Origin of the sequence: Micrococcus sp. HMSC067E09 (assembly GCF_001812555.1) — a bacterium.
Classification (GTDB): domain Bacteria; phylum Actinomycetota; class Actinomycetes; order Actinomycetales; family Micrococcaceae; genus Micrococcus; species Micrococcus lylae.
The window spans coordinates 57,672-115,342 of sequence record NZ_KV809443.1 but is presented as its reverse complement, the minus strand read 5'-3'; the positions used below and the strand labels follow the sequence as shown (position 1 = coordinate 115,342).

The window sequence follows — 57,671 nt, the reverse complement described above, 5'->3', positions numbered from 1 at the left end:
CCTTCCATGTGTTCGGCCTCGAGAGTGACCTCGGTGCCGTCGGCCAGACGTTCATCTCCGGCGTCCTTGATCTCCTGCTGGACGACCCACTTGTGATCCTTGACCGGCTCCCCGCCTGCGGACGGCGTGAAGTCCACCGCATAGGTGTACGTGTCGTACGCGCCGGCGATCGTCGCGTTCGCACCGTCCATGCCCTCCATATGGTCGGCGGTGAGCGTGACCTCGGTGCCGACCGGGTATGTGGGTGACGCGGCCGTCTCGATGCCCTCGGGGGCGGGGCCGCCGTCCATCGGATGCTCCATCCCGCCGCTGTCAGAGCTACTGCCGCTGCTTCCGTGGCCCTCGTGCTGGCTGGTCGACGAGGGGGTCGCTTGGTCCTGGTCTCCGTCGGTGCTGCAGCCGGTGAGCACGAGCGCTCCTCCGAGCACTCCTGCGGCGACGGTGGTCATGAGGTGCTTGCGCATGAAGTCTCCTGTTCGTTCTGGTCCAGTCAACGCTATACCCCCCCAGGGTATCAAGTGAATGTCGATCGGCGGGCGTGGAATCGCCCGGCCAAGATCCCATCGACCCGGGGTGGCAGCGCTGAGGCTGCGATGGAGAACATCGGCTCGGCTGCTCTGGTCGCAGATGGAATCGAGGCCCGAACGGACGGGCTCACCTCGCTCGCCGTCGTGACGGGATCGGCTGCGTCGTCTCGTGAACATCACCGTGGTGAGAAGACGATCCCAGTACCGCCGATCACCCAAGAGAAATTGGTCTTGTACGGTTGCATCGTCGGGCGTCCCATCGAGACAGGGATCCTGAGAGCCGACGGAAGCTGTGCAACTATCGCCAGGCAGAGCGAAGCATGTCTCAGTACGTGCTCCGTCAGATCGCCGCGAAGGCCTGATCCACGGAGCCCGCCCGCGTCCCGCCCGGATGCGCACCTGCGGAGTACGCTGGACGGACCATGGAACATCTGCCCCCCACGAGACCCGGCGCCCCGCTGCTGCCGCAGATCGCCTGCCCGGCGGACCTGTCGGCCCTCACAGAGGACCAGTTGGCCGCGCTGGCGGAGGAGATCCGCCAGTTCCTCATCACCCACGTCTCCCAGACCGGCGGGCACCTCGGCCCGAACCTGGGCGTGGTCGAGATGACGATGGCCATCCACCGCGTGTTCGACTCGCCGCGGGACGCGGTCGTGTTCGACACGGGCCACCAGTCCTACGTGCACAAGCTGCTCACCGGTCGCCAGGACTTCTCCCGGCTGCGCCAGGAGGGAGGCCTCACCGGCTACGGCGATCGGGCCGAGTCCGAGCATGACGTGGTGGAGTCCTCGCACGCCTCGTCCTCGCTGTCCTGGGCTGACGGCATCTCCCGCGCCTGGAAGCTGACCGGGCAGGGTGACCGCACGGTCGTCGCGGTGATCGGCGACGGCGCGCTCACCGGCGGCATGGCCTGGGAGGCGGTGAACAACATCGCCGCGGACAAGGACCGCCGCGTGGTGATCGTGGTCAACGACAACGGCCGCTCCTATGCCCCGACCGTCGGCGGCATCGCCAACCACCTCACCGGCCTGCGCCGCAGCGTGCTGGACAAGGTCCGCACGCACCGCCGCTACGAGCAGACCCTGGACTCGATGAAGGGCCGGCTGAAGTCGGCCGGCGCCCCGGGCGACGTGGTCTACCGCAGCCTGCACGCGGCGAAGAAGGGCCTGAAGGACCTGTGGGCCCCGCAGGGCCTGTTCGAGGACCTCGGCGTGAAGTACATCGGCCCGGTGGACGGCCACGACCTCCAGGAGATGGAGGATGCCCTCCGGGATGCGGACGCCTACGGGGGACCGGTGCTGGTGCACGCCATGACGGAGAAGGGCCACGGCTACGCCCCGGCGCTGGCCCACATGGACGACCAGTTCCACGCCGTCGGTCAGATCGACCCGGTCACCGGCGAGGCGCTCGGTGCCGCGTCGGCGCCGTCCTGGACCTCGGTGTTCGGGGAGGAGATGGTCGCCCTGGCCGAGGAGCGGAAGGACATCGTCGGCATCACCGCGGCGATGCAGAACCCGGTGGGACTCGGCCCGATGGCGGCCCGCTTCCCGGAGCGCGTGTTCGACGTCGGCATCGCCGAGCAGCATGCCACCACATCGGCCGCCGGCATGGCGTTCGGCGGCCTGCACCCGGTGGTCGCCATCTACGCGACCTTCCTGAACCGCGCCTATGACCAGATGCTCATGGACGTGGGCCTGCACCGCGCCGGCGTGACGTTCGTGCTGGACCGCGCGGGCGTCACCGGCCCGGACGGCCCCAGCCACCACGGCATGTGGGACATGGCCCTGCTGCAGTCCGTCCCGGGCCTGCGCATGGCCGCCCCGCGCGACGCCGACCGCCTCCGTGAGGAGCTGCGCGAGGCCGTGGCCGTCGAGGACGCGCCCACCGTGGTGCGCTTCGCCAAGGGGTCCGTGGGCGAGCCGGTCGAGGCCGTGGAGCGCCTGGCCGACGGCACCGACGTGCTGGCCCGCCTGGGCGAGGCCTCGGACGTCCCCGGCGCCGAGCGCGACGTGCTGATCGTGGCCGTCGGCTCCTTCGCCGAGCTCGGCCTGGACGTGGCCCGCCGGCTGTCCCAGCAGGGCATCTCCGCCACCGTGGTGGACCCGCGCTGGGTGCTGCCGGTGGCCGACTCCGTGGTGGAGCTCGCCGCGGCGCACCGCATCGTGGTGTGCCTCGAGGACGGTGTGAAGGCAGGCGGCGTGGGTTCCCGCATCCGCCAGGTCATGCGCGCCGCAGGGGTGGACACCGCCCTGAACGAGGTCGGCCTGCCGGTGGAGTTCCTCGCGCAGGGCACCCGTGCCCAGGTCCTGGGGCGGGTGGGCCTGACCGCCCAGCAGATCACCCGGGACACCGTCGCCCAGGTGCTCGGCTCCAAGGTCCCGTATGCCCGCTCCGCGGACCCCTGCACCGGCGGCCTGCCGCTGCTGGAGGGCAGTCACGACGGCGGCGCGGCCGGCTCCGGCTCGACCGCCGCCTCGGGCCGGACCTCCTCTCAGGCCGCCGACTCCACCCGGGGGAAGAAGGCATGAGCATCGTCCGCTGCTACCGCGCGACGACCGCCGAGGACGGCTCGCGCCTGTTCGAGTACCGCGAGGCCTGGTGCGTCCCGGGTTCCGGCGTGGTCGTGGTCCACCACGGCAGGGTCGGTCAGCCCGGCACCGTGAACGAGGAGGAGGTCGCCGACGACGCCGCCGGCGAGGAGCTGCTCGAGGCCTTCGCCGCCCAGTGCGCCGAGGACGGCTTCGCCGAGCTCGACGAGTCCGCCCTCACGGACCTGGTGGTGGCCTACCGCCTGCGCGGACGCGCCGCCACGGACATCGAGCGCCGCCACGGCCAGACCCTGGCCGGGGAGATCACCCACCGGCTCGCCTGGCGCGGACTGGGCGAGGTCGTGGACGTCGCGGAGGCCGAGGGCCGTCTCGAGCTGCGCGTGCGCACCCCGCACGCCGGCCGGGCCGCGAAGGAGATCCCGTTCGCCGCTAAGCGCGCACACGGGGTCCAGCCGAACAAGATCGAGGTCCTCGAGGACCGCACGGCGTCCGCAGACGCCGGAAAGGACGCCTGAGCCATGCAGACCCGTCGAGTGGGCAACTCCGGCCTGACCGTCTCCGTGATCGGCCTGGGGTGCAACAACCTCGGCCGCGCCGGCACCGCCACCGAGTCCCAGGCCGGGACCGATGCCGTGGTGCGGGCCGCGATCGACCACGGCATCACCTTCTTCGACGTCGCGGACATGTACGGGGCCACCCCGGGGCTGTCCGAGGAGCGCCTCGGCAAGGCGCTCGGCGCGGACCGCGACAAGATCGTGCTGGGCACGAAGTTCGGCATGGACATGGACGGCGCCAACGGCCCGGACTTCGGCGCCCGCGGCTCCCGCGCATACATCGTGCGCGCCGTGGAGGCCTCCCTGCGCCGCCTCGGCACGGACTGGATCGACCTCTACCAGTTCCACACCCCGGACCCCCAGACCCCGATCGACGAGACCCTGGCCGCCCTGGACGACCTCGTCCGGGCCGGAAAGGTCCGCTACATCGGCCACTCCAACCGCTGCGGCTGGCAGATCGCGCAGGCCGAGTACGTGGCCCGCGAGCTCGGCACCGAGCGGTTCGTCTCCGCGCAGAACCACTACAACCTGCTGGACCGCCGCGCCGAGCAGGAGGTCGTCCCGGCCGCCGAGGAGTTCGGCCTCGGCGTGTTCCCGTACTTCCCCCTGGCCAACGGCCTGCTCACCGGCAAGTACTCGGACGGGCGTGCCCCGGCCGGCTCGCGCCTGTCCCACGTGCGTCAGAACCTCGTGGAGGACGCCGACCGCGAGCAGCTCGCGGCGTTCGGCGCCTTCGCGCGGGAGCGCGACCTCACCGAGGTGCAGGTCGCCCTCGGCTGGCTCGCCGCGCAGGGGCCGGTGGCCTCGGTGATCGCCGGCGCCACCCGCCCGGAGCAGATCGGGCAGAACGTCCGTGCCGCCGACTGGGAGCCCACCCAGGAGGACCTCGCCGCGCTGGACGAGATCTTCCCGGCGGTGCCCCGCGTCGCACTGTTCTGAGCGCTGTGTCCCTGCTGTCCGTGCTGTCCTCGCCGCAGACCTGGTGGTGGACGGCGTCGATCGTGGTCGGCGTGCTCTTCCTCGTCGGCCTGGTGACCCTGTCCCGCTCGCCCCTGGACGAGCGCCGTCGTGTGCCCTGGGTGCTGGCGATCGTCTGCCTGCCGGGCCTCGGCTCGCTGGCGTGGCTGTGGTGGCGGTACCGCCACTATCCGGCCCGCCGCGCCGAACAGCCCGACTGGGACCCGAACTCGAACGCCGCCCCGCTGCTCCCGCCGGCCCGCTCGCCGAAGGTCGCCGCCCCGCGCCGGTACGGCGCCGGCCCAGACCCCTCGGTCCCCGGCTCCCGCCGCTATGGCGCCCAGGAGTGAGGCACTTTCGTTCGGGAAACAGTCGCGTCCCGGGACACTTTCGTTCGGGAAACAGTCGCGTCCTGGAACACTTTCGTTCGGGAAACGGTCGCGTCCTGGGACACTTTCGTTCGGGAAACGGTCGAGTGGCCGGGCCCGCGCCACGGAATCCGTCCCTCCGCCTGTCGGTGCCGGTCGTTCCGTCACACCTGACATCGGATCGCCCCGTGCCGACCCGAGCGCCTGACCACAGGCCGACGGCCGCCCACCTCACCAGGTGGGCGGCCGTCGTCGTGGAGCCGGTGGTGGGGGCGGGTCAGAGCTTGACCAGGATCTGCTCTCCGTCCACGCGCGCCTGGAAGTCGGTGAGCGGCTTCTTCGCCGGCCCGCCGTAGGGCTTGCCGGTCACCGGGTCGAAGTGGGAGCCGTGGCACGGGCAGCCGTAGGTGGTCTGGCCGTCGCGCTCGGTGATCTCCACGGCGCAGCCCTGGTGGGTGCAGACGTTGGAGTATGCGGTGACGTTGTCCTCGTCCTCGCGGTGCAGCAGCAGGGTGCGGCCGTCCACGTCCAGCTGCGTGGACTTGCCCACGGGCAGGTCGGCCGAGGCCATGACCTCGGTGAAGTCGCCGCCGGTGTGGTGCTTCTGCGCGGCGTTCTCCTCCTTCAGCTGCTGGGTGCAGCCGGACAGGGCCAGCGAGCCGGCGCCGGCCGCCGCGGCGGCCAGGGAACCGCGCAGGACGGCGCGACGGTTCGAGCAGGCACAGCCTTCGGTGGCGATGGGGGTGGTGTCCTCGTTGCTCATGGATCCCATTGTCCCAGGTGTCGCGAGGAGAACCCGCAGTTCTGACAGGATGGGACACGTGAGTTCCCCGAAGACCCCCGGCCTGTACCCGCTCGACCCGCTCGAAGATTGGGAGGCGTTCCTGCTCGGCGGCGAGCACTGCGGCTTCCTGCACCGGCACCTGGCCGACGGCGTGCTGACCACCCGCACCGCCTTCCAGCCGACACCCACGCAGCGCGCCGCGACCCCGTCCCTCCCGGAGCGGTTCATGGCCCAGTGCCAGGTGCACTTCGCCGCCGACGGCTCCACCTGGACCGAGCTGTCCTACGAGGACTCCGCCTCCGCCCAGCGCGTGCGCATCGAGCGCGAGCGCGCCGGCCTGGACGCGGACATCGTGCCCTCCTACGCGGACGGCCTGCTGGCCCGCACGGTGGGCGAGACCGGCGAGGCCCTGACGTACCGGCGCCTGGAGGAGGCCTCACCGCTGCAGGGCCCCGCACGGATCCTCGAGGCCGCGCTCGCCCCCACGGACGTCGAGGCGGCCCCCGGCGGCGACGGCGCCGCGGCGCACCGCATCGAGCTGCGCTCCGAGGGCCACGTGCTCGGCATCCACTGGGTGCGTGAGGGTGCACTGACCGGCTCCGACTGGGGAGCCGGCGCCATCTCCGTTCCCGTCGACTCGGACGAGGCCGCCCTCCACGGGCTGCCCGAGGACCTGGTCACCTTCGCCCGCATGCCGCGCTGAGCGTCACGGCCGACCGCGCTGAGCGTCACCGCCGACCGCGGTGCACGCCGCCGCAGACCGCGCTGAGCGGCGCGGCGACGTGCACCTGAGGGCGGACGTCCGCCGGTGAGCCGGTGCGGGCTCAGGTGGCGTGGAACCGCTGACCGTTGACGCGCTCGGAGGCGCCCACCGTGTCCAGGTACGGGGTGATGCCGCCCAGATGCATCGGCCAGCCGGCGCCGAGGATCATGCACAGGTCCACGTCCTCCGGAGCGGCCACCACGCCCTCGTCCAGCAGCAGGCCGATCTCCTCGGCCAGCGCGTCCTGCACGCGGACGAGCAGCTGCTCGGCGGTCTGCGGGTCCTCGCCCTGGCGCAGCAGTGCGGCGGTGGCCTCGGGGATGGCCTCGCCGGTCGCGCCGCCGGCCTCGGCCGGGTCCTTGACGTCCTTGGCCCAGAGGGCGGTCTTGCCGCCGTCGATGAGCGCCTGGACGTTCTTCGACACCGGGAAGCGCTCCTCGCCGAAGGCCGCCGCCAGGGACTCGGAGACGTGCTGGGCCACGGGCAGACCCACCATGGCGGCCAGGGTGAACGGCGTCATGGGCATGGCCAGAGGATCGAGCGCGTGGTCCGCGGTGAGGGCGTCGGTGCCGGCGTCGAAGGAGGCCTGGACCTCGCCCATGAGGCGCAGGAGCACGCGGTTGACCACGAAGGCGGCGGCGTCGTGCACGAGCACACCGGTCTTGCGCAGGCGGCGGGACAGCTCGAAGGCAGTGGCCACCACGGCGTCCGTGGTCTGCTCCACGCGGACGATCTCCACCAGGGGCATCTGGGCCACCGGGTTGAAGAAGTGGAAGCCCACAAGGCGCTCGGGGTGCTCCAGCACCTCGGCCATGCCGGCCACGGACAGGGAGGAGGTGTTGGTCATGAGGATCGCGTCCTCGCGGACGATGCCCTCGAGCTCGCGGAACACGGTGCGCTTGACCTCGAGCTCCTCGAACACGGCCTCGATGACCACGTCGGCGTCCGCGTAGACGGACTTGTCCGTGGAGCCGCTGATCAGGCCGGCCAGCCCCTCGCCCTGCTCGGCGGTGAGGCGCCCGCGCTCGACCTGCTTGGACACCTGCTTCTGCACGAAGGCGAGGCCGCGCTGCACGCGCTCGTCGTCCATGTCCGTCATCACCACGGGCACCTGCAGGTGCTGGGCGAACAGCAGGGCGAGCTGACCGGCCATCAGGCCCGCACCGACCACGCCGACCTTCTTCACCGGCATCGCACGGTCCGCACCCGGATCGCCGGCCGGCTTCTTCGCCCGGCCCTGGACCAGGCCGAGGAACGCGTAGACGGTGTGGCGGAACTCGTCCGAGGCGATCAGCTCGGACAGCGCCTCGGCCTCGGCCTGCGCGGACTCGGCGCGTGTGCGGGTCCGGGCGCCCACGAACAGCTGCTCGAGGCGGCTGCGGGCCGGCAGGTCGGCGCCGGGGCGGGCGGCCTGGAGCGTCGCGAAGGCCTCGACGGCGCGGTCCCAGGCGGCGTCCGAGGTGTCCCGGTCGCGGTGGGCGGCCAGCTCGGCGGCCACGGCCTCGTCACCGGTGACCAGGGCGCCCGCCAGTTCGAGGCCGGCCTCCATCAGGTCGCCGTCGACGATGCGGTCCATCAGTCCCAGCTCGTGGGCCTCGGCGGCCTTGAGCAGACGGTTGTTGTCCAGCGGATTCTTGAGGACCACCTGCACGGCGGCCTCGGGGCCGATCAGGTGCGGGACGCGCCAGACGCCAGACCAGCCGGGGATCAGCCCGAGGCGCACCTCGGGCAGGCCGAATCCCTTCGCGTCGGCGGCCACGATGCGATGGTCCGCGGCGAGAGCCAGCTCCAGGCCGCCGCCGAGGGCGAGGCCGTTGACCAGGGCGACGGTCGGGGCCGGGAACGCGCTGATGCGGTCGTAGACGGCATGGCCGAGCAGCGCGAGGTCGGCGCCTCGGGAGGTGTCCTCGAAGGAGGCCACCAGGGACAGGTCGGCGCCGGCGGCGAAGGTGCCCTCCACGCCGGTGTAGGCCAGCGCCTGGATCTCACCGGCCTCGGCGCGGCGGGCCTGGGCCTCGACCACGCGGCCGAGCTCCAGCAGGGTGCGCGGGCCGAGGGTGGCCGGGCGGCGGGGTCCGGCGCCGTTGTCCAGGGTCAGCAGGGCGAGCGTGCCGGCGCCGCCGGGCAGCTCGTGGTCGGTCACCTCGGCGGTGGTCAGCACCTCGTCCGGCGCCATGGCGGCGAGGGACTCGAACTGCTCGAGCGGGGCGGGGGTGTGCGCGGTCATGAGGCTCCTGTTCGTCGCGAGAGAGGGAGGCGTACCGCGTCTCATGCTTTCCGACGACGGCCGCTCGCCTCTGTCCTGTCCGTCACATTACCCGTGGGTAACCTTCCGGCGCATCCGCGCCGCGCTCAGACCGGCATGGGGTTGAGGAAGGAGACCGTGAGGATCGCGGCGGTCTGCTCGACCTGCCAGGGGCGGGCGCCGAGCTCGGCGAGGGCCTCTGCCACCGACTCCGGGGTCACGACCGCCGGCGGGTTCCAGCAGATCCGACGCAGGGTGTCCGGGGTGAGCAGGTTCTCGGTGGGCATGCCGATCTCGGCGGCGTGCCGGGCGACCCAGGGCTTGGCGGTGCGCAGGCGCGCGTCGGCCTCCGGGCTGCGGTCCTTCCACAGGCGGGGCTGCGGGGGACCGTCGCCACGGCCGCGGCGGTGCACCTCCGGGGCGTCGCCGTCGGCGGCGCGGTCCCGACCGGCCTTGATCGCCGCCACCCACCGGGCCGCCTCCCGACCGGCGGCGCGGCCGTGGAAGCCCTGGGTGGCGCGCAGCTGTGGGACGGTGCGCGGCTGGGCCTTCGCCGCGGCCACGATCGCCGAGTCGGGGAGCAGGCGGCCGGGGGCGATGTCCCTGTGCCGGGCCAGGTCGTCGCGGGCCTGCCAGAGCTCGCGCAGCACGGCAAGCTGGGTGCGGCTCTTGAGCGCGTGCGCTCCGGAGGTGCGGCGCCACGGGTCCTCACGCGGTCCGGGAACGGGGGTGGTGCGGATGTGCTCGAACTCCTGCTCGGCCCACTCGCGCTTGCCCTGGGACTCGAGCAGCGCGAGCAGGGCCTCGCGCAGCTCCACCAGCAGCTCCACGTCGAGGGCGGCGTAGGTGAGCCAGGACTCGGGCAGCGGTCGGGTGGACCAGTCCGCGGCCGAGTGCTCCTTGGCCAGGGTCACGCCGAGCATCTGCTCGAGGACCGCGGCAAGGCCCACACGGGGCAGTCCGGCCAGACGGGCGGCGAGCTCGGTGTCGAAGAGCCGGTCCGGCCAGAGGCCCAGCTCGGACAGGCAGGGCAGGTCCTGCGTGGAGGCGTGCAGGATCCACTCGACGCCCTTCAGCGCCGCCACGAGCGGGGACAGGTCGTCGAACGCCTCCGGGTCGATCAGCCAGATGCCGGAGCCGGTGCGCTTGAGCTGCACGAGGAAGGCGCGCTGGCCGTAGCGGATGCCGGAGGCGCGCTCGGCGTCGACGGCCACGGGTCCGGTGCCGCCGGACAGGGCCTCCGCGCAGGCGGCCAGACCGCCGGGGGTGTCGGTCAGCAGGGGGACCCCGTCGGCCGGCTCGGTGATGAGGCGGGGCGCCTCGGAGGCGGCGGTCTGCGTCGCGGCGGGGGAGCCGCCGTCGTGCTTCTGCGGCGAACGGCTGGAGGGGGTGCGGGTCATGCGTCCTTCCTGGGGACGGGCAGGGCGGTGACGCCGTCGGGCTGCGGGGGCAGGCCCGCGAACGCACAGACCATCTCGGCCCAGGCCTCCAGGTGGGCGCCCATGGCGCGGCCGCCCGGCGTCCAGGAGGCGCGCATCTCGATCTCGGTGGCGTCCGGGCGCTCGGCGAGGGTGCCGAACGACTCGGCCAGGATGCGGGTGGCGGTGCCGCCGGCGGCGGTGTAGTCCGCGTGGCGCAGCTCGAGGGAGTCCACGAGCCAGGTCCAGGCGACGGCGCCGAGCATCGGGTCTTCGGCGACGTCCAGCTCCAGGCCGGCCTTGATGTAGGTGACCACGCGGAAGGTGCCCTGCCAGAGCTCCGAGCCCTCCGGGTCATGGAGGAGGACGAAGCGGCCGGTGGCCACGGCGGGGGGGATGTCCTCCGCGTCGGACAGGGGGCGCACGTCCGCGGCCAGGGCCACCGCGTGCGGGGCCAGGCCCTGGGGTGCGGCGATCTCGCGCAGCCGGACCTCGCGGCGCGGGGAGGCGTCCCGCAGCTCGCGCAGGGCGGTCCGGAAGGCACCGGGCAGGGCAGGGGACGCCCCGGGACGTGCTCCGTTCTGCAGTCCGACGAGGGTCATACGGAACAGCGTAGGACCGGCCGGCCCGGACACGGCGAGGGCGCGCCGGTGTCGGGCCGGACAGGCTCCGCTCAGGGCACGAGGGCGCGCCGGTGGCGGGCCGTATGGGACCCTCGCACGCCGCGGGGGCGACGGCTCAGCCGTGCGCGGCGACGGCCTCGGCCACGGCGTCGGCGAAGTCGTCCACGTCCTGCTCCGTGGTGTCCCAGGAGGTCATCCAGCGGACCTCGTGGCGCTGCGGGTCCCAGTCGTAGAACGGGAAGCGGGCGCGCACCTGGTCCGCGGCGGCCGGGTCCAGCACCGCGAAGAGCGTGTTGGCCTCCGGACGCTGGGTGAGGACCACGCCGTCGATCTGTTCCACCCGGGCGGCCAGGCGGGCGGCCATGGCGTTGGCGTGGCCGGCCAGCCGGATGCCGAGGTCGTCCGTGAGCAGGGCGAGCAGCTGGGCGGAGAGGTAGCGGTGCTTGGAACCGAGCTGCATGGACGCCTTGCGCAGGTAGCCCAGCGCCTTCTCGGCACGCTGCGCGGCCGAGGACGCGTCCCCGCCGGGCAGGTCCGCGGCGGTGATGTGCCCGGCGGCGAGTATCGCGTCCGGGTTCAGCACCACGATCGCCTCCGCGCCGAGGCCTCCGGCCTTGGTGCCGCCGTAGGACACCACATCCACGCCGGCGTCCGTGGTGAAGGCGCGCAGCGGCACGCCGAGCGCGGCGGCGGCGTTGGAGAGGCGGGCGCCGTCCATGTAGACGGTCAGGCCGGCCTCGTGCACGGCATCCGTGAGCGCCTTCACCTGCTCCACGGAGTAGACGGTGCCGACCTCGGTGGCCTGGGCGATCTCCACCACGGCCGGCTGCACGGCGTGGACGAATCCGTCCCGGTGCACGTGCGGAGCGATCAGCTCCGGGGTGAGCCGGCCGTCCGGGGTGGCCACGGACAGCAGGGAGGTGCGCCCGATGCGCTCGGGGGCGCCGCCCTCGTCGTGGCGGATGTGAGCACACTCGGCGGCCAGGACGGCGCCCCACGGCGGAAGCATCGCCTGCAGGGCCACCACGTTGGCTCCGGTGCCGTTGAACACGGGGACGGCGAACGCCTGCTCGCCGAACTCGGCGCGGACGGCCTCGCCGAGGGCTGCGGTGACGGGATCGTCCCCGTAGGAGCGGGCGTGGCCGGAGTCGGCGGCGGCGAGGGCGGCCCAGACGTCCGGGTGGACGGGGGCGTAGTTGTCCGAGGCGAAGGCGCGCGGGCCGGTCATCGTCAGGCGGGTCCTTCCGGCTGCAGGGTCAGGGAGATCGAGTTGATGCAGTAGCGCAGGTCCGTGGGCGTGTCATAGCCCTCGCCCTCGAACACGTGGCCCAGGTGGGAGGCGCAGGCGGCGCAGCGGACCTCCACGCGGCGCATGCCGAGCGTGGTGTCCTCCCGATACTCCACGCGGTCCTCGGCGAGCGGGGCGAAGAAGGACGGCCAGCCGCAGTGGGCGGAGAACTTCTGCTCCGAGCGGAACAGCTCGGCGCCGCAGGCGCGGCAGGCGTAGACGCCCACCGTGTTCGTGTCCCAATACTCGCCGGTGAAGGCGCGCTCGGTGCCGGCGCGGCGCAGCACGTGGAACTCCTCGGGGGACAGGCGCGCGGCCCAGTCCTCGTCGGTCAGGGTGCGGGGATCCTCCGGAGTAGATCCGGTGGTGGGGGTGGACTCGCTCATGGGCGCGACTGTACTCCGCACTGCCCCGGACACGCCAGGGACGGGTCGCGCCGTGTCACCGTGCAGACGCGGCCCAGGAGCATGAGGGACAATGGCGGGCATGTTCGGAGACCTGCCGCGCCCCGCCACGTCCGCCGCCCCGCTGCGCGAGGACGTGCTGGACCGGGTGCGTCGGTCGGTGAGCCGCGGCCTCGACGCGGCCCGCACCTCCCTGGACCTGTCCAAGACGGCCGCCCGCACCTCCGTGGACAAGTCCGTGGACGCGGCCCGTTGGTCCCCGCTGGTGGCCTCCCTCGGGCTGTCCGCCGCGTTCGTGGTGTTCGGCGCCTCCTCGACGCTCGCCTCCGTCTTCGCCAGGATCGTGGTCACCCCCGTGCGCAACCACGCCGAGGACGTGGAGGTCCTCGCCGTGATCGACGGCGACGACGGCACCCGGGTCATCCTGTCGGCGGACTCGGAGACCACGGCCCCGGGCACCTATTCGCTCACCTTCGACGGCGGCGCCTCCTGCGCGCGCATCGGCCGGATCGTCTCCTTCGACCCCCGCGACGGCACCGTGGAGCGCGAGGTGGAGCACGTGTACTCCGGCGACCTGCACGCGGCCGCCCGCGGCCGCTTCACCGGCTTCGTCTACCCGACCCCGCAGGACGCCGGGTTCGACGCCGTGGACGTGGAGGTCCCGGTGGAGAACGGCACGGCCCCCGCCTGGCGTGTGGACCCGCCGGCCGCCGAGGACGGCACGCCACGGGCCGGGGACGGGATGTGGGCGATCATGGTCCACGGCCGCGGGGCCCGCCGCAACGAGGGCATCCGCGCGGTGCGCAGCGCCCAGAAGCTCGGCATGACCTCCCTGCTGGTGTCCTACCGCAACGACGGGGACGCCCCGGACGCCGAGGACGGCCGCTACGGTCTCGGCACCACGGAGTGGCACGACGTCCAGTCGGCCATCCGGTACGCCCTGGACCAGGGCGCCGAGGACGTCGTGCTGTTCGGCTGGTCCATGGGAGGGGCCGTGGCCCTGCAGTGCGTGGACCGCTCCGAGCTCGCCCACCGGGTGCGCGCCATCGTGCTCACCGGCCCCGTGGTCGACTGGATCGACGTGCTCAAGTACCAGGCCGGGCTCAAGCGCATCCCGGAGGCCGTCGGACTCGTCGGGCGCTGGCTGCTGTCCAACCGGGCCGGGCGCCTCGTCACCGGCCTGGCCGCCCCCGTGGACCTGAAGTCCCTCAACTGGGTGGCCCGCGCCGAGCAGCTGCGCGTGCCGACCCTGATCATGCACTCCGAGGACGACGACTACGTGCCCGTCGGCCCCTCCATGGAACTGGCCGAGCGCAACCCGGACCTGGTCCGCTTCGTCCGCTTCACCCGGGCCCGTCACACCAAGGAGTGGAACGTGGACCGGCGCAAGTGGGACCACACCGCGCGCGGCTGGCTGCGCGCCGTCCTCAACGCCACCCGTCCCGGCGCCGCCCGCTGAGCAGACGCCGCCGGGAAGCCCTGGGCCGCCGGGAAGCCCCGGGCCGCCGGGGAACGCAGAGGGCCGCCGGGGAACGCCCCGTCACCGTGTGAGCGCCCCGGCCGGCATCAGGGCTACGAGACCAGCAGGCCGCGGCGGCGCAGCAGCGGCTCCAGCTCGGCGTCCCGGCCGCGGAAGGCCCGGTACGACTCCATCAGGTCCCGGGTGTTGCCACGGGACAGCAGCTCGGAGCGGAACCGCTCGCCGTTCTCCCGGGTCATGCCGCCGTTGGCGCAGAACCACTCCACGGCGTCGGCGTCCAGCACCTCGGCCCAGATGTACGAGTAGTACCCGGCCGCATAGTCGTTGCCGAAGATGTGCTTGAAGCAGCCGGTGCCGTAGCGCGGAGGCACCAGCGAAGAGTCGATGCCCGCCTCGGCCAGCACCTGCTCCTGGAACGCCAGCGGGTCCGCGGTCGCCGCGTCCACGGTGTCCTCGGTGAGGGTGTGCCAGGCCATGTCCACGATCGTCGCGCCGAGGTACTCCACCGTGCGGTAGCCCTCGCCCCACAGATCCGCGGCCTGAAGACGCTCCAGCGTGCCGGCCGGCAGCGGCTCCCCGGTCTCCACATGACGGGCGTAGACGTCCAGCAGGGACGGCTCGCGCAGCCACACCTCGTTCACCTGGGACGGGAACTCCTCGGTGTCCCGCGGCACGGACGTGCCGGTCAGCGAGGCGTACTGACCCTGAGCCAGCAGGCCGTGCAGCGCGTGGCCGAACTCGTGGAACAGCGTGGTCGCCTCGTCCAGCGTGAGCAGGGCAGGCCGGCCCTCCGCCGGGGCCGGCACGTTCATGGTGTTGAAGACCACCGGGCGCTCGCCGAGGGCGTCGGCGCGGTCGCGGACGGTGTGCATCCAGGCGCCGCCGGACTTGGTGGCGCGGGCGAAGAAGTCGCCCACGAACAGTCCGATCGGCTCGTCGTCCCGGCAGACCTCCCAGACGCGGATGCCCGGGCGGTACATGTGCTCCGCCAACTCCGGGCGCTCGGCGAAGGTCAGGCCGTAGAGGGCGCCGGCGGCGGCGAACACGCCGTCGGTGAGCACGCGGTCCAGTTCGAAATGCGGGCGCAGGGCGGCCGCGTCCACCGCGAACTGCTCCCTGGCGTAGGCGGCGGACAGGTGCGGCCAGTCCCAGGGGGCCACGGCGCCGCCGTCGGGGGAGACTTGTGCGGCGTCGGCCTTCGCGTTGGCCATGGCCGGGCCGGCCATCGACGCCAGCAGCTCCTGCACCGCGGCCACGGACGGGGCGGCGCGGTCCTTGAGCGCGTGCTCGGCCCAGCACTCGGAGCCGAGCAGACGAGCCTTGCGCAGACGCAGCCGGACGATCTCCATGGCCACGGACAGAACCTCGTCCTCGCCCTCGGTGCCGCGGCCGATCGAGGCCTCGAACAGGTCGCGGCGCAGGTCGGCGTCCTCGAGCTGCGCCAGCTGCGGCTGGGAGACGAACAGGGACAGCGTGAGCAGGTGCTTGCCGGGGTGGCCGGCCTCCTCGGCGGCGCGGGCGGCGGCCTGCACGTCGTCGGCACCGAGACCGGCCAGGCGGGCCGGATCCTCCACCAGCACGGCGCGCTTGGCGGTGTCCGCCACGAGGCGGCGGGTGTAGCGGGCGCCCGCGGTGGCCAGCGCGGTGTTGATCTGCTGCAGCTCGGCGCGGTCGGCGGCGGACAGGTGCGCCCCGGCCAGCTCGAGGCGCTGGGAGAAGAGTTCGTGCAGGCGCGCGTCCTCGCCGGTGAGGCCGGACGCGTCCACGGCGGCCACGCGCTCGGCCAGGCGCGGGTCCAGCAGCAGGGCGTCCTCGTGGGCGGCCAGCTCCGGCATGAGCTCCTCGGACAGGGCCTGGCGGGTGTCGGTGCCGTCGGCGCTGACGAGGGTGAAGAACATGGCGGCGGAGCGGCGCAGCAGGTCGCCGGTCAGCTCGAACGCGCGCACGGTGTTCTCGAAGGTCGGGGCCTCGTCCGAGGCCAGGATCGCCTCGACCTCGCCCCGCTGCGCAGCCATGCCGGCGCGGACGGCCTCGGCCAGCTGTGCGTCGGAGACGGCGGCGAAGTCGGGGAGCCCGTAGGGGAGCGGAGAAGGGGAGGAGAGAGGGTGGTCGGCGGGCAGGGAGATGCCCTGCGTCATCTGCGGTGAGTCCATGGGCGCAGTCTAGGTGCCCGGCCGGCCCGTCCCCTCCGGCCGCCCGCGCCGGTCGGCCTGCCGCCGGTCGCCGAGCACCGACGCGCTCCTGTGACGCGCGCCCGCGGTCGGACCGGGCCGCGCCGCTAAGATGGTGCGCCGAGACATCCCGACGTCGCCGAACCGCGAAGGAGCATCATGGCCGGTCATTCCAAGTGGGCCACGACCAAGCACAAGAAGGCCGCGCTCGACGCCAAGCGTGCCAAGGCCTTCGCCAAGTACATCAAGGGCATCGAGGTCGCCGCCCGCGCCGGAGGTCCCGACCTGGCCGGCAACCCGGCCCTGGACCTGGCCGTCTCCAAGGCGAAGAAGAACTCCGTCCCCAACGACAACATCGACCGCGCCATCAAGCGCGGCGCCGGCCTGACCGGCGAGGTCGTGGACTACACCGAGATCATGTATGAGGTGCGCGGCCCGTCCGGCTCGGCCCTGATGGTGGAGTGCCTCACGGACAACAAGAACCGCGCCGCCTCCGACGTGCGCGTGGCCGTGACCCGCAACGGCGGCACGCTGGCCGACTCCGGATCCGTGGCCTTCCTGTTCGCCCGCAAGGGCGTCGTCCGCCTGCCGGCCGAGGGCAACACCGAGGACGGCCTCCTCGAGGCGATCCTCGAGGGCGGTGCGGACGCCGAGGAGGTCCAGCAGGACGGCGACGTGTTCGAGATCGTCTCCGAGGCCTCCGACCTGCGCGCCGTGGCCGAGGCCCTGGACGCCGCCGGCATCGAGTACGAGTCCGACGAGGCCGAGTTCCTGCCGTCGATGAAGGTGGAGCTGGAGGACGCCAAGTCCGCCGCGACCTTCCTGAAGCTCGTGGATGCGCTCGAGGAGCTGGACGACGTGCAGAACGTCTACTCCAACGTGGACATCCCGGAGTCCGTCCTCGCCGAGCTCGACGAGGACTGATCCGACTGGCGGAACGAGTCGGCCACGGCACCCTGCGCGTCCTGGGCGTCGACCCGGGACTGACCCGCTGCGGCATCGCCGTCGTGGAGGTCGACGCGCGGCGCCGCGGACGGCTCGTCCACGTCCGGGTGTCCGGCACGCCGTCCGACGCGCCGCTCCACGAGCGACTGCTGCACCTGGACCGGGAGGTCACCGAGGTGCTCGAGCGGTACGCCCCGCAGCGGGCCGCCGTGGAGCGCATGTTCGCCAACAACAACACGCCCACCGTGCTGGGCACCGCCCAGGCCGCCGGCGTGGCCATCACCGCCGCCGCCCGCTGCGGGCTGGAGGTCGGCCTGCACACCCCGTCCGAGGTGAAGGCCGCCGTCACCGGCCACGGCAACGCGGGCAAGGAGCAGGTCACCGCGATGGTCACCCGCATCCTCGGCCTCGACGCCCCGCCGCGTCCGGCCGACGCCGCCGACGCGATCGCCCTGGCCCTCGCCCATGCCTGGCGCGGCACCGCCCTCGGCCGGGCCTCAGGGCAGACCGGCCTGGCCACCGGCTCCATGACCTCCCGCGGCGGACGGTCCCGGTTCGCGGAGGCCGCCGACTCCGCCGGGCGCCGGCCCGTCGGCGCGGGGACGTCGCTGACCAGGGCGCAGGAGCAGTGGCTGGCCGCCGAGCGCTCCGGGGCGGCCACGGGCGCCGCCCGCCGCCGCTGACGCCGCCCCTTCCCGACGACGGCCGCGCACCCGGCGCGGTCCCTCGCCACGGCCTGCGGTCGGGTGCGTCCGGGCACCGAGCCGTTCGATAGTATGTTCGAACGCCGGCGGTCCGAATGTGTCCGTCCGGAGAAAGGACCTGTGCCGTGATCGCCTCCCTGACCGGGACCGTCGAGTACGTCGGACTGGACCGCGCCGTCATCGTCTCCGGCGGCGTCGGCCGCCTCGTGTTCGCCACGCCGCAGACCCTGTCCGCCCTGCACGAGGGACGCGAGGCGTGTGTGCACACCCACCTGGTGGTGAAGGAGGACTCGCTCACGCTCTTCGGGTTCGCCACCCGTGCCGAGCAGGAGGTCTTCGAGATCCTCCTCGGCGCCAACGGCGTCGGCCCACGCCTGGCCCTGGCCGTGCTGGCGGTGCACCCTCCTGAGGCGGTGCGCGTGGCCGTCGCCCAGGAGGACGAGAAGGCCCTGACCCGGGTGCCCGGCATCGGCCCGAAGCTGGCGAAGAAGATCCTCGTGGAGCTGGCCGGCAAGCTGGCCCCGACCGGCGCCGAGACACCCGCCGAGGCCGCGCAGGACCAGGTGCCCGCGGCGCCGGCGGAGGACTGGCACGCGGACGTCGTCGAGGCGATGGTCGGCCTGGGCTGGTCCGAGAAGGAGGCCCTCAAGCGCGTCGAGGCCACCCTCGCGGCCCACCCCGAGCTCGACGAGGGCCGGGACGTGGCCGCCCTGCTCCGCGCCACCCTGCGCGACGTCGGTGCCGCCGCCACCGTCCGGAGCGGCCGATGAACGGCGGCGGAACCGACGCCGGGGACCGGGGCGCGGACCGCGTCGTCGCCGGGGACGCGGGGGAGGACGAGCGCCGCCTCGAGGCCGCGCTGCGTCCGAAGCACCTGGACGAGTTCGTCGGCCAGCAGCGCGTCCGCGAGCAGCTGGACCTGATGCTGGGCTCTGCCCGCCTGCGTGACCGCGCCGCGGACCACGTGCTCCTGTCCGGACCGCCCGGGCTCGGCAAGACCACACTGGCGATGATCGTGGCCGCGGAGATGAACGCCCCGCTGCGCATCTCCTCCGGGCCGGCCATCCAGAACGCCGGCGACCTCGCGGCGATCCTCTCGTCCCTGACCGAGGGGGAGGTGCTGTTCCTGGACGAAGTCCACCGCATGTCCCGTCCGGCCGAGGAGATGCTCTACATGGCCATGGAGGACTTCCGGGTGGACATCGTCGTCGGCAAGGGCGCCGGCGCGACCTCCATTCCGCTGGAGCTGCCGCCGTTCACCCTGGTCGGGGCCACCACGCGCGCCGGCCTGCTGCCCGGGCCGCTCCGCGACCGCTTCGGGTTCACCGGGCATCTCGAGTTCTATTCGACCGAGGAGCTCGAGCTCGTCCTGCGCCGCTCCGCCCTGCTGCTGGACATGGACGTCACCTCCGCCGGCTTCGCCCAGATCGCCTCCCGCTCCCGGGGCACGCCGCGCATCGCCAACCGGCTGCTGCGCCGCGTGCGCGACTGGGCGCTCGTGAAGGGCCTGACGACCGTGGACGCCGAGGCCGCCGGCCGGGCCCTGCACATGTACGACGTGGACGAGCGCGGCCTGGACCGCCTCGACCGTGCCGTCCTGAACGCCCTCTGCACCGTCTTCGACGGGGGACCGGTCGGCCTGTCCACCCTCGCGATGGCCGTCGGCGAGGAGACAGAGACCGTCGAGACGGTCGCGGAGCCGTTCCTCATCCGCGAGGGCCTGGTCGGCCGCACGCCGCGGGGCCGTGTCGCGCTCCCCGGAGCCTGGGAGCACCTCGGGCTCCCGGCCCCGGAGCGGGGCTGAGCGGAGCGGGCCACATGCCCAGGCCAGGCGCCACGGACAGGTGCCTGGCCGTCGTCGGGCATCAGACGCCCTAGACTGGTCTGCACTGTGCGCACCCCCACACCCCGGACGGGTGTGCCTGCGCACGTCCTCATCCCCGACGACGACGGAGAGTGTCTCTCGTGACCACCCTCGCCCTGTCCATCGCAGACATGCCCATCGTGCTCGGCCAGCAGGCCGAGGGCGGCGGCGGAAGCATGTTCCTCCTGCTCATGTTCGGCGTCATGGCGCTGCTGCTCTTCTTCTCCTTCCGCAAGGCCCGCAAGGCCCAGCAGGCGCAGACCAAGATGCGCACGGAGCTGACCCCGGGCGTCGAGGTCATGACCGGCTCCGGCATCTTCGGCCACGTCGTCGCCGTGAACCAGGATTCCCAGCGCGTGACCATCGAGGTCGCCCCGGGCACCCACATGGACGTCCACCTGCAGGCCGTCGCCCAGATCGTGGAGCCGGACTCGGTCGCCTCCTCGGGCACCTCGGGCGCCGTCGCCCCGGACGACCAGGACCGGGCCGAGCAGGGCGCCGAGTACGGCGAGCCGCAGGCCCCCGCCGACGAGGACGTGGACCGCCACCGCATCCAGCTCAACGGCGAGGACCAGCCCCGCCACGACGAGCGTCCCTGACCTGTCCGTCCGCGACCCGGCCGCCCCGGCCGGGTCGCTCGATCTGTGGAGAGCCTGAACGCCCATGGCATCGAAGACCCCCGCGAGCGCGGCACGTCGCACCCTGACGTGGCTCGGCGCGCTCATCGCCCTCATGGCCGTCGTGCTCGGCATCGGTGTGGCCACCCATCAGGCCACCTGGGCCCCGCGCCTGGCCCTCGACCTCGAGGGCGGCACCCAGATGGTGCTCGCACCCGAGACCGCAGGCGGCCAGCGCGTCACCCCTGAGCAGCTCGACCAGGCCGTGGAGATCATCCGCGCCCGCGTGGACGGCTCCGGCGTCGCCGAGGCCGAGGTCGCCACCCAGGGCGCCGAGAACGTCGTGGTGGCGATGCCGGGCACCCCGGACGAGCAGACCCGCCGCCTCATCCAGGCCTCCGCGGACATGGAGTTCCGCGCGGTGCTGCAGTCCGGTCCCGCCGAGCCGGTCGCCGAGGACCAGCGCACCCCGAAGGACGACTTCCCGAAGCCGGAGGGCGAGCCGAAGGACGCCTACGACCCGAACTGGCTGACCCCGGACCTGCTGGACGAGTTCCAGAAGACCGACTGCACCGTCCCGCGCGACCCGGGTGCCGAGCCGCTGCCTACGGACAAGGCGGCCGTGGTGTGCCAGACCGCCACCGAGGAGCAGATCGCCGAGGGCACCGGGCAGAGCGCCAAGTACATCGTCGGCCCCCAGGTGATCCCGGGCACCGACATCGCCGACGCCACCAACGGCATGGCGAACACCTCCACGGGCGTCTCCACCAACCAGTGGGTCGTCAACCTCTCCTTCAACAGCGAGGGCACCGAGAAGTTCCGCGAGGTCACCCAGAAGCTCACCCCGTACCCGGAGGGCGACCCGCGCAAGCAGTTCGCCATCATCCTGGACGGCACCGTCCTCTCCGCCCCGCAGTCCCAGGCCGTCATCCCCAACGGCCAGGCCCAGATCTCCGGCCCGGGCTTCAACGAGGTCACCACTGCCGAACTCGCCGAGCAGCTGTCCTACGGTGCCCTGCCGATCAGCTTCACCATCGAGTCCGAGCAGCAGATCTCCGCGACCCTCGGCCAGGACCAGCTGTTCTGGGGCCTCGTCGCGGGACTCATCGGCCTGCTGCTGGTGGCCGCCTACCAGTTCTTCCAGTACCGCGTCCTCGGTCTGCTGACCTTCGCCTCGATCATCGTGGCCGGCGTCATCACGTGGCTCGCGATCTCGCTGCTGGGCTGGTCGGACAACTACCGCCTGTCCCTGGCCGGCATCGCAGGCCTGATCGTGGCGATCGGCCTCACCGCCGACTCGTTCATCGTGTACTTCGAGCGCATCAAGGACGAGCTGCGCGCCGGCAGCGCGATCGACGCCGCTGTCCGCGAGGGCTGGAAGCGCGCCTCCCGCACCATCTGGGCCTCGAAGGCCGTGAACCTGCTCGCCGCTGCGGTGCTGTACTTCGTGGCGGTCGGCAACGTCCGCGGGTTCGCCTTCACCCTCGGCCTCACCGCGATCGCCGACCTCATCGTGGTCTTCTGGTTCACACACCCCATGATGGTGCTGCTGTCCCAGACCCGCTTCATCGGCGGAGGCCACCGCATGTCCGGCCTCGACCCGTCCCTGCTCGGCCGTGAGCCGCTGTACAAGGGTGCCGGGCGCGTGCGTGAGTTCAAGACCCCGCCGAGCGATCAGACGGCACAGGGGGCCTCCGGCGGTGCCGAGCGGCGTCGCCGCCGCTCGCGCGGGGAGGCGGCCCGCCGCCAGACCATCGCCGAACGCCGTCGCGCCGAGCGCGAGGCCGCCTCGCCGGCCGCCGGCACCACCACCACGTCCCAGCGCACCCAGGAGGACGGCCAGTGAACCGCTTCGCTCAGTGGGGCAACGCCCTCTACACCGGACACAAGTCCTACCCGTTCGTCCAGCGCTGGAAGACCTGGTTCGCCGCCGCGGCGATCCTGCTCCTGGTCGCCGGCGGCCTGACCCTGATGCGCGGAGGCTTCAACCTCGGCATCGAGTTCCGCGGCGGCTCCGAGTTCGTGGTCTCCTCCGTTCAGAACACGGACGTCGCCGCGGGCGAGCAGGCCGTGCGGGACGTCGCCGCCGACGGCATCGCCACGGTCACGAACATCGCCCCGGGCACCATGCGCGTGCAGACCGAGCGCATGGACGACGCCCAGACCCTGCAGGTCGCCCAGAACCTCCAGGACGCCTACGGCGTGACCGCGGACCACGTGACCTCGAACTTCGTGGGCCCCACCTGGGGTGCCGCCGTCTCGCAGCAGGCCCTGATCGGCCTGGTGATCTTCGTGGTCCTGGTGACCCTGTTCATGGCGCTGTACTTCCGCACCTGGAAGATGTCGCTGGCCGCGGTGATCGGCATGCTCTACGTGGTGGCACTGACCGCCGGCATCTACGGCGCCACCGGCTTCGAGGTCACCCCGTCCGCCGTCATCGGCTTCCTGACCATCTTGTCCTACGCCCTCTACGACACCGTGGTGGTGTTCGACAAGATCCGCGAGAACACCCAGACGGTCCACGAGGACGCCGACCGGACCTTCGCGGAGAACGTGAACCTCGCCGTGAACCAGACGCTGGTCCGCTCGATCACCACCTCCGTGGTGGGCATCCTGCCGGTGGGCTCCATCCTGTTCATCGGCGCGGGTCTGCTCGGTGCGGGCACCCTCTCCGACATCGCCCTGGCCATCTTCGTCGGCATCATCGTCGGCACCATGGCGACCCTGTTCATCCAGGCACCGCTCTACGCCCTGCTGCGCCGCGGAGACGGGGACGTCACCGATCACGACGGCGCCGTCCTGGCCCGTCGCGAGTCCTCGGGCCGTGCCCCGGAGGGCGCGACCGAGGGCGTCGACGGGACCGAGCCGGCCGCCAGGGCCTGACCTGGGACCACACGGCAGGCCGCACGTCCGCCGGACACACGCACACGCCGCACGGCGGCGCGAGCGCGGGGAGGTAGACTCCCCGCTATCGCGCCGCCGTTCGCGTCGAGACGGGACACCCCACGTCCCGGGGAGGAGACACGCAGCCATGACCCCGCCCTCCGTGTCCGACGCCGACGCTCGCCGCCCCGAGAAGTCGCCCCGTCCCCGTGGCCGCATGGCACGTCTCACCGGCCGGCACGCCACCGAGTACTCGCCCATCCTCGAGCCGCTGATGCGCACCCTGCGCACGCGCTCCCCGCGGACGGACTTCAAGGAGGTCATCCGCGCCTACACCGTGGCCGAACGCTGCCACGAGGGCCAGATGCGCCGCTCCGGGGACCCCTACATCACCCACCCGGTGGCCGTGGCGACGATCCTCGCCGAGCTAGGCCTGTCCGGGCCCACGATCTACGCCGCCCTGCTGCACGACACCGTGGAGGACACGGACTACTCGCTCGAGCAGCTGCGCAAGGACTTCGGCGACGAGGTCGCCGTGCTGGTGGACGGCGTGACCAAGCTGGACAAGGTCACCTACGGAGCCGCCGCGCAGGCCGAGACCGTCCGCAAGATGGTCATCGCCATGGCCCAGGACGTGAACGTCCTGCTCATCAAGCTCGCCGACCGGCTCCACAACGCGCGCACCTGGCGCTACGTGTCCCCGGCCTCCTCCGCCAAGAAGGCCCAGGAGACCCTGGACATCTACGCGCCGCTGGCCCACCGGCTCGGCATGAACACGGTCAAGTGGGAGCTGGAGGACCTGTCCTTCGCCGCGCTGAAGCCGAAGGTCTACGCGGAGATCGTCCGCCTGGTGGGCGAGCGCAACCCCGAGCGCGAGAAGCACATCGAGCGCCTGCGCGAGGAGATCAGCGCCCGGCTGCGGGACAACCGCATCAAGGCCACCGTCACCGGCCGCCCCAAGCACTACTACTCGATCTACCAGAAGATGATCGTGCGCGGGAAGGAGTTCGACGACATCTACGACCTCACCGGGATCCGCGTGCTCGTGGACTCGGTGAAGGACTGCTACGGCGCGCTCGGCGTCCTCCACGCGCAGTGGAGCCCCCTGCCGGGTCGGTTCAAGGACTACATCGCGATGCCGAAGCTCAACATGTACCAGTCCCTGCACACCTCCGTGATGGGACCGGGCGGACGTGCTGTGGAGATCCAGATCCGCACCTTCGACATGCACCGCCAGGCCGAGTACGGCGTGGCCGCGCACTGGATGTACAAGGCCAACGCGGCCGCCGGGACCGCGAGCTCGTCCACGCCGCAGTGGCTGCGCTCGGTGATGGACTGGCAGAAGGACACCCGGGACCCGGACGAGTTCCTGCACTCACTGCGCACGGAGATCGACGCGGACGAGGTCTACGTCTTCACACCCAAGGGAGAGATCCGCTCCCTTCCCGCCGGCGCGACCCCCGTGGACTTCGCCTACTCCGTGCACACCGACGTGGGCCACCGGACCATCGGTGCCCGCGTGAACGGCAAGCTGGTCCCGCTGTCCTCCCAGCTCCAGCACGGCGACACCGTGGAGGTGTTCACCTCCAAGGCCGAGAACGCCGGCCCCAGCCACGACTGGCTCGGCTTCACCGTCTCCCCGCGCGCCAAGTCCAAGATCCGCCACTGGTTCGCCACACAGCGCCGCGATGAGCAGATCGAGCGCGGCAGGCAGTCCCTGACCCGTCAGCTGCGCCGCGAGAACCTGGCTGTCCAGAAGGTCCTCGGCGGCGAGGAGCTTCCCGCCGTGGCGGCCGAGCACGGCCTGAACGACCTGGACGCCCTGTTCGCGCAGATCGCCGACGGCCACCTCTCCGCACAGAACGTGGTGGAGAAGGTCCAGGCGAAGCTGGCCCCACCAGAGGAGTCGCCGACGGCGCCGTCCTCCGAGACCGCGCTGGGGGAGATCGAGCTCGAGGAGATCGTCAAGCGTCCCGTGAAGCGTCCACCGTCCTCGGACGGCGGCGCGACCGGCGTGCTGGTCCAGGGGAACGCGGGGATGATGACGAAGCTGGCACGCTGCTGCAATCCGGTGCCGCCGGATGAGATCTGCGGCTTCGTCACCCGCGGCTCCGGCGTGTCCGTGCACCGCAGCGACTGCAACAACGTGGACACCCTGCTCGAGCAGGAGCCCGAGCGCCGCGTGGACGTCGCCTGGGCCCCCACGCGCAACGCCGTGTACCTGGTGGAGATCCAGGTGGAGGCGCTGGACCGCACCTCGCTGCTCTCGGACGTGACCCGTGTGCTCGCGGAGAACCACGTGAACATCCTGTCCGCGTCCGTGAACACCACGCGGGACCGGGTGGCCATGAGCCGGTTCGTCTTCGAGATGGGCGACCCGATGTACCTCAACCACGTGGTCAACGCGGTCAAGCGGATCGACGGCGTCTTCGACGTGCGCCGCACCTGACGGCTGCGCCGGTCAGGACAGCAGCTCGGCCAGGCGCCGGCGGGCCCGGACGATGCCGGGCCTGCGCCGCGGCGGCGCCAGCCGTTCGACGAGTCCCTCCGCCCCGAACCGGGCGATCAGCCGCGCCGCCGCCCGGCCCTCCTGGGAGCCGTCGGCCAGCAGCAGGTCCTCCACGGTGCGCCCCACCGTGGTCACGCGCACCGGGCCGAGGAGCACGACGTCCGCCTCGGCTGGCGCGGCAGACCCTCCGACGGCGGCCACGTCCGCCTGCGTGAACGTCCACCCGGGCCCGTGGTCCCGTGCCGGCGGAGGCCGGTGGTAATGGGCTACGGCGATGTGTAGCGTGCGCGGCAGCGGGCCTCCTGCGTGCAGCCACGCCGCCGTCAGCCCCATGGCCGTCCACCCTGCCGTCAGCAGCGGCCCGGCCACGAGCCAGACCGCGTCCGCGCGCATGCGGGGGTCCACCGGGCGGTCCGCCGGAGCGTAGACCCGGCCCAGCAGGTGGTGCAGGGCCCCGGCCGAGACCAGCGTCTGCAGCTCCGCGTCCGCGAAGTCCGGACCGGCCGCCCAGACCTCGGTCGTCACCGTCCGGTCGGTGGGCGGGGCCGGGATCGGGCCGGGCACTGCTGCGGTGATGGGGACGGGCGCGTCGGCGGCGGAGGATCTCATGGCGTCCATCCTGCGCCAGGTGCGCGCCCGCTGCCGCCGGGGTGTGGACAACGCAGACGGGAGGCCCGGCCGAATGCCGGACCGCCCGTCGGGCGCAGGCCGCGTCGTCCGCGGCGGGACAGGCTCAGGCCAGGTCGGCGGCGGAGGCCTCCAACGCCTTCTTCCACTGCAGGCGGGCGTCGAGCGCCTCCTGGGCCTGGGCGATCTTCTTCTCATCGCCGGCGGCCTTGGCCTCCTCCAGCTCGGCCTCGAGGCCGGCGATGGTCTCCTCCAGCTGGGTCAGCGCGGAGTTCGTGCGGGCCTTGGTCTCCGGGTCGGTGCGGCGCCAGTGCTCGTTCTCGGCCTGCTTGAGGGCGTCCTCCAGCTCGCGGAAGCCGGCCTCCATGCGGCGCACGTCACCGCGCGGCACTCGACCGGCCTCCTCCCAGCGGCCGCGCAGCTCGTTGAGCGCAGCACGGCCGGCCTTGACGTCCGTGAAGGGCAGGAGCTTCCTGCCGTCGGCCAGGATCTGCTCCTTGACCTTGAGGTTGGCGCCGTATTCGCGGTCGATCTCGGCGTTGGCCTCGTTGCGGGCAGTGAAGAACACGTCCTGTGCGGCACGGAAGCGGGCCCAGAGGGCGTCGTCCTCCTTGCGGGAGGCACGCGGTGCGGCCTTCCACTCGCTCATCAGGTCGCGGTACTTGCCGGTGGTCACGCCCCAGTCTGTGGAGGAGGAGAGCTCCTCGGCGCGGGCGATGAGGCGCTCCTTGACCTGCTTCGCCTCCGCGGACCGGGCGTCCAGACGGGAGAAGTGCGCCCGGCGGGTCTTGTCGAACTGGGTGCGGGCGCCCCGGAAGCGCTTCCAGAGGCCGTCCTCGACCGACTTCGACAGGCGCGGGCCGGTCTTCTGGGCGGCCTTCCACTCGTCGAAGAGCTCGGCCATGCGCTTGGAGGCCTTCTTCCACGGCATGCGCTCGGCCGGGGTGGCGGCGAACTCCTCGGCCTCGGCGACGATCGCCTCGCGGGCGGCGAGCTGCTCGGCCTGGGCGGCCTGACGGGCCTCGGCCTCGGCGGCGCGGTAGTCGCCCAGCAAGGTCTCCAGAGCCGCCAGACGGGTGCGCAGCGCGTTGATGTCGCCCACCATCTGGCGCTCCTGCACGGTGGCCTTCATCTGGTTGAGGGCCTTCTGGAGCTCCGAGGACGGTGCGCCGGCGGCGATGCGCTGCTCGAACAGCGCCATCTGTGCGCGGACGTCGTCGTACTTGCGCACGAAGTAGGCCACGGCCTCCTCTGCGGTCGCGTCGGGGACCTGGCCGACGGTGTGCTCCTCCTGGCCGTCCAGCAGCACCACGTGGCCGTCCTCGGTCACGCGGGCGAACTGCGCGGCCGTGGCCGGATCGGTCGGCTCGACGGTCGGGGCCGGGGCGGCGGGCTTGGCTGTCGCCGGGGCGGCTGCGGCTGGGGTGGCCGGCCTGCCCGGCTTCATGGCGGCCGGGGAAGGAGCAGCCGGCTTCGCCTCGGTCTTCTCGACCTCCGGGGCCGCGGGCTCAGCCTGGTGCCCGGCCGGTGCCTGCCCGGCCGGTGCCTGCGCGGCGTCGGTGGTCGGCACGCTCTCGACCTGCGCCTCGGCGGCGTCGGCGGTCGGCTGCTGGTCGTCGGACTTCTGATTCTCAGTGGTCACCGCTGGAACTCTCCCTGGACGGGCCCGTTCGCGCTGACGTGCGCGGGCGGGTCGGGATGGACACGAACAGGGCAAGCCTAGCCGCGAAAGCACAGAAGCGCCCGGCAACCCCGGCCACATGCGTGGGCGAGGCGGTGGACGAACCCGGCGGCCGTCGTCGCGCCCCTGGTCACGCGTGCTCCCGGGCACCCCGCCGGGGGAGGGCCACGTCCCGGACCGCCGCCGCACCGGCCGCACCGCAGCAGGGCCGCCGCCTAGACTGGGCGGGTCAGTCCCGTCCGCACGACGGCCCGATCCGAGACGAAGGAACCCCATGGCCCGCAAGTCCTCCCTGTCCGGCTTCCCCGAGTGGCTCCCCGCTGAGCGCGTCGTCGAGCAGCATGTGCTGGACACGCTGCGTCGGACCTTCGAGCTGCACGGGTTCGCCGGGATCGAGACCCGCGCCGTGGAGACCCTGGGCCAGCTGCTGCGCAAGGGCGAAGTGGACAAGGAGGTCTACGCCGTCTCCCGGCTGGCCGAGGACCAGGAGGTCGCCGAGGGCCGGCGCCCGGCGACGTCCCCGGACGACCCCAAGCGCCTGGCCCTGCACTTCGACCTCACCGTGCCCTTCGCCCGCTACGTGGTGGAGAACGCCGGCCACCTCGCCTTCCCGTTCCGGCGGCACCAGATGCAGAAGGTCTGGCGCGGCGAGCGGCCGCAGGAGGGCCGCGCGCGCGAGTTCACCCAGGCGGACATCGACATCGTCGGTGACGGGCAGCTGTCCCCGCGCTATGACGTGGATGTCGCCCTCGTGATGGCCGAGGCGCTCGGCGCCCTGCCGATCGGCGACTTCCTCATCCGCATCAACAACCGCAAGCTCGCCGAGGGCTTCTACCGCGGCATCGGCCTGACGGACACCGCCGGCGTGCTGCGCAGCATCGACAAGCTCGAGAAGGTCGGCCCCGAGGAGGTCGCCCGCCTGCTGCAGGAGGAGGTCGGGGCCTCCGCCGAGCAGGCAGAGCAGGCCCTGGCCCTGGCCGCCATCCGCACCGAGGACACCTCCTTCGTGGAGCAGGTCCGCGCCCTCGGTGTGCAGGACGACCTGATGGAGGAGGGGCTCACCGAGCTGGCGGAGGTCATCGGCACGATGCACCGCCGCGCCCCGGGCCGGGCCGTCGCCGACCTCTCCATCGCCCGCGGCCTCGACTACTACACCGGCACCGTGTACGAGACGGTCCTGGTGGGCCATGAGCAGCTCGGCTCCATCTGCTCCGGCGGCCGCTACGACGCCCTGGCCTCCAAGGGGAACCGGACGTTCCCTGGCGTCGGCCTGTCCATCGGCGTCACCCGGCTGGTGATGCGCATGCTCTCCCAGGACATGGCCGTCGCCTCCCGGGCCGTTCCCACCGCGGTCTACGTGGCCCTGACCGCGGACGAGGACTGGTCGGCCGCCCAGGACGTGGCCGGCGTGCTGCGCGAGCGCGGCATCGCCGCCGAGGTGGCCGTCACCGCCGAGAAGTTCGGCAAGCAGATCAAGTACGCGGATCGCCGCGGCATCCCGTATGTCTGGTTCCTGGGGGCGGGGGAGTCCGGCCATGAGGTCAAGGACATCCGCTCCGGCGAGCAGGTGTCCGCCGACCCGCAGACGTGGATGCCTCCGGCCGAGGACCTGGTCCCGCAGGTGACCGCAGGCTCAGCCGGGCCCCGTCCGTGGAGCAGTGGGAGACACGACGTGGTACCAGCCTCAATGACGACGTCGTCTGATGACGGGGAGAGCTCGCCGTCCTCGGAAGGGCTGCCCCCGGCAGAAGAGATCCAGGCCCACCTGGCGGAGCTGGTGAGTCATCAGCCTGGCCTTCCCCTCCACTGGGAGGTGACGGCCGGGCAGGCCCCTGCCGGGGACCCCTGGGTGAGGATCGCTGCGGTGCGCCGGGGTCTGCTCGGCGAGTCGACCGTCGTCGGCGCCTTCCGGATCGACGAGCGGGAGGCGGTCTTCGACGTCACTGCCGAGCGCTCGCCCGAGGGCGCGCTCGTCCACGACGCCCTGGCCCGGGTCGCGGCAGAGCACTTCCCAGCGGCAACGGTCCCCGGGCAGCCCGGCACTCGCTACTCGGTGCGCTGGTGCGGCCCCGATCCCGATGACGCTCCGGCCGGTGAGTACGTGGTGCAGCGCGCCGGCACGGGGGCCGAGACCGCTCGGATACGGTGCCGGCCGCTGACCCCGGGCCGGTCATGGGGGTTCCAGGTCGTCCGGCCCGAATCGACGGCATCGTACTGGTTCGAACTGTCCCTCGACCGCGTGGTCGACGAGCGTCTGGGGGAGACGGACTCCACCTTCTGGGCCGTCTACAACGGCATCGACGACGACAGTCGGGTCCTCGCCCACGCCACGATCCCGGAGTCCGGCAGCGTCGTCTGGCACACCCATCCCGCGCTCATGCCGGACGCGGCCTCCGACGCCGGGGAGATGCTGCTCGCCCTCGTCGAGGCGCTCGCGCAGCTGCAGCAGACGACCGGTCCATGGCCTGCGTGGGTGCCGGACACGGCCGTCAGATGAGCAGCCGACGCTGTGCGGGCCCAGGACTCCGTGGCCTTTGCGTCCAGCGCTCAGCGCCCGGTGCTGTAGTCGCCCTTGGCGCGGGCGAAGGAGCGGCCGCCGGCGCCGATCAGGAACACGCCGAGCATCGCCAGCACGGACGTCGGCGGCAGGGTGAACGCCAGCACCAGGCAGAGCACCAGGCCCAGGACGTTCACGGCGCGCGGGACCCGCAGCGGGCGGTCGCCGCTCAGGGTCAGGGCGGAGAGGTTCGTCACGGCGTAGTAGACGAGCACGCCGAAGGAGCTGAAGCCCACCACGGTGAGGATGTCCGTGGCCAGCAGCAGCACGATGACGAAGACCGCCACCACCGTCTGGCCCACCCAAGGGGTCTGCGCCGGGCCGCCGACCGTCGCCAGCGGGCGCGGCAGGTCGCCCTCCCGGGCCATGGCCAGGGCGGTGCGCGAGATGCCGGTGAGCAGGTTCAGCATGGCGCCCACGCACGCCAGGGCGGCCGCCACCAGGGCCACCCAGCCCCATCCGGTGCCGAGCGTGGCCTCGAGCCCGGCGCGCACCGGGGCCTGGGACAGCGCCAGCCCGGTCCCGCCGAGGGCGCCGAGCAGGCCTGCGGCCAGCAGCACGTAGAGCACCACCGTGAACGCCAGGGCGCCCAGCACGGCGCGCGGGATGGTGCGGCGTGGGTCGATGACCTCCTCGCCCATCGTGGCGACGCGCGCGTAGCCGGCGAAGGAGAAGAACAGCAGGCCCGCCGCCATGAGCACCCCCAGCGCGGACGGATCCCCGAGCGCCTCCGCGCCGTCGGCGTCCCCGCCCCGGTCCCCGAGGGCCAGCCCTGCCACCACGGCCAGGGCCAGGACTGCCAGGACGGGGATGAGGATCGCCACCGTGACCTGGGCGGTGCGGGTCGCGCCCAGCACGGCCACCACGGTGAGCACCACGACGGCGGCGACGCCCACGACCCGGGCGAGCAGGCCGTCGTCGGGAAAGACATAGAGGCCCACGGTGGCCGCCATGGCGGCCACGGACGCGGTCTTGCCGGTGACGAACCCCCAGCCGGCCAGGAAGCCCGGCCACGGGCCGAGCTGCTCGCGGCCGTACACGTAGGTCCCGCCGGAGGCCGGATGCACGGTGGCCAGCTGGGCGGTGGACAGGGCGTTGCACGTCGCCACGACGGCCGCCAGGCCCAGCGCCAGGTACAGGGCACCGGCGTGGCCGCCGGTCAGCGCGGCGGCCAGGCCGAGCGCCGTGAACGCGCCGGCGCCCACCATCGAACCGACGCCGATCACGGTCGCCTGGGGCAGGGTCAGGGTGCGCTGCAGGGTGCCGGACACGGCCGTCCTCTTCCTCGGGTGCGGTCGGTGGAGGGGGTGCCGGTAGACTCTGGGCGGTCACACCCCTGTCCTGCATGACTACCACAGCGGTGTGGCACCCCCATGAACCCGCGACGACGTCCGGCGACCCCGGACGAGGAGGAACCCGTGCTTCGCACCCACACCCTCGGCGAGCTGAATGCCTCGCTCATCGGCCAGACCGTCACCGTCACCGGCTGGGTGGCCCGCCGCCGGGACCACGGCGGCGTGGCCTTCGTGGACCTGCGCGACCGCTCCGGCTTCGCCCAGATCGTCGTCCGCGATGAGGCGGACTTCGACCCGCTGCGCAACGAGTGGGTCCTGAAGGTCACCGGCGTCGTCGAGCGTCGCCCCGAGGGCAACGAGAACCCGAACCTGCCCTCCGGCGAGATCGAGCTGATCGTGGACGAGCTGACGGTCCTCAACCGTGCCGCCGCCCTCCCGTTCCAGGTGGACGAGCACGTGGAGGTCGGCGAGGAGACCCGCCTGCGCCACCGCTACCTGGACCTGCGCCGTCCGCAGCCGGCCAAGATCATGGCCCTGCGCTCCGAGGCCAATCGCATCGCCCGCGAGCTGCTGCACTCCGAGGGGTTCCTCGAGGTCGAGACCCCGACCCTCACCCGCTCCACCCCGGAGGGTGCCCGCGACTTCCTGGTCCCGGCCCGCCTGGCCCCGGGCTCCTGGTACGCCCTGCCGCAGTCCCCGCAGCTGTTCAAGCAGCTGCTCCAGGTGGGCGGCATCGAGAAGTACTACCAGCTGGCCCGCTGCTACCGCGACGAGGACTTCCGCGCGGACCGTCAGCCGGAGTTCACCCAGCTGGACATCGAGGCCTCCTTCGTGGAGCAGGACGACATCATCACCCTGGGCGAGAAGATCGTGCAGGCGCTGTGGGCGAAGGTCGGCGTGGACGTCGACCTGCCGATCCGCCGCATGACCTACGACGAGGCCATGACCAAGTACGGCTCGGACAAGCCGGACCTGCGCTTCGGCCTCGAGCTGACCGACCTGACCGAGTACTTCAAGGACACCCCCTTCCGCGTGTTCCAGAACGAGTACGTCGGCGCCGTCGTGATGCCCGGCGGCGCCTCCCAGGCGCGCCGCACCCTGGACGCCTGGCAGGAGTGGGCCAAGCAGCGCGGGGCCAAGGGCCTGGCCTACGTGCTCATCCAGGAGGACGGCACCCTCACCGGCCCGGTCTCCAAGAACATCACCGAGGAGGAGAAGGCCGGTCTGGCCGCCGCCACCGGTGCGAACCCGGGCGACTGCATCTTCTTCGCCGCCGGCAGGCCGAAGGAGTCCCGCGCGCTGCTCGGCGCCGCCCGCGTGGAGATCGGCCGTCGCTGCGGCCTGTTCAAGGACGCCGGCCCGGAGGTTCCGGTGCACGAGGCCGACTGGTCCTTCGTGTGGGTCGTGGACGCCCCGATGTTCGAGCCTGCGGCGGAGGCGGAGGCCTCCGGCGACGTGGCCGTCGGCTCCGGCGCGTGGACCGCCGTGCACCACGCGTTCACCTCGCCGAAGCCCGAGTTCATGGACACCTTCGACACCGACCCGGGCTCCGCCCTGGCGTACGCCTACGACATCGTCTGCAACGGCAACGAGATCGGCGGCGGCTCCATCCGCATCCACGACCAGGACGTGCAGAAGCGTGTCTTCGAGGTCATGGGGCTGTCCCAGGAGGACGCGGAGGAGAAGTTCGGCTTCCTGCTGGAGGGCTTCAAGTTCGGCGCCCCGCCGCACGGCGGCATCGCGTTCGGCTGGGACCGGGTGGTGGCCCTGCTGGCCGGCACCGACTCGATCCGCGAGGTCATCGCGTTCCCGAAGACCGGCGGCGGCTACGACCCGCTGACCGCGGCCCCGGCCCCGATCACCGCGCAGCAGCGCAAGGAGGCCGGCGTGGACGCCAAGCCGGAGGACAAGAGGGCCGCCGCCGAGCAGAAGGAGGCCGCGAAGGGCGAGGCGAAGCCCTGATCTCGGACCGGGCCTGACGGCTGAGCGGGCCTGACGGCTGAGCGGGGCCCGTGGGGGACCCTGCGTGGACGTGGCCGCTCTCAGACGAGGAATCGTCCTGAGGGTGGCCACGACCGTTCACGGTCGGGGTTGTCCACGTCCGCGGCTGTTCCTTCAGCCCCGGCGCGGGCTCTTGAGCTCGTCCGAGTCCACGATCAGCGTGAACGGGCCGGAGTTGGTCAGCGTCACCTCCATCTGGGCGCCGAACACGCCGCGCTCCACGCGCACGCCGGCGGACTCGAGCTCGGCCATGAACCGCTCGTAGAGCGGCTGCGCCCGGTCGCCCTTGGCCGAGCGGGTCCAGGTCGGTCGGCGGCCCCTACGCACGTCCCCGTAGAGGGTGAACTGGCTGATCACCAGCGCCGGGGCCACGGCGGTGAGCAGGGACCGCTCGTCCTCGAGCATCCGCAGCCCGGCCACCTTCTGCGCCACCTGCACGGCCTCAGCCTCGGTGTCCTCCACGCTCACGCCCAGCAGGACCACCAGGCCCTCGCCCTCGAACCGTCCCACCACCTCTCCGGCGACGGTCACGGACGCGGAATCGGCTCTCTGGCATACGGCTCGCATGGGCACCATGCTCGCACGCCCCGTCACCCGGCGAGCCCCAGCAGAGGACGCCCGCCCCGTCCCCGGTGAGCCCCAGCAGAGGACGCCCGCCCCGCCCTCGGCATGCCCCCGCAGAAGACGCACGCCCCGTCTCCGGCACGTCCCCCAGAGGACGCACGACGACGGAGCGCACCTGACAGCGTCAGGTGCGCTCCGTCGTCGGGATGGGTGCGGCGCGGCCGTGCTATGACCGACCGTCTGTGTGCGGTGCGTCGGAATCCGGCCCGTCAGGACGTCGATTCCGACCCGTGGCACACAGCCGACGTCCGCGGCCGGCTCACTTCCGGGTGGGATTCACCTCGTAGACGGTGGTGGAGCCGGAGACCTCGTTGGCCACGATCAGCAGGGCCACACCGGACGGGGACTCGGAGGCGGGGACGAACTCGAGGCCCTCGGCGCCCATGTCGCCGTAGTTCGCCTCGTCGCCCTCCTCTGCGTCCCAGTTGCGCTCGTTGACGTAGTCCACGAAGGTCGCGGCGGTCGGGTCGGTGATGTCGAAGACCATCACGCCGCCGATGCGCTCCAGTCCCAGGAAGGCGTAGGTGCGGCCCTGGACCTTGCCGACCACCACGGACTCCGGCTCCGGACCCTTGTCGTCGGAGCGGCTGTCGAAGGACGGGGTCTCGTCGTTGTTGGCGTTGAACGCCTCGGCCGGCAGCTCACCGGCGGCGATCAGGTCCGCGATGGTCTGCTCCACCAGGCCGGCGGAGTCGAAGAGGCGCTCCCCGTCCGCGGTGTAGACGGAGAAGCCGCGGCCGCCCAGGGTGTGCAGCTGGGCGATGCACTCGCGCTCGGCGTCCCAGCCGAGGTCGGTGAGCACGTTGAGGCGGCCGAGGTTCTCGTTCTTCTGCAGTTCGGCAGCATTCGGGTACTCGGCCTCGCAGAGGGTCAGGTCCTTCACGCGCTCGGTGTCCACGTAGTCGCCCCACTCGCGGGAGTCTCCCTCGTTGGCGGTGAGGATCAGGTCCTGGCCGCGGTGGCGGTAGACGTCGATGCCGTCCGGCATGGGGACCCCGAGCACCGGCCAGTGACGCAGCTCGATGCCGGAGTCCCGGTTGGAGGCGTCGAACTTCCCCTCGGTGGACCAGTCGGTGAGCTGCAGGGCCCAGAAGTCCTTCAGGGAGGCCGACTTCAGGTCCACGGCCGCCACGGCGTTGGCCTCCTGCACGGAGACGTAGGCGGTGCGGCCGGTCGGGTCGATGGTCACGTACTCCGGCTCGAGGTTGCGGGCGATGTACCCGGCGTCCGGCTGACCGGCCGGGGTCTGCACGTCCGGGCCGAACACGCGGACGCCCTCCGGCAGCGCGGTGCCCTCGTCGAAGGCGCGGAAGTCCACGGTGCGCACCGAGTCCTGGGACAGGCGGGAGAACTGCTGCGCGTTCCTCGGGACGCTGATCACGGAGATCGAGCCCTCCGGGTCCACGGAGAAGTCGTCGGCCGGCTCGCCCTCGTTGGCCACCACGGCGTAGCCGCCGGAGAAGGCCACGGAGTCCGGGAGGGCGCCCACGCGGACGGCGCCGAGCGGGGCCAGGGTGGAGGTCTGGAAGAAGGCGACCCAGCCGAGGTCGGTCTTCTCCGGGGCCTCGACCGAGACGGCCATGATGCCGCCGTGCACGGCCACCGAGTTCACGGTGGAGCCGGCCGGGATCACCGAGCCGTCCGCGGCGGCCACGCCGGCCATCTCGAGGGTGGAGGAGTAGGTCGGGGCGGCGGCGTCGTCCACGTCAAGCACGTCCACGGCGCCGTTCTCCGCGTTGACCACGAAGAGGCGGTCGGTCGAGGCGTCGAAGGCCGGGATCTCGGAGGCCGAGGCGTCGAACACGCCGGTCTCGTGGGTGCCGGCCGGGGACAGCTCCACGGTCTTGCCGGAGGGGTTGGCCTTCTGGCCGTGGCCCTTGCCGTGGTTGCCCGCGTGGTGGCCCTTCTGCGCGGCGGCCGAGTGCGGGGCCGGGGCGGCGGTGGTGGCGGGGGCGAGGACCGCGGCGGACAGGGCCGTGGCGGTCAGGGCGGTCGCGGCCGCGGCGGCGACGGTGCGGTGCAGGGGGCGCATGGGCGGGGAGACTTCCTTCGTCGGTTCGGCCGTCGGGCGCAGCGCAGCGCCCGGGCATCGGCGGGGGCCCGTCCACCTGACATGCCCCGGGTGAACCCAGGGTGAGCGCTGTGTGACGCGGCCGGCACGGGGAGCGGAACGGCCGTCGTCGGGACGGCGGCCGTCAGGACGACGGTCGGCTGGAACGGGCACCGCCGCCGCTGGGAAGCAGGCCCCGTCGCGCAGGATCGTCCCCGCCCCTGCGCGGGTGCAGTGCGGCGGCGGATGCGGGCGCCTGCACGGACTGCCGGTGCGCACCGCGCCCCGCCCGTCCACCGTGTCCGGCCGAAGCCCTAGGCTGGTGGGGCCATGAACGACCTCTTCACCTCCGCCCAGGACCCCGACGACGGCGGCTCGCCCTCCGGCGACCGCCGGGCCCCGGGCGTGTCCCGCCAAGCCGAGGCGTCCGTGCGCTCCTCGGCCGCGCCGCTGGCGGTGCGCATGCGTCCGAGGTCGGTGGACGAGATCCTCGGCCAGGACCACCTGCTGCGCCCTGGTGCCCCGCTGCGCAAGCTCGCCGCTTCCTCGGGTGAGGGCTACACGGGTGCTGCGGGGCCCAGCTCGATCGTCCTGTACGGGCCGCCAGGCATCGGCAAGACGACCATCGCGCACGTGATCGCCCGCGGCGAGGGCCGGAGGTTCGTGGAGCTGTCCGCCATCTCCGCCGGTGTGAAGGACGTCCGCCAGGTGATGGACCGCGCCCGCGAGGAGCGTGACCTCTACGGGCGCACCACCGTGCTGTTCCTGGACGAGATCCACCGCTTCACCAAGGCTCAGCAGGACGCGCTGCTGCCGGGGGTGGAGAACCGCTGGGTGGTGCTCGTGGCGGCCACCACGGAGAACCCGAGCTTCTCGGTGATCGCCCCGCTGCTGTCCCGCTCCCTGCTGCTCACCCTGCGTCCGCTGCAGGACGCGCACATCGAGGGGCTGCTCGCCCGTGCTGTGGAGGACGAGCGCGGCCTCAACGGCGTGGTGGTCCTCTCGGACGCCGCCCGCGACTACCTGGTTCGGATGGCGGGCGGGGACGCCCGCCGTTCCCTGACCGTCCTGGAGGCCGCCGCCGGCGTCGCCCTGGACCGCGTGGAGCAGGAAGGCCTCGACGAGGACGAGGAGGGCATCACCGTCACCGAGGCCGACGCCGCACAGGCCATGGACCGCGCCGTCCAGCGCTACGACAAGGACGGAGACCAGCACTACGACGTCATCTCTGCGTTCATCAAGTCCATCCGCGGCTCGGACGTGGACGCCGCCATGCACTACCTCGCCCGGATGCTGGAGGCGGGGGAGGACCCGCGGTTCATCGCCCGGCGCCTGATCATCTCCGCCTCCGAGGACGTGGGCATGGCCGACCCCACCGCGCTGCAGACCGCGGTGGCCGCCGCGCAGGCCGTGCAGCTGATCGGCATGCCGGAGGGGAGGATCGTCCTCGGCCAGGCCGTCACCCACCTGGCGACCGCGCCGAAGTCCAACGCCAGCTACAACGCGGTGAACGCCGCCATCGCGGACGTGCGCGCCGGCGGCACCGGCCAGGTCCCGCCGCACCTGCGCGACGCCCACTATCCGGGCGCCGCCGCCCTCGGCCACGGCAAGGGCTACGTGTACTCGCACGACGAGCCGCACGCCGTCGCCCGCCAGCAGTACGCCCCGGACCCGCTCGTGGGGAAGGACTACTACGCCCCCAAGCCGATCGGCCACGAGAAGCGCCTGGCCGAGCAGGTGGCCGCGCTGCGCCGCATCCTCCGCGGCGCCGGCTGAGACACCTGGTAGAGTGGTCCACCGTCTGGCAGGCGTCGCGTCCCGGACGATCCCCCTCACCCCGCTGAGAACGGGCACCTGTGTGCCCGGCACGGCTGCGTGGGGGAGCGCGGCGCCGTGGTGACGACGGGCCCGCGATGCGCCCCTCAGCCCTCCGACGGATCGACCGGAGGCCAGGTTCCGCACCGTTCTCGACCCCGCACGGCCACGCCGTGTCCGGGCGCTTGACGGCGGCGCGGAGACAAACCCGAACGGCATCGCACGTCAAGGAAAGTGAGGACCACCCATGAGTGGCAACCTGCGCACCCGCCGCACCGTGCGGCACTCCCGCGCCCTGGGCATCGCCCTGACCCCGAAGGCCGAGAAGTACATGGAGCGCCGTCCGTACGGCCCCGGTCAGCACGGCCGCGCCCGTCGCCGGGCGGACTCCGACTACGCGGTGCGCCTGAAGGAGAAGCAGCGCCTGCGCGCCCAGTACAACATCCGCGAGGCCCAGATGCGTCGCTACTTCGAGGAGGCCAAGCGCACCGAGGGCCTGACCGGTGAGAACCTGGTCGAGCTGCTCGAGATGCGCCTGGACGCCCTGGTGCTGCGCGCCGGCTTCGCCCGCACCATCCAGCAGGCCCGCCAGTTCGTCGTGCACCGCCACATCACCGTGAACGGCAAGCGCGTCGACATCCCGTCCTTCCGTGTGAAGGAGGGCCAGGTCATCGAGGTGCACGAGCGCTCCGCCAAGTTCGAGCCCTTCCAGGTCGCCGCCGCCGGCGCCCACCAGCAGGTCCTGCCGGCCACCCCGGGCTACCTGACGGTGGAGATCGACAAGCTGCGCGCCACCCTGTCCCGCCGCCCCAAGCGCTCCGAGGTCCCGGTGACCTGCGAAGAGCAGCTTGTGGTCGAGTACTACGCGCGCTGATCCCGTCCCCGGCAGGCCGCCTCGGCGGCTTCACGACGACGTCACGCGTCTCCGGCAGGCCCGGCCCCTCGTCGAGGGGCCGGGCCTCCGGCGTGTCCGGGCCCGTCCGCTGTGTGCGGAATCTCGGGGCCAGGCCCGGGGATTCTGCGGCGTTCTGCCGCTGACCGGCGGTAAAGTCGTCCAGGACCGTGTCCCAGATCGACGAGCGCCCGTGCAGCGGGGCAGAAGGTGGGCAGCGATGATCAAGCAGGTGCTGATGCTCGGCGCCGGTGCCGCCGCAGGCTGGATCGGCCACATGGCCCTGGGCAGGGGCCGCGACGCCGCGGCCGTCAAGGCCGAGGAGACGCTGCGCACCACCCTCCATCCGTCCACTCTCGGCCGCAACGCCGGGGCCGCCACCGCCACCCTGCTCGCCGAGGGCGTCCGTGGCTTCGCCGCCCAGCTGCGCGAGGAGGTCCCCGCCTGGAGGACCGTCTCCGACCGCCTCGGCACCCAGGGCCGCCAGACCATCAGCGGCGAGACCGTGGACGCCCCGTCCGCCGCGGGCACCGGCGCCCCCGGGCAGGGCGCCGCCGGATCCGCCGCCGCGCAGGGCGCCGCGACCGGGCACGAGACCACCACGACCCCGCAGACCACCTCCGAGGAGCACACCGCATGAAGACCCAGGACATCGCCCAGCGCTGGCTGGACTTCTTCGAGAAGAAGGGCCACACCGTGGTCCCGTCCTCCTCCCTGGTGTCCCCGGACCCGTCCCTGCTGTTCACGGTGGCCGGCATGGTGCCCTTCATCCCCTATTTCCTGGGCGAGCAGACGCCGCCGTACGAGCGCGCCGTGTCCGTCCAGAAGTGCATCCGCACCGCGGACATCGAGGAGGTCGGCAAGACCGTCCGCCACGGGACCTTCTTCCAGATGTGCGGCAACTTCTCCTTCGGCGACTACTTCAAGGAGAAGGCCATCCCGATGGCCTGGGAGCTGCTCACCACCCCGCAGGAGGAGGGCGGCTACGGCCTGGACCCGGACCGTCTGTGGGTGACCGTCTACAACGACGACGACGAGGCCGCGCAGATCTGGCAGGACGTGGTGGGGCTGCCGCCCGAGCGCATCCAGCGCATGGGCGAGGAGGACAACTACTGGAACACCGGCCAGCCCGGCCCGGGCGGCCCGTGCTCCGAGATCTACTTTGACCGCGGCCCCGAGTACGGCGTCGAGGGAGGCCCGGCGGCGGACGACACCCGCTACCTGGAGATCTGGAACCTCGTGTTCATGCAGTACCGCCTCTCCGCGGTCCGCTCCAAGGACGACTTCGACATCGCCGGCGAGCTGCAGCACAAGAACATCGACACCGGCCTCGGCCTCGAGCGCCTCGCCATGCTCCTGCAGGGCGTGGAGAACATGTACGAGACGGACCAGGTGCGCCCGGTCCTGGACCGCGCCGCCGAGCTGGCCGGCGTGGAGTACACCTCCACCGAGGACCCGAAGGACCCGCACTACGACGACGACGTGCGCCTGCGCATGATCGCCGACCACGTGCGCTCCTCGCTGATGCTCATCTCGGACGGTGTCACCCCGGGCAACGAGGGCCGCGGCTACGTGCTGCGCCGGCTGATCCGCCGCGTCATCCGCGCCATGCGCCTGATGGGGGTGACGGACCCGGTGCTGCCGGAGCTGCTGCCCGTCTCCCGTGACGCGATGGCCGGCACCTACCCGGTGGTCGCCGAGCAGTGGGACCGCATCCGCCGCGTGGCGTTCAACGAGGAGAAGACCTTCTCCCGCACCATCGCCGCCGGCACTGCGCGCCTGGACGCCGCGGTCTCCACCGCGAAGTCCGAGGGGCACGGTCTGGCCGGCAGGGACGCCTTCGAACTGCACGACACCTACGGCTTCCCGATCGAGCTGACCCTCGAGATGGCCGCTGAGGCCGGCGTCGAGGTGGACGAGGCCGGCTTCCGGGCGCTCATGCAACAGCAGCGCGACCGCGCCCGTGCGGACGCCAAGTCCAAGAAGTCCGGCCATGCGGACACCGAGGTGTACCAGCAGCTGCGCGGGGAGGGACAGACGCACTTCACCGGGTACACCGAGTTCGCCACCGAGTCTGTCATCCGCGGCCTGATCGCGGACGGCGCCTCCGTGCAGTCCGCCTCCGCCGGCCAGGAGCTGGACCTGGTGCTCGACGCCACCCCGTTCTACGCGGAGGCCGGCGGCCAGGCCGCGGACCGCGGCGTCATCACCGGCGACGGCTTCGAGCTGGACGTCCTGGACGTCCAGGCCCCGGTGAAGGGCCTGTCCGTGCATCGCGTCCGCGTCAGGCATGGCGAGGTCTCCGCCGGGGCCGCCGCCCTCGGATCCATCGACGTGCAGCGCCGCCTGGACGCCGAGAAGGCGCACACCGGCACGCACATCGTGCACGCCGCCCTGCACGAGATCCTCGGCAGGGAGGCCACGCAGTCCGGCTCCTTCAACAAGGAGGGGTACCTGCGCTTCGACTTCCGCTGGTCGGAGGCCGTCTCCCCGATGGCCCGCTCGGAGATCGAGGACCTCGCCAACGTCGCCATCCGGGACAACCACACCGTCCTGACCAAGGAGATGTCCCTGGACGAGGCCAAGGCCATGGGCGCCCTGTCCCTGTTCGGCGAGAAGTACGGCGACCGCGTCCGCGTGGTCGAGATCAACGGCGACTTCTCCCGTGAGCTCTGCGGCGGCACCCACGTGAACCGCACCGCGGAGATCGGCGCCCTGACCCTGCTCGGCGAGCAGTCCGTGGGCTCGGGCAACCGCCGCGTGGAGGCCCTCGTGGGTCTGGACGCGTTCCGACACCTGGCCGCCGAGCGCACCCTCGTCTCGGACCTGTCCGAGATGTTCAAGGCTCCGGCCGACCAGCTCAAGGACCGCATCGGCGCGACCATGGAGAAGCTCAAGGCCGCCGAGCGGCAGGTCGCCGAGCTCAAGGCCGCGCAGCTGCAGGCCGAGGCCGGCCGGCTCGTGGCCGAGGCGCAGGAGGTGACCACCGCCGGCGGCACTGCCGTCACGGTGCTCGCCCACCACGCCGGTGCCGTGGACGGCGGCCAGCTGCGCTCGCTCGTGCTGGACCTGCGCACGCGACTGGAGTCCGCCGCCGGCAACGCCGCGGGCACCCCGGTGCTCGTCGCCATGACCGCCGAGGCCAAGGGACGTCCGCTCATCGTGGCCGCCACCAACGAGGCCGCCCGCGCGGCGGGCCTGAAGGCCGGTGCCATGGTCAAGGTCGCCACCGGCGTGCTCGGCGGCGGAGGCGGCGGCAAGGACGACGTCGCCCAGGGCGGCGGTCAGGACGCCGCCAAGGTGGACGAGGCCCTGCGGGCCGTGGCCGAGGCGGTCCGCTCCGCGTGAGGGCCGAGCAGCAGCCGGACATCGGCACCGACGCCGTGCGCCGAGGGCGCACCCTCGGTGTCGACGTCGGGCGCGCCCGCGTCGGCCTGGCCTCCGCGGACCCGGACGGGCTGATCGCCACCCCGCTGCGCACCCTGCGGCGCGACGCGAGGAAGGGCTCGGACGTGCGGCTGGCCGTGCAGGAGGCCCTCGAGGCGGAGGCGGTGGCCGTCTACGTCGGTCTGCCGCTGAACCTGCAGGGGCAGTGGACCCCGTCCACCGAGGACGCCGTGGCCTACGCGTCCCGGCTCGCCGAGGCCTTGGCCGAGGCCGGCTCGGGCGCCGTCGTCCGCCTCGTGGACGAGCGCATGTCCACAGTGACGGCGCAGCGCGGGCTGCAGGCCTCGGGACGCTCTGTCAAGGACAGCCGTGAGGTGATCGACCAGGCCGCGGCCGTGGCCATCCTGCAGGCTGCCGTGGACACGCAGCGTCGGACCGGCGCGTGGGCCGGCGACCCCGTCGACGACGTCATCCAGAAGGAGACCCAGTGACCCGCCCCGGAGACGAGACGCCCCCGGAGGCCGACCCGCATCAGGGTCCGTTCGAGAGCCTGCCGTCGAGCGTCCCGGACGACGACCTGGTCGACACCTTTCGCCTGCCGGGCGAGCCGGCTCGCAGCACGGAGGCCGCCCCCGTGCACCCGGACGGTCCCGCGTCGCCGCCGGAAGACCATGCCGCCGGTCAGGCCGGTCAGGACGCTGCCGCGTCCGCCGGCGCCTCCGGCCCTCCCGACGACGGCCGCCCTGCCGGGCAGGGCGTCTCGCCCGGGCCGACGGACGACTCCGACGGCGCCCCTGCCGCCGGCTCCGGCGACCGGCGCACCTCAGGTGCGGGCCGTCGTCGTGACGAGGAGCTGTATGCCCCCGGCGAGGAGCCGCGCGAGGTGGACCCGGACGACGCCGGCTGGTCCCTGCTCGGGGCCCGGGACGATCGCGAGGACGCGCAGGGTGAGACGGAAGAGGACCCCGTGGCCGCCGAACGACGACGTCTGCGCCGGCGGCGCCGGCTACGAGGCATCATCGTCATCGGCGTGCTGGTCCTGGTGATCGGCTCGATCCTCTCCCGTGTCATCGGCGGCCTGCTGCCCGGCGACGCCGCAGACTACCCGCGCACCAGCGGGGACACAGTCACCTTCACCGTCAACGACGGCGAAGGCGCGATCCTCATCGGCCGGCGCCTCGAGGAGGCCGGGATCGTGGCCTCGGCCGAGGCGTTCAGACAAGCCGCCGAGATGTCCCCGGGCAAGCACATCCAGCCGGGCGAGTACGACATGCAGGAGCAGATGACCGCCGAGGACGCGGTGGAGTCGCTCCAGGGCGCCGGCCGCGGGGCCGTCGCCTACGTGGCGGTCAACCGGGGCGAGCGCCTGCCGGAGGTCCTCGACTCCCTGGCCGCCGCGACGCCCCATGACCGCGCCGAGTTCGCCGAGGCCGTCTCCGACCCCCAGAAGTACGGGCTGCCCGAGCAGGCGACGACGGTCGAGGGCTACCTGGCCTCGGGCGAGTACCGCCTGCCGCTGAAGGACTCCGCCGAGGACATGGTCCGCGCGCTGATCGACCCGACCTTTGCGGAGCTGGAGAAGATGGGGGTCACGGACCCGGACGAGCAGTTCCGCACCGTCACGATCGCCTCGATCGTGGAGGCCGAGGCGCTCCCGGACGACTACCCCATGGTGGCCGGCATCATCGAGAACCGTCTGAAGCCGGACAACCGCGAGACCGACGGTCTGCTGCAGATCGACGCGACCGTCATCTACGGCCTGGGCGAGCGGCGCCTGCAGTTCTCCTCCGCCGAGCGCCGCGACAAGTCCAACGAGTACAACACCTACGTGCACGAGGGCCTGCCCCCGGGCCCGATCGGTGCCCCGTCCCTGAAGGCCATCGACGCGGCGTCGAAGCCGAAGGAGAACGACTACTACTACTGGGTCACCGTGGACATCTCCACGGGCGAGACCAAGTTCGCCAAGACCTACGCCGAACACCAGAAGTACCAGGACGAGTACCGGGCCTACTGCCGCGAGAACCCGGACATCTGCTGATCGGCCCGACGCGCCCCGGCCCGCCTCCGACCGACGGGGACAGGACCGCAGGCGCTTGGGGGAGAGGACGCCATGCACCGCCACGCCGCCGTGATAGGCAGGCCGATCGACCACTCGCTGTCCCCACAGCTGCACCGTGCCGCCTACGCCCACCTGGGCCTGCCGATCGACTACGGGCGGCAGAACCTGGCGCCGGAGGAGCTCGACGGCTTCCTGGCCGCCTGCCGTGACGGGTACGTCGGCCTGTCCGTGACCATGCCGCACAAGCAGGCCGCGGCCGCCGCCGCGACGAGCCGGTCGGCGCGCGTGCAGCTGCTCGGCGCGGCGAACACGCTGGTGTGGGGGCATCCGGAGCACCGGCACCACGGCCTCGGCGATACCGACAGGGGGAGCGGAGCCGCGCACCAGGCCGACGAGGTGGGCCCCTGGGCCCACAACACGGACGTCGAGGGGATCGTGGGCGCCCTGCGCTTCGCCGGCCTGCGCCCGCTGACCGGCGCAGAGACGGTCGGCATCGTCGGCAACGGCGGAACGGCCTCGGCCGCCGTGCTGGCCGCCTCCGTGCTGAAGGCCGGCCGGATCGACCTGTTCGTCCGCAGCGCCGAGCGTGCCGCGCCGCTGGTGGCGCTGGCGCGGGAGTGCGGGATGCAGGCACAGGTGCGCGGCCTGGACGAGCTGGCCGCGGCCGCGCCGGGCCTGGCCGCCGTGGTGTGCACGCTGCCGCCGAGGGCCGCCGACCCCCTGGCCGAGCAGGTGGCCTCGGCCCATCGTGACGGTCATGTCCCGGCAGCGGCGGACGGGACGGTCCGCGGCGACGTCGGGCTGCCGCCCCTGCTGGACGCGGCCTACGACCCGTGGCCCTCGGCGATCGCCGGCGCCTGGCAGGACGCCGGAGGCGCGGTGGTGTCCGGCGTGGAGATGCTGCTCTACCAGGCAGTCGAGCAGGTGCGCCTGTTCGCCGCGGCAGCGGTGGCCCAGGGAGCCGAGGCTGCCCTGCGCGAACGCGTGGAACGGGCAGACTGGGCCGAGGTGACGGACGTGATGGCACGGGCCGTCGGCCTGCCACCGCGCCACTGATCCGGGCGTGCCACTGCTCCAGGCGTGCCGAACCGGGAGTCGGAGTCGGCCCTGGCGACGGCCCCGGCCCTGGCGACGGCCCCCGGCACGGAGGCGCCCACATCCTGGACCGGCAAGTTCGGAGAGTGGACATGCGCGGGGCGAGGGGCCGTCGTCGTGGAGCAGGCGTGAGAGACTGCCGGGCATGGTGCGTTGGCTGACCGCGGGTGAATCGCATGGACCCGCCCTGACCGGAATCATCGAAGGGCTGCCCGCAGGCGTCCCCCTGACCACGAAGGACGTCCAGGACGCCCTCGCGCGGCGACGCCTCGGCTATGGGCGCGGCGCACGCATGACGATCGAGCAGGACGAGGTGACGCTGCTCGGCGGCGTCCGCCACGGCCTCACCCTCGGCTCCCCGGTCGCGATCCAGGTGGGCAACACCGAGTGGCCCAAATGGGAGAAGGTCATGTCCGCCGACCCGGTGGACGAGTCCGACCTGGAAGGCCTCGCCCGCGCTGCGAAGCTCACCCGCCCGCGCCCCGGCCATGCCGACCTCACCGGCATGCAGAAGTACGGCTTCGACGAGGCCCGTCCGCTGCTCGAGCGAGCGTCGGCCCGCGAGACCGCCGCCCGCGTCGCCCTCGGCACCGCCGCCCGGAGCCTGCTCGCCGAGCTCGGGGTGCGGATCGTGTCCCACACTGTCGCCTTCGGTGGAGTGAGCCTGCCGGCCGACGCCGACGTCCCGCTCCCCGAGGACGAACCCCGTCTGGACGAGGATCCGGTGCGCTGCACCGACCCGGAGACCTCCGCAGCGATGGTCGCCGAGGTCGACGCGGCCCGCAAGGAGGGCGAGACCCTCGGCGGCGTGGTCGAGGTGCTCGCCTACGGTGCCCCCATCGGCCTCGGCTCCCACGTGCACTGGGACCGCCGCCTCGACGCGCGTCTGGCCGGTGCCCTCATGGGGATCCAGGCCATCAAGGGCGTGGAGGTCGGTGACGGCTTCGACACGGCTGCCCGGCGCGGCAGCGACGCCCACGACGCCATCGTCCGTGGCGCGGACGGCCGGCCCCGCCGCGCCACCGACCGTGCCGGGGGCATCGAGGCCGGCATGTCCACCGGCGAGGTGCTGCGCGTGCGCGCCGCCATGAAGCCGATCGCCACCGTCCCGCGCGCCCTGGGCACCGTGGACGTGGCCACCGGGGAGGACACCACCGCCCACCATCAGCGCTCCGACGTGGCCGCCGTGCCCGCCGCGGGCATCGTCGCCGAGGCCATGGTGGCCCTTGTCCTGGCCGACGCCGTGATGGAGAAGTTCGGCGGTGACTCGCTGCCGGAGACCAGGCGGAACCTCGAGGCCTTCACCGCCTCGCTCACCCCGCTGCCGGAGCCGACCGGCGAGGCGTCCCACACCCCCATGGGGGACCCGCTGCCGTGAGCCCCACCACCCCCGGCGGCCAGGCCTGGCGCCGGACGGTGCAGGCCGTCGAACGCGAGCTCGAGCGGCTCCGCGTGCCCTCGGCCTGGCTCTGGCGCTGGCGGCTGCGGCGGCGGATCGTGCTGGTCGGCCCCATGGGATGCGGCAAGTCCACCGTCGGCCGGGAGCTGGCGCGGCTCGTGGGGTGTGCGCACCTGGACGCGGACGCCGTCTTCACCCAGGCGCACGGGCCCATCCCGGAGTTCTTCGTCGAGCACGGCGAACCCGCCTTCCGCCGTGCCGAGGAGCAGGTCATGGAACACCTGCTCAGCCGCCACCGTCCGTTCGTGCTCTCCTGCGGCGGGGGCGCGGTGCTCAGCGCCGCCACCCGGCGGCGCCTGAAGGAGTCGGACGACCACGTGGTCCACCTGGACGTGGCCCCGTCCGACGCCCTGCGCAGGGTGCGCGGCGGCCATGGCCGTCCGGCGCTCAAGGGCGACCCGAAGGGGAACTGGGAGCGGCTGCGCAACGAGCGCGACCACCTCTACCGCGAGGTCGCGGACGTGACCATCGACACCACGGGCCTGAGCTCCCAGGACGTCGCCTGGCGTATCGTGGAGTCGGTCCGCCGCCGAAACAAGGAGTGACCGACGCCGATGACCGAACGCCCCCAGGAGCACGAGCAGACCCGCGCCGACGCGGTCTCCGCCGACCCGACCGACCCGGTGGGCGCCCCCGACCCGGGGACCGGCGAGGCCACGGTCATCCCCGTCTCCGGAGGCGCCGCAGCCGCTGCCCGCGGAGGCTACGACGTGGTCGTCGGCCGCGGCCTGCTCGGCCGCCTGCCCGCCATGCTGGGCCCCCACGTCCAGCGGGTGCTGATCATCCACCCCCGCGCCCTGCGCGCCACCGGCGACGTGGTCAAGAACGACCTCGAGGCCGCGGGCCTCACCGCCCTCACCGCAGAGATCCCGGACGCCGAGGAGGGCAAGCACCTCCAGGTCGCAGGCTTCTGCTGGACGGTCCTGGGCCAGAACAACTTCACCCGCTCGGACGCGATCGTCTCCGTGGGCGGCGGAGCCGTCTCCGACCTGGCCGGCTTCGTGGCCGCCACCTGGCTGCGCGGTGTGCGCGTGGTGCACATGCCGACCACCCTGCTCGGCATGGTCGACGCCGCCGTGGGAGGCAAGACCGGCATCAACACGGCCGAGGGCAAGAACCTCGTGGGCTCCTTCCACCCGCCGGCCGGCGTGCTCGCGGACCTGGACACCCTGCTGACCCTGCCGGCCAACGAGCTGATCTCCGGCCTCGCCGAGGTGGTCAAGTGCGGCTTCATCGCAGACCCGACCATCCTCGAGCTCATCGAGGCCGACCCGGAGAAGGCGCAGAACCCCCACTCCGCCGTCCTGCGGGAGCTCATCGAGCGTGCGATCGCCGTCAAGGCCCAGATCGTCACCGACGACCTCAAGGAGACCGGCCGCCGCGAGGCCCTCAACTACGGCCACACCCTGGCACACGCCATCGAGCTGGCCGAGCGCTACCAGTGGCGCCACGGGGCCGCCGTGTCCGTGGGCATGGTCTTCGCCGCCGAGCTCGCCCGCTCCCTGGGCCGCATCGACGACGCGACCGCGGACCGCCACTGGTCCGTGCTCCAGTCCCTCGGCCTGCCGGTGTCCTACCGCGGCGACCGCTGGCAGACCCTCCTCGAGGGCATCCAGCGCGACAAGAAGAACCGCGGAGACCGGCTGCGCTTCGTCCTGCTGGACGGCATCGGCCAGCCGTCCACCGTGGATGTCCCGGACGCCTCGCTGCTGTTCGCGGCCTACCAGGAGATCGCCGAGTGATCCCGGGCCTGCCGTAGACTGGCGGGCGCACATCCGACAAGAAACCGTATCCACTCGCGCGTGCGCTCACCGCCGCGCGTCACGACCGTGGGAGAGAGAACGTGGCAAGCACCAGCGACATCAAGAACGGCGCCGTCCTCAAGCTCGAGGGCCAGCTCTGGAACGTCATCGAGTTCCAGCACGTCAAGCCGGGCAAGGGCGGCGCGTTCGTGCGCACCAAGCTGAAGAACATCACCACCGGCAAGACCGTGGACAAGACGTTCAACGCCGGCGCCAAGGTCGAGCTCGCCACCGTGGACCGCTCGGACTACGAGTACCTGTACCAGGACGGCGAGGACTACGTCTTCATGGACGTGAAGACCTACGACCAGATCCCGGTCTCCGAGGCCGTCGTGGGCGACGCCGCCAAGTACCTCCTCGAGAACGCCAAGGTCACCATCGCCATGAACGAGGGCAGCCCGCTGTACCTCGAGATGCCGGCCTCCGTGGTCCTGGAGATCACCTACACCGAGCCGGGCCTGCAGGGCGACCGCTCCAACGCCGGCACCAAGCCCGCCACTGTGGAGACCGGCGCCGAGGTCCAGGTCCCGCTGTTCGTGGAGCAGGGCACCAAGATCAAGGTCGACACCCGCACCGGCGACTACCTGGGCCGCGTCAATGACTGAGTCCGCCTCCTCCGCCAGGCGCGGCGGGACGGCGCGCAGCCGGTCCCGCCTGCGCGCCGTCGAGATCCTCTTCGAGGCGGAGCAGCGCGGCACGACCCCGGACGAGGGCATCCGTGCCCGCGTCGACCACACCGACCTGCGCGTCAACGCGTACGCCCAGCAGGTGATCGACGGCGTGATCACCGAGCAGGAGCGCCTCGACGAGGCCCTGACCTCCTACTCGCGCGGCTGGTCCCTGGACCGCATGCCCGCCGTCGACCGCGTGATCCTGCGCGTCGGGGCATGGGAACTGCTGTTCAACGACGAGGTCCCGGACGGCGTCGCCGTCGCCGAGGCCGTCACCCTCGCCCAGCAGCTGTCCACCGACGAGTCCCCGGAGTTCGTGAACGGCCTCCTCGGCCGGCTCCAGCAGGTCAAGCCGACCCTGCTCGCCTGAGACGCACCCCACACGCCCGAGGGTCCGGAGCCTGTCACAGAGCGGGTCTGCGGGCCCTCGGTGTTGGTAGGGTGGGAACCGCGCGCCGCGGCCTGTGGGCCGAACGGCCCGCACGCCCGGCAGACCGGGCACGATCGCATCCTTTAACGTCCGTCCCGTGAGGCGGGGAAGGAGGCGCCGGCATGGGAGCAGATCCCACCGCACCTCGCTCTGACCGAGCCCGAGCCGCCCGGACCGTGCTGTCCGGAGCGGACATCCAGCGCGTGCTCACGCGCATCGCCCACGAGATCCTGGAGTCCAACCGCGGCGCCCAGGACCTGATCCTGTTGGGCATCCCCAGCCGTGGCGTGCCGCTGGCGCAGCGCCTCGGCGAGATCGTCGCCCGCATCGACCCGTCCTTCGACGCCGCCGCCTCCGTCGGCCAGCTCGACGTGACCCTCTACCGCGACGACCTGCGCCGCTCCACGTCCCGCACCCCTGCACCGACCCGGGTCCCCGACCGTGGCCTGGACGGCGCCGTCGTCGTGCTCGTCGACGACGTGCTGTTCTCCGGCCGCACCGTCCGTGCCGCCCTGGACGCCGTCGCCGACCTGGGCCGTCCCGCGGCCGTGCGCCTGGCCACCCTCGTGGACCGCGGCCACCGCGAGCTGCCCATCCGCGCCGACTTCGTGGGCAAGAACCTCCCGACCTCCACCGCCGAGCGCGTCCACGTGGTCCTGTCCGAGACGGATGGGACGGACGTCGAGGACGCCGTGGTCATCACCGACGCCGAGAAGGAGGCCTGAGCCGTGCGCCACCTGCTCTCCACCGTGGACCTCGGCCACGAGGACGCCCTGGCCATCCTGGACACCGCCGAGGAGATGGCGGCCGTCAACGAGCGCGAGGTCAAGAAGCTTCCGTCCCTGCGCGGCCGCACCGTGGTGAACCTCTTCCTCGAGGACTCCACCCGCACCCGCATCTCCTTCGAGGCCGCCGCCAAACGCCTCTCCGCGGACGTCATCAACTTCTCCGCGAAGGGCTCCTCGGTGTCCAAGGGCGAGTCCCTGAAGGACACCGTGCAGACCCTGGCCGCGATCGGCGCGGACGCGATCGTCATGCGCCACTGGTCCTCCGGCGCCGCCCAGCAGCTCGCCGAGTCCGGCTGGGTGGACGCCGCCGTGGTCAACGCCGGCGACGGCACCCACGCACATCCGACCCAGGCCCTCCTGGACGCCTTCACCCTGCGCCGCCGCCTCGCCGGCTCGCGCGGGGTGGACTCCACCGGCACGGACCTGACCGGCATGCGCGTGGTGATCGTGGGGGACATCCTCCACTCCCGCGTCGCCCGCTCCAACGTCTGGCTGCTGCACACCCTCGGCGCGGACGTGGTGGTCGCCGCCCCGCCGACCCTGCTTCCGGTGGGCGTGGGCAGCTGGCCCTGCCGTGTCACCTACTCCCTCGACGAGGCCCTCGCCGAGCGGCCGGACGCCGTCATGATGCTGCGCGTCCAGGCCGAGCGCATGGGCGGTGCCTTCTTCCCGTCCGCAGGGGAGTACACCCGCTCCTGGGGTCTGACGGCAGAGCGGTTCGCCCTGCTGGACTCCCGTGGCGGACAGGTGCTGCAGCAGCCCGTGGTGATGCACCCCGGCCCGATGAACCGGGGCCTGGAGATCTGCGACGCCGCCGCGGACTCGCCGCACAACACCGTCCTCGAGCAGGTGGCCAACGGCGTCTCCATCCGCATGGCCGTCCTGCACCTCGTCCTGAACAACGACCCGGAGGCCTGAGCATGACCGCCACCACCACCGACGCCCCCGTCCTGCTGCGCGGCGCCGCCCTCCCGAACGGCGGGAGCGCCGATGTGCTCGTGGCCGACGGCCGCGTGGCCGCCGTGGACTCCTGCGCCGCCGACCAGTCCCGGGACGTCGAGACGATCGACTGCGCCGGCCTGGTCCTGCTGCCGGGCCTGGTCGACCTGCACACCCACCTGCGCCAGCCCGGCAAGGAGGACGCAGAGACCGTGGAGACCGGCACCCGCGCCGCCGCGATGGGCGGCTTCACCTCCGTCCACGCCATGGCGAACTCCACCCCGACCGCGGACACCGCCGGCGTGGTGGAACAGGTCTGGCGCCTCGGCCGCGCCTCCGGCTGGTGCGACGTGCACCCGGTCGGCGCCGTCACGGTCGGGCTCGCCGGCCAGTCCCTGGCCGACCTCGGAGCGATGGCCGACTCCCAGGCGAAGGTGCGCATGTTCTCCGACGACGGCATGTGCGTGCACGACGCCGTGCTGATGCGCCGCGCGCTCGAGTACGTGAAGGCCTTCGGCGGCTTCGTGGCACAGCACGCCCAGGAGCCGACGCTCACCGCCGGTGCCCAGATGAACGAGTCCGAGCTCTCCGGCGTCCTCGGCCTGGCCGGCTGGCCCGCCGTCGCCGAGGAGGCGATCATCGCCCGTGACGTGCTGCTCGCCCAGCATGTGGAGTCTCGTCTGCACATCTGCCATGTGTCCACGGCCGGCTCCGTGGAGATCATCCGCTGGGCCAAGGAGCGCGGCATCGACGTCACCGCCGAGGTCACCCCGCACCACCTGCTGCTCACCGAGGAGCTCGTCCGTTCCTACAACCCGGTGTTCAAGGTCAACCCGCCGCTGCGCCGTGACGAGGACGTGCACGCCCTGCGGGCCGCGCTGGCGGACGGGACCATCGACACCGTGGGCACCGACCACGCCCCGCACACCGCCGAGACGAAGCAGTGCGAGTGGACCGTGGCGGCCATGGGCATGACCGGGCTCGAGACCGCCCTGCCCGTGGTGCAGGAGGCCATGGTGGAGACCGGCCTGATGGACTGGGCCGGCGTCGCCCGCGTCATGTCCGCGACCCCGGCGCGCATCGCCGGCCTGGAGGACCAGGGCAACGTGGAGGAGGACGGCACCCCGGTCGTCGGCTCCGTGGCCAACCTGCTCCTCTGGGACCCGGCCGTGCGCTGCGTCGTGGACCCCGCCACGCACACCACCAAGTCCCGCAACAGCCCCTATGAGGGCCGCGAACTGCCCGGCCGCACGGTGCACACCTTCTACCGCGGCCGCCGCGTGGTGGCCGACGGCGTCCTCGCGGAGCCGTTCCGCCACGCCCCGGTGGAGGAGGCCCGGTGAGCCCGACGACCCTCACGGCCGGCCAGGCCGTGCTGCTGGCCTCGGGCGTGCGCCCCGTGCCGCCGGCCTCCCCGCTCAAGGACTACTCCGAGCACTACGTCTCGATCATCGCCTGGACCCTCGGGGTCATCGTCGTCCTGGTCGGACTGCTCCTGTGGGGGTGGACCGCACGCAAGCGCCGCCAGTCGGGCATCGCCGCTCCGGAAGCCGTGCCCGCCGCACTCTACGAGGTCGAGCCCGCCGCCGGCTCCCAGGGCATGTACGTGGGCACGGTGCTGGGTCAGGACCGCCTCGACCGCGTCGCCGCCCATGACCTTGGCATCCGCTCCGGGGCGCGCCTGGAGGTGCACACCCTCGGAGAGCACGCCGGCGCTGTGGTGCTCCGCCCGCGGGTGGAGAACGTGTTCGTGCCCGCCGCCGCGCTCCGCGAGTGCGGCACCACCGGCGGCATGGTCGGCAAGTTCGTCGAACCGGACGGACTGGTCGCCTTCACCTGGGACCTCGGGGGCACCGAGGTCACCACCGCCTTCCGACCGCGCGACCCGCAGGACCGCCACGCCCTGCTGGACGCCCTGCAGACCATCATCGACCGCACCGCCACCACCGGTGCCGCACAGGAGGACGCCCGATGAGCCCCACCACCGACCCCGCGCTGCTCGTGCTCGAGGACGGCACAGTCCATCGCGGCCGCGCCTACGGCGCCCGCGGCGCCACCCTGGGAGAGGCCGTGTTCACCACCGGCATGACCGGTTACCAGGAGACCCTGACCGACCCGTCCTACGCCGGCCAGATCGTGGTGCAGACCGCACCGCACATCGGCAACACCGGCGTCAATGCGCAGGACAGGGAATCCCGCGCGATCTGGGTCGCCGGCTACGTCGTCCGCGACGCCGCCCGTCGCCCCTCGAACTGGCGCTCCGAGCGCTCCCTCGACGAGGAGCTGGAGACCCAGGGCATCGTCGGCATCCAGGACGTGGACACCCGCGCGATCACGCGCACCCTCCGGACCGAGGGCTCCATGAAGGCCGGCGTGTTCTCCGGCGAGCAGGCCGAGCGCCCGGTCGCCGAGCTGCTGGAACAGGTCCGCTCCCAGCCGTCCATGAAGGGCCAGTCCCTCGCCGAGACCGTCTCCGCGGCCGAGGCCTACGTCGTGTCCCCGGCCGAGCACGGCTGGGCCGGCGAGCCGGTCGCCCGCATCGCGGCCCTTGACCTGGGCATGAAGGCGGCTACGCCGCGCCACCTCGCCGCCCGGGGCGTCGAGGTGCACGTGCTGCCGGCCACCGCCGACTTCGCGGCCATCCAGGCCGTGGACCCGGACGGGGTGTTCCTCTCGAACGGTCCGGGTGACCCGGCCACCGCGGACCGCCAGGTTCAGACACTCCGCGAGGTCCTGGACGCCGGCCTGCCGTTCTTCGGCATCTGCTTCGGCAACCAGATCTTCGGCCGCGCCCTGGGCTTCGGCACCTACAAGCTGCCGTTCGGCCACCGCGGCCCGAACCAGCCGGTCATGGTCAAGGAGACCGGCCGCGTCGAGATCACCTCCCAGAACCACGGCTTCGCCGTGGACGCCCCCCGCGGCGAGGCCGTCGAGGCCCCCGAGTCCCGCTACGGCCGCGTGGAGGTCTCCCACTGGTCGCTCAACGACGACGTCGTGGAGGGGCTGCGCCTGCTGGACCGCCCGGCCTTCTCCGTCCAGTTCCACCCCGAGGCCACCGCCGGTCCGCGCGACTCGCTCGGCCTGTTCGACCGCTTCGTTGCCCTGCTCACCGAGCACCGCGACTCCCGTTCCGCCCGCACCGCCGAAGGAGCCTGACCCATGCCCAAGCGCACCGACCTGAACTCCGTCCTGGTCATCGGCTCCGGACCGATCGTCATCGGCCAGGCGGCCGAGTTCGACTACTCCGGCACCCAGGCCATCCGCGTGCTCAAGGAGGAGGGCGTCCGCGTCGTCCTCGTGAACTCGAACCCGGCGACGATCATGACCGACCCGGAGCTGGCCGACGCCACCTACGTCGAGCCGATCACCCCGGAGGTGGTCGCGAAGATCATCGAGAAGGAGCGCCCGGACGCGGTGCTGCCGACCCTCGGCGGGCAGACCGCCCTCAACACGGCCATCGCCCTGGACAAGGACGGCGTGCTGGAGAAGTTCGGCGTCGAGCTCATCGGCGCGAACATCGACGCCATCGAACTGGGCGAGAACCGCGAGAAGTTCAAGGGTGTGGTGGAGCGCTCCGGGGGCGAGTCCGCCCGCTCCGCGATCGTCCACACCATGGACGAGGCCCTTCAGGCCGTGAAGGAGCTCGGCTACCCGGTGGTGGTCCGCCCGTCCTTCACCATGGGCGGCCTCGGCTCCGGCATGGCCTACGACGAGGCCGACCTGCACCGGATCTGCGGCGCAGGCCTGCAGTACTCGCCGACCTCCGAGGTGCTCCTGGAGGAGTCCATCCTCGGCTGGAAGGAGTACGAGCTCGAGATGATGCGCGACCGCAACGACAACGTCGTGGTGGTCTGCTCCATCGAGAACGTGGACCCGGTGGGCGTGCACACCGGCGACTCCATCACCGTCGCCCCGGCGATGACCCTGACCGACCGCGAATACCAGAGGCTCCGGGACATCGCGATCAACGTGATCCGCGAGGTCGGGGTGGACACCGGCGGCTGCAACATCCAGTTCGCGGTGAACCCGGAGGACGGCCGCGTGGTGGTCATCGAGATGAACCCGCGCGTCTCCCGCTCCTCGGCCCTGGCCTCGAAGGCGACCGGCTTCGCGATCGCCAAGATCGCCACGAAGCTCGCCCTGGGCTACACCATGGACGAGATCCCGAACGACATCACCCGCAAGACCCCGGCCTCCTTCGAACCCGTGCTCGACTACGTGGTGGTGAAGGTTCCGCGCTTCGCGTTCGAGAAGTTCCCGGCCGCGGATCCGACCCTGACCACCACCATGAAGTCGGTGGGCGAGGCCATGGCGATCGGCCGCAACTTCACCGAGGCCCTGCAGAAGGCGCTGCGCTCCCTGGAGCAGAAGGGCACCGAGCTGTCGTTCGATCAGGAGGCGGACCCGCACGCCCTGCTGGCCGCCGCCCGCACCGCGACCACCGAGCGCCTGGCCCAGACCCAGCAGGCCCTCTACGCCGGGGCCACCCTGGAGCAGGCGTTCGAGGCCACCGCGATCGATCCGTGGTTCCTGGACCAGTTCATGCTGATCAACGAGATCGCGGACGAGGTCCGCACGGCCGACCAGCTCACCGCGCCGCTGCTGCACCGCGCCAAGCGCCACGGCTTCTCCGACGCCCAGATCGGTCAGCTGCGGCACATGGACCCGGCCGTGGTCCGCGGCGTTCGCCATGCCCTCGGCGTCCGCCCGGTCTACAAGACCGTGGACACGTGCGCCGCCGAGTTCGAGGCCTTCACCCCGTACCGCTACTCCAGCTATGACCTGGAGACCGAGGTGGAGCAACACGAGTCGAAGTCCGTGATCATCCTCGGCTCCGGTCCGAACCGGATCGGCCAGGGCATCGAGTTCGACTACTCCTGCGTGCACGCCACCATGGCCCTGCGGGATGCCGGCTACGAGACCGTCATGGTCAACTGCAACCCGGAGACGGTGTCCACGGACTACGACATCTCGGACCGCCTGTACTTCGAGCCGCTCACCCTCGAGGACGTCCTCGAGGTCATCGCGGCCGAGGAGGCCTCCGGCGGCGTGCTGGGCGTCTTCGTGCAGCTCGGCGGCCAGACCCCGCTGAAGCTGGCCCAGGAGCTCGCGGACGCCGGCGTGCCGATCCTCGGCACCTCGCCGGAGGCGATCGACCTGGCCGAGCACCGCGGTGAGTTCGCCCGCGTGCTGGACAACGCGGGTCTGATCGCCCCGAAGAACGGCACCGCCGTGTCCTTCGAGGACGCCAAGCGCGTGGCCGACGCGATCGGCTACCCGGTCCTGGTGCGCCCGTCCTACGTGCTGGGCGGCCGTGGCATGGAGATCGTGTACACCGAGGAGGCGCTGGCCTCCTACGTGGAGCACGCCACCGAGATCACCCCGGACCAGCCGATGCTGGTGGACCGCTTCCTCGAGGACGCGATCGAGATCGACGTGGACGCCCTCTACGACGGCAGCGAGCTGTACCTCGGCGGCATCATGGAGCACATCGAGGAGGCCGGCATCCACTCCGGCGACTCCGCCTGCGTGCTCCCGCCGGTGACCCTCGGCCCGGACGTGCTGGATCGCGTGCGCACCGCCACGGAGCAGATCGCCGCCGGTGTGGGCGTGCGCGGCCTGATCAACATCCAGTTCGCCCTCGCCTCGGATGTGCTGTACGTGATCGAGGCGAACCCGCGCGCCTCCCGCACCGTGCCGTTCGTCTCCAAGGCGACCGGCGTGCAGCTGGCCAAGGCGGCCGCGCTGATCGGCGTGGGCCGCACCATCGCCGATCTGCGCGCTGCCGGCGTGCTGCCGTCCCGCTACGACGGCGGCACCCTGCCGATCGGCGCGCCGGTGGCGGT

General features: G+C 72.5%; 46 protein-coding genes and 1 pseudogene (2 of these 47 cut by a window edge). 34 read left to right on the top strand and 13 right to left on the bottom strand.

Annotated features, from left to right (window positions below):
• On the bottom strand, window positions 1–464 hold the 5' portion of the coding sequence (locus HMPREF2863_RS07405) for a YdhK family protein (protein ID WP_070639123.1). 133 nt of this gene lie to the left of the window's left edge; only the first 464 of its 597 coding nucleotides appear in the window; the start codon lies at window positions 462–464; its stop codon lies beyond the left edge, outside the window.
• Window positions 465–949: 485 nt separating this feature from the next.
• On the opposite strand from HMPREF2863_RS07405, the gene dxs reads away from it, so the two are divergent.
• From dxs to HMPREF2863_RS07385, 4 genes are read left to right on the top strand one after another with little or no spacing between them, the layout of a single operon-like run.
• Window positions 950–3,055: a 1-deoxy-D-xylulose-5-phosphate synthase gene (gene dxs, locus HMPREF2863_RS07400; RefSeq protein WP_083315299.1), complete on the top strand. Its 2,106-nt coding sequence runs from the start codon at window positions 950–952 to the stop codon at window positions 3,053–3,055.
• Window positions 3,052–3,591, top strand: coding sequence for a hypothetical protein (locus HMPREF2863_RS07395; RefSeq protein ID WP_070639116.1), 540 nt, complete (start codon window positions 3,052–3,054; stop codon window positions 3,589–3,591). Before dxs ends, HMPREF2863_RS07395 begins: the two co-directional genes overlap by 4 nt.
• 3 nt (window positions 3,592–3,594) lie before the next feature.
• Window positions 3,595–4,569, top strand: a complete 975-nt coding sequence (locus tag HMPREF2863_RS07390) for an aldo/keto reductase (RefSeq protein ID WP_067191173.1) — start codon at window positions 3,595–3,597, stop codon at window positions 4,567–4,569.
• Between the two features lie 5 nt (window positions 4,570–4,574).
• Window positions 4,575–4,937, top strand: a complete 363-nt coding sequence (locus HMPREF2863_RS07385) for a PLD nuclease N-terminal domain-containing protein (protein ID WP_070639114.1) — start codon at window positions 4,575–4,577, stop codon at window positions 4,935–4,937.
• Window positions 4,938–5,232: 295 nt separating this feature from the next.
• Here the strand turns inward: HMPREF2863_RS07385 and HMPREF2863_RS07380 are convergent, their stop codons facing one another.
• Window positions 5,233–5,718, bottom strand: coding sequence for a QcrA and Rieske domain-containing protein (locus HMPREF2863_RS07380; protein ID WP_070639165.1), 486 nt, complete (start codon window positions 5,716–5,718; stop codon window positions 5,233–5,235).
• Between the two features lie 58 nt (window positions 5,719–5,776).
• On the opposite strand from HMPREF2863_RS07380, the gene HMPREF2863_RS07375 reads away from it, so the two are divergent.
• Window positions 5,777–6,442, top strand: a complete 666-nt coding sequence (locus tag HMPREF2863_RS07375; protein WP_141756387.1) for a hypothetical protein — start codon at window positions 5,777–5,779, stop codon at window positions 6,440–6,442.
• 121 nt (window positions 6,443–6,563) lie between these two features.
• On the opposite strand, the gene HMPREF2863_RS07370 is transcribed toward HMPREF2863_RS07375, so the two are convergent.
• From HMPREF2863_RS07370 to msrB, 5 genes are all read right to left on the bottom strand, one after another.
• Window positions 6,564–8,729: a 3-hydroxyacyl-CoA dehydrogenase NAD-binding domain-containing protein gene (locus HMPREF2863_RS07370; protein WP_070639110.1), complete on the bottom strand. Its 2,166-nt coding sequence runs from the start codon at window positions 8,727–8,729 to the stop codon at window positions 6,564–6,566.
• A 125-nt stretch (window positions 8,730–8,854) separates the two neighbouring features.
• Complete coding sequence (locus tag HMPREF2863_RS07365; RefSeq protein WP_070639108.1) at window positions 8,855–10,147, bottom strand: HRDC domain-containing protein; 1,293 nt, start codon at window positions 10,145–10,147, stop codon at window positions 8,855–8,857.
• Window positions 10,144–10,767 carry a DUF3000 domain-containing protein gene (locus HMPREF2863_RS07360; RefSeq protein ID WP_067189427.1) on the bottom strand — a complete coding sequence of 208 codons (624 nt, stop codon included), beginning with the start codon at window positions 10,765–10,767 and terminating at the stop codon, window positions 10,144–10,146. The genes HMPREF2863_RS07365 and HMPREF2863_RS07360 overlap by 4 nt, the downstream gene beginning before the upstream one ends.
• 136 nt (window positions 10,768–10,903) lie before the next feature.
• Window positions 10,904–12,016, bottom strand: coding sequence for a threonine aldolase family protein (locus HMPREF2863_RS07355; protein ID WP_067189429.1), 1,113 nt, complete (start codon window positions 12,014–12,016; stop codon window positions 10,904–10,906).
• Window positions 12,017–12,018: 2 nt separating this feature from the next.
• Window positions 12,019–12,462, bottom strand: a complete 444-nt coding sequence (msrB, locus tag HMPREF2863_RS07350) for a peptide-methionine (R)-S-oxide reductase MsrB (RefSeq protein WP_067189431.1) — start codon at window positions 12,460–12,462, stop codon at window positions 12,019–12,021.
• A 100-nt stretch (window positions 12,463–12,562) separates the two neighbouring features.
• On the opposite strand from msrB, the gene HMPREF2863_RS07345 reads away from it, so the two are divergent.
• On the top strand, window positions 12,563–13,939 hold the full coding sequence (locus HMPREF2863_RS07345) for an alpha/beta hydrolase family protein (protein ID WP_245232105.1): 1,377 nt from the start codon (window positions 12,563–12,565) through the stop codon (window positions 13,937–13,939).
• A 113-nt stretch (window positions 13,940–14,052) separates the two neighbouring features.
• On the opposite strand, the gene HMPREF2863_RS07340 is transcribed toward HMPREF2863_RS07345, so the two are convergent.
• A complete protein-coding gene (locus tag HMPREF2863_RS07340; RefSeq protein ID WP_246828854.1) occupies window positions 14,053–16,113 on the bottom strand; it encodes a M3 family metallopeptidase in 2,061 nt (686 codons plus the stop codon).
• Window positions 16,114–16,290: 177 nt separating this feature from the next.
• Between HMPREF2863_RS07340 and HMPREF2863_RS07335 the strand changes: the two genes are divergently transcribed.
• The 8 genes from HMPREF2863_RS07335 to HMPREF2863_RS07300 all read left to right on the top strand — a co-directional run bounded on the left by HMPREF2863_RS07335 (window position 16,291) and on the right by HMPREF2863_RS07300 (window position 25,593).
• The gene (locus HMPREF2863_RS07335) at window positions 16,291–17,055 is read left to right on the top strand and encodes a YebC/PmpR family DNA-binding transcriptional regulator (RefSeq protein ID WP_067189435.1); all 765 of its coding nucleotides are present in this window, start codon (window positions 16,291–16,293) and stop codon (window positions 17,053–17,055) included.
• Between the two features lie 32 nt (window positions 17,056–17,087).
• Window positions 17,088–17,759 carry a crossover junction endodeoxyribonuclease RuvC gene (gene ruvC / locus HMPREF2863_RS07330; RefSeq protein WP_067189488.1) on the top strand — a complete coding sequence of 224 codons (672 nt, stop codon included), beginning with the start codon at window positions 17,088–17,090 and terminating at the stop codon, window positions 17,757–17,759.
• A 146-nt stretch (window positions 17,760–17,905) separates the two neighbouring features.
• Window positions 17,906–18,550, top strand: coding sequence for a Holliday junction branch migration protein RuvA (ruvA, locus tag HMPREF2863_RS07325; RefSeq protein WP_067189437.1), 645 nt, complete (start codon window positions 17,906–17,908; stop codon window positions 18,548–18,550).
• Complete coding sequence (gene ruvB, locus HMPREF2863_RS07320; RefSeq protein ID WP_067189439.1) at window positions 18,547–19,584, top strand: Holliday junction branch migration DNA helicase RuvB; 1,038 nt, start codon at window positions 18,547–18,549, stop codon at window positions 19,582–19,584. Before ruvA ends, ruvB begins: the two co-directional genes overlap by 4 nt.
• 161 nt (window positions 19,585–19,745) lie before the next feature.
• Entirely contained in the window at window positions 19,746–20,243 is a 498-nt protein-coding gene (yajC, locus tag HMPREF2863_RS12185) for a preprotein translocase subunit YajC (RefSeq protein WP_067189440.1), read from the top strand.
• A 64-nt stretch (window positions 20,244–20,307) separates the two neighbouring features.
• On the top strand, window positions 20,308–22,107 hold the full coding sequence (gene secD / locus HMPREF2863_RS07310) for a protein translocase subunit SecD (protein ID WP_070639106.1): 1,800 nt from the start codon (window positions 20,308–20,310) through the stop codon (window positions 22,105–22,107).
• Window positions 22,104–23,144, top strand: a complete 1,041-nt coding sequence (gene secF, locus HMPREF2863_RS07305; protein ID WP_067189443.1) for a protein translocase subunit SecF — start codon at window positions 22,104–22,106, stop codon at window positions 23,142–23,144. The genes secD and secF overlap by 4 nt, the downstream gene beginning before the upstream one ends.
• Before the next feature lie 148 nt (window positions 23,145–23,292).
• Window positions 23,293–25,593: a RelA/SpoT family protein gene (locus tag HMPREF2863_RS07300; protein ID WP_083315297.1), complete on the top strand. Its 2,301-nt coding sequence runs from the start codon at window positions 23,293–23,295 to the stop codon at window positions 25,591–25,593.
• A 12-nt stretch (window positions 25,594–25,605) separates the two neighbouring features.
• Here the strand turns inward: HMPREF2863_RS07300 and HMPREF2863_RS07295 are convergent, their stop codons facing one another.
• Complete coding sequence (locus tag HMPREF2863_RS07295) at window positions 25,606–26,262, bottom strand: hypothetical protein (RefSeq protein WP_246828853.1); 657 nt, start codon at window positions 26,260–26,262, stop codon at window positions 25,606–25,608.
• A gap of 124 nt (window positions 26,263–26,386) precedes the next feature.
• Window positions 26,387–27,922 carry a DUF349 domain-containing protein gene (locus tag HMPREF2863_RS07290; RefSeq protein ID WP_070639104.1) on the bottom strand — a complete coding sequence of 512 codons (1,536 nt, stop codon included), beginning with the start codon at window positions 27,920–27,922 and terminating at the stop codon, window positions 26,387–26,389.
• A 313-nt stretch (window positions 27,923–28,235) separates the two neighbouring features.
• Between HMPREF2863_RS07290 and hisS the strand changes: the two are divergent.
• Window positions 28,236–29,585: pseudogene (gene hisS / locus HMPREF2863_RS07285) on the top strand (histidine--tRNA ligase); the annotation flags it as partial.
• 923 nt (window positions 29,586–30,508) lie between these two features.
• Here hisS and HMPREF2863_RS07280 read toward each other — a convergent pair.
• Entirely contained in the window at window positions 30,509–31,789 is a 1,281-nt protein-coding gene (locus HMPREF2863_RS07280) for an APC family permease (protein ID WP_070639102.1), read from the bottom strand.
• A 147-nt stretch (window positions 31,790–31,936) separates the two neighbouring features.
• Here HMPREF2863_RS07280 and aspS point away from each other — a divergent pair, with 147 nt between their 5' ends.
• On the top strand, window positions 31,937–33,775 hold the full coding sequence (gene aspS, locus HMPREF2863_RS07275; protein WP_070639157.1) for an aspartate--tRNA ligase: 1,839 nt from the start codon (window positions 31,937–31,939) through the stop codon (window positions 33,773–33,775).
• A gap of 153 nt (window positions 33,776–33,928) precedes the next feature.
• Here aspS and dtd read toward each other — a convergent pair whose 3' ends face one another.
• Complete coding sequence (gene dtd, locus HMPREF2863_RS07270) at window positions 33,929–34,381, bottom strand: D-aminoacyl-tRNA deacylase (protein WP_070639100.1); 453 nt, start codon at window positions 34,379–34,381, stop codon at window positions 33,929–33,931.
• Window positions 34,382–34,697: 316 nt separating this feature from the next.
• On the bottom strand, window positions 34,698–36,470 hold the full coding sequence (locus HMPREF2863_RS07265) for a choice-of-anchor I family protein (RefSeq protein WP_070639098.1): 1,773 nt from the start codon (window positions 36,468–36,470) through the stop codon (window positions 34,698–34,700).
• Between the two features lie 348 nt (window positions 36,471–36,818).
• Here HMPREF2863_RS07265 and HMPREF2863_RS07260 point away from each other — a divergent pair, with 348 nt between their 5' ends.
• The 18 genes from HMPREF2863_RS07260 to carB form a co-directional block, all read left to right on the top strand.
• On the top strand, window positions 36,819–38,264 hold the full coding sequence (locus HMPREF2863_RS07260) for a replication-associated recombination protein A (protein WP_070639096.1): 1,446 nt from the start codon (window positions 36,819–36,821) through the stop codon (window positions 38,262–38,264).
• 286 nt (window positions 38,265–38,550) lie between these two features.
• A complete protein-coding gene (rpsD, locus tag HMPREF2863_RS07255) occupies window positions 38,551–39,177 on the top strand; it encodes a 30S ribosomal protein S4 (protein WP_067189454.1) in 627 nt (208 codons plus the stop codon).
• Window positions 39,178–39,415: 238 nt separating this feature from the next.
• Entirely contained in the window at window positions 39,416–39,835 is a 420-nt protein-coding gene (locus tag HMPREF2863_RS07250; protein WP_070639094.1) for a hypothetical protein, read from the top strand.
• Complete coding sequence (gene alaS, locus HMPREF2863_RS07245; protein WP_070639092.1) at window positions 39,832–42,543, top strand: alanine--tRNA ligase; 2,712 nt, start codon at window positions 39,832–39,834, stop codon at window positions 42,541–42,543. The genes HMPREF2863_RS07250 and alaS overlap by 4 nt, the downstream gene beginning before the upstream one ends.
• A complete protein-coding gene (gene ruvX / locus HMPREF2863_RS07240; protein ID WP_070639090.1) occupies window positions 42,540–43,073 on the top strand; it encodes a Holliday junction resolvase RuvX in 534 nt (177 codons plus the stop codon). Before alaS ends, ruvX begins: the two co-directional genes overlap by 4 nt.
• Window positions 43,070–44,620: an endolytic transglycosylase MltG gene (gene mltG / locus HMPREF2863_RS07235; RefSeq protein WP_070639088.1), complete on the top strand. Its 1,551-nt coding sequence runs from the start codon at window positions 43,070–43,072 to the stop codon at window positions 44,618–44,620. The genes ruvX and mltG overlap by 4 nt, the downstream gene beginning before the upstream one ends.
• 72 nt (window positions 44,621–44,692) lie before the next feature.
• Window positions 44,693–45,697 (top strand): shikimate dehydrogenase family protein, encoded by a 1,005-nt coding sequence (locus HMPREF2863_RS07230; protein WP_070639086.1) that lies wholly within the window; start codon window positions 44,693–44,695, stop codon window positions 45,695–45,697.
• Between the two features lie 184 nt (window positions 45,698–45,881).
• The gene (gene aroC, locus HMPREF2863_RS07225) at window positions 45,882–47,114 is read left to right on the top strand and encodes a chorismate synthase (protein ID WP_070639084.1); all 1,233 of its coding nucleotides are present in this window, start codon (window positions 45,882–45,884) and stop codon (window positions 47,112–47,114) included.
• Entirely contained in the window at window positions 47,111–47,740 is a 630-nt protein-coding gene (locus tag HMPREF2863_RS12180; RefSeq protein WP_227718812.1) for a shikimate kinase, read from the top strand. Before aroC ends, HMPREF2863_RS12180 begins: the two co-directional genes overlap by 4 nt.
• A 9-nt stretch (window positions 47,741–47,749) precedes the next feature.
• On the top strand, window positions 47,750–48,937 hold the full coding sequence (aroB, locus tag HMPREF2863_RS07215) for a 3-dehydroquinate synthase (RefSeq protein ID WP_083315294.1): 1,188 nt from the start codon (window positions 47,750–47,752) through the stop codon (window positions 48,935–48,937).
• 101 nt (window positions 48,938–49,038) lie between these two features.
• Window positions 49,039–49,602: an elongation factor P gene (gene efp, locus HMPREF2863_RS07210; protein WP_067189464.1), complete on the top strand. Its 564-nt coding sequence runs from the start codon at window positions 49,039–49,041 to the stop codon at window positions 49,600–49,602.
• Window positions 49,595–50,038, top strand: a complete 444-nt coding sequence (gene nusB / locus HMPREF2863_RS07205) for a transcription antitermination factor NusB (RefSeq protein WP_067189466.1) — start codon at window positions 49,595–49,597, stop codon at window positions 50,036–50,038. Before efp ends, nusB begins: the two co-directional genes overlap by 8 nt.
• A 182-nt stretch (window positions 50,039–50,220) precedes the next feature.
• Window positions 50,221–50,823: a bifunctional pyr operon transcriptional regulator/uracil phosphoribosyltransferase PyrR gene (pyrR, locus tag HMPREF2863_RS07200; protein WP_067189468.1), complete on the top strand. Its 603-nt coding sequence runs from the start codon at window positions 50,221–50,223 to the stop codon at window positions 50,821–50,823.
• Between the two features lie 3 nt (window positions 50,824–50,826).
• Window positions 50,827–51,804 carry an aspartate carbamoyltransferase catalytic subunit gene (locus HMPREF2863_RS07195; RefSeq protein WP_070639082.1) on the top strand — a complete coding sequence of 326 codons (978 nt, stop codon included), beginning with the start codon at window positions 50,827–50,829 and terminating at the stop codon, window positions 51,802–51,804.
• A gap of 2 nt (window positions 51,805–51,806) precedes the next feature.
• Window positions 51,807–53,168 (top strand): dihydroorotase, encoded by a 1,362-nt coding sequence (locus HMPREF2863_RS07190; protein WP_070639080.1) that lies wholly within the window; start codon window positions 51,807–51,809, stop codon window positions 53,166–53,168.
• Window positions 53,165–53,800 (top strand): PH-like domain-containing protein, encoded by a 636-nt coding sequence (locus HMPREF2863_RS07185; protein ID WP_246828852.1) that lies wholly within the window; start codon window positions 53,165–53,167, stop codon window positions 53,798–53,800. Before HMPREF2863_RS07190 ends, HMPREF2863_RS07185 begins: the two co-directional genes overlap by 4 nt.
• Window positions 53,797–54,981, top strand: a complete 1,185-nt coding sequence (gene carA, locus HMPREF2863_RS07180; protein WP_067189474.1) for a glutamine-hydrolyzing carbamoyl-phosphate synthase small subunit — start codon at window positions 53,797–53,799, stop codon at window positions 54,979–54,981. Before HMPREF2863_RS07185 ends, carA begins: the two co-directional genes overlap by 4 nt.
• A gap of 3 nt (window positions 54,982–54,984) precedes the next feature.
• On the top strand, window positions 54,985–57,671 hold the 5' portion of the coding sequence (gene carB, locus HMPREF2863_RS07175) for a carbamoyl-phosphate synthase large subunit (RefSeq protein ID WP_070639078.1). 640 nt of this gene lie beyond the right edge of the window; only the first 2,687 of its 3,327 coding nucleotides appear in the window; its start codon is at window positions 54,985–54,987; the stop codon falls past the right edge of the window.

Coding starts and splice junctions, on each gene's coding strand:
- HMPREF2863_RS07265 (WP_070639098.1), bottom strand. CDS start 36,470: ATGCGCCCCCTGCACCGCACCGTCGCCGCCGCGGCCGCGACCGCCCTG.
- msrB (WP_067189431.1), bottom strand. CDS start 12,462: ATGAGCGAGTCCACCCCCACCACCGGATCTACTCCGGAGGATCCCCGC.
- HMPREF2863_RS07340 (WP_246828854.1), bottom strand. CDS start 16,113: ATGGACTCACCGCAGATGACGCAGGGCATCTCCCTGCCCGCCGACCAC.
- dtd (WP_070639100.1), bottom strand. CDS start 34,381: ATGCGAGCCGTATGCCAGAGAGCCGATTCCGCGTCCGTGACCGTCGCC.
- HMPREF2863_RS07230 (WP_070639086.1), top strand. CDS start 44,693: ATGCACCGCCACGCCGCCGTGATAGGCAGGCCGATCGACCACTCGCTG.
- aroC (WP_070639084.1), top strand. CDS start 45,882: ATGGTGCGTTGGCTGACCGCGGGTGAATCGCATGGACCCGCCCTGACC.
- HMPREF2863_RS07295 (WP_246828853.1), bottom strand. CDS start 26,262: ATGAGATCCTCCGCCGCCGACGCGCCCGTCCCCATCACCGCAGCAGTG.
- aroB (WP_083315294.1), top strand. CDS start 47,750: ATGACCGAACGCCCCCAGGAGCACGAGCAGACCCGCGCCGACGCGGTC.
- dxs (WP_083315299.1), top strand. CDS start 950: ATGGAACATCTGCCCCCCACGAGACCCGGCGCCCCGCTGCTGCCGCAG.
- carA (WP_067189474.1), top strand. CDS start 53,797: ATGAGCCCCACCACCGACCCCGCGCTGCTCGTGCTCGAGGACGGCACA.
- HMPREF2863_RS07260 (WP_070639096.1), top strand. CDS start 36,819: ATGAACGACCTCTTCACCTCCGCCCAGGACCCCGACGACGGCGGCTCG.
- rpsD (WP_067189454.1), top strand. CDS start 38,551: ATGAGTGGCAACCTGCGCACCCGCCGCACCGTGCGGCACTCCCGCGCC.
- secD (WP_070639106.1), top strand. CDS start 20,308: ATGGCATCGAAGACCCCCGCGAGCGCGGCACGTCGCACCCTGACGTGG.
- HMPREF2863_RS07250 (WP_070639094.1), top strand. CDS start 39,416: ATGATCAAGCAGGTGCTGATGCTCGGCGCCGGTGCCGCCGCAGGCTGG.
- HMPREF2863_RS07380 (WP_070639165.1), bottom strand. CDS start 5,718: ATGAGCAACGAGGACACCACCCCCATCGCCACCGAAGGCTGTGCCTGC.
- HMPREF2863_RS07190 (WP_070639080.1), top strand. CDS start 51,807: ATGACCGCCACCACCACCGACGCCCCCGTCCTGCTGCGCGGCGCCGCC.
- alaS (WP_070639092.1), top strand. CDS start 39,832: ATGAAGACCCAGGACATCGCCCAGCGCTGGCTGGACTTCTTCGAGAAG.
- HMPREF2863_RS07365 (WP_070639108.1), bottom strand. CDS start 10,147: ATGACCCGCACCCCCTCCAGCCGTTCGCCGCAGAAGCACGACGGCGGC.
- HMPREF2863_RS07390 (WP_067191173.1), top strand. CDS start 3,595: ATGCAGACCCGTCGAGTGGGCAACTCCGGCCTGACCGTCTCCGTGATC.
- HMPREF2863_RS07395 (WP_070639116.1), top strand. CDS start 3,052: ATGAGCATCGTCCGCTGCTACCGCGCGACGACCGCCGAGGACGGCTCG.
- HMPREF2863_RS07355 (WP_067189429.1), bottom strand. CDS start 12,016: ATGACCGGCCCGCGCGCCTTCGCCTCGGACAACTACGCCCCCGTCCAC.
- HMPREF2863_RS07335 (WP_067189435.1), top strand. CDS start 16,291: ATGGCCGGTCATTCCAAGTGGGCCACGACCAAGCACAAGAAGGCCGCG.
- pyrR (WP_067189468.1), top strand. CDS start 50,221: ATGGGAGCAGATCCCACCGCACCTCGCTCTGACCGAGCCCGAGCCGCC.
- ruvB (WP_067189439.1), top strand. CDS start 18,547: ATGAACGGCGGCGGAACCGACGCCGGGGACCGGGGCGCGGACCGCGTC.
- HMPREF2863_RS07370 (WP_070639110.1), bottom strand. CDS start 8,729: ATGACCGCGCACACCCCCGCCCCGCTCGAGCAGTTCGAGTCCCTCGCC.
- nusB (WP_067189466.1), top strand. CDS start 49,595: ATGACTGAGTCCGCCTCCTCCGCCAGGCGCGGCGGGACGGCGCGCAGC.
- HMPREF2863_RS07345 (WP_245232105.1), top strand. CDS start 12,563: ATGTTCGGAGACCTGCCGCGCCCCGCCACGTCCGCCGCCCCGCTGCGC.
- HMPREF2863_RS07360 (WP_067189427.1), bottom strand. CDS start 10,767: ATGACCCTCGTCGGACTGCAGAACGGAGCACGTCCCGGGGCGTCCCCT.
- HMPREF2863_RS07300 (WP_083315297.1), top strand. CDS start 23,293: ATGACCCCGCCCTCCGTGTCCGACGCCGACGCTCGCCGCCCCGAGAAG.